The sequence below is a fragment of the Ammoniphilus soli genome, assembly GCF_040813775.1.
Map to the genome: position 1 here is coordinate 1 of NZ_JBEGDL010000019.1, position 57,671 is coordinate 57,671.

The following is a 57,671-nucleotide window of genomic DNA, read 5'->3' on the forward strand; positions in this document are numbered from 1 at the left end:
ATCGAGTGATTTATTTGAGTCAAACGTTAAGTTATTCATCTTCAGTTCCTGCCTTCCATCCTATTTTCGACAAGTGCCTGTCACCTGTCGATTGCATCCTACTTGGTCGCTGCCAGCTTGCTTTCCATGACCCATTCATGATCTGCATCATTATGGAATACCCATGTACGAGTAGGACCCGCCATCACGTTCAGGTAATAAACTTCGTATCCTGGAGGGGCAGAAACGGGATGATATCCTTCCGGTACGAGTACCGCATCCCCATTTTTCACCACAAGCGTCTCATCCAAGGAACGGTCATCGTTGTAAACACGCTGAATCGCAAACCCATGTCCTGGATTGATCTTATGATAATAGGTTTCTTCCAAATACGATTCATGCGGCAAATTGTCCTGATCATGCTTATGCGGCGGGTAGCTGGACCAGTTTCCTTCCGGCGTGAATACTTCCACAACCAGCAAGCTGTCTGCCGATTTTTGTTCAGGCAGGATATTGTGAATGCGACGCTCAATATTGCCTGCACCGCGCTTTTCCACTCCAACGTCTCCAGGGCCAATAAGGCGAGCTGGATAGGTCCCTTTTCCCGGTGCAAGGCAAACCGCCAACTCGACCTCTGTTGATGCCTCCACCTCATAGAAATCAGCATTTGGAACATAGACAGAATAAGGAGGAATCTTTTCAAACACACTCATGCGCTGGCCGATGTTTTCCCATTTTTCATTTCGTGTGGAGACCGTTACTTTGCCTGATAACAGGACGAGACATGCTTCTCGATCTCCCGTTTCCTGCTTTAGACTTTGCCCGGGCTTCAAGGTGTACACTTCAAATCCCACATAGCTCCATCCTGCGGATTCCGGGGTTACGCTTAACACCCTGCCTTCCTGATCAGGCGCTTGCGTCGGTACGATCAATTCTGCCATTCTAACACTCCCTTTCTTCGTTTATAGACCTGCTTTTTCCTTGATATATTGACGAGCAATTAACGCATATTCAAATGGGTTGGCTTTTGCCGGATCCTGTTCCGCTTCTACAACAAACCATCCTTCATATCCGTGCTCAGCAAGCATGTTGAACACGGGCACAAAATTGATAGCTCCATCTCCGGGTACAGTGAAGGCTCCTTCTTTCACGGCTTGCAAAAAGCTCAATTTTTGCTCTTTTACCCGATCTACAACCTCTTGGCGAATATCCTTTAAGTGGACATGCTTGATTCTCGCAAAATACTTTTCTAGGATGTGCAGCGGGTTTTCGCCGGAGAACACGAGGTGTCCGGTATCGAACAGCAGATAAACGAGGTTCGGATCGGTCATGTCCATCAGCTTGTCGATTTCTTCGGTCGTCTGTACTCCCGTTCCCATGTGATGGTGGTAAACAATGCTCATGTTCTTCTCTTGGGCTAGCTCCCCAAGGTGATTTAATCCAGCGGCGAGTTTTTCCCATTCTGCTTCAGAAAACCGGGGCTTTTCCTCAAACAAAGGGACATCCATCAATCCTTGAATGCTATGTCCTTGTTCAGCCACCACGATAACCTTGGCTTCCATTTCATGCAGAAAATCGCGATGTTCGATAAAAGCATCGACTGTATCCTGCAGCGGCTTGGTTGTAAGATAAGAACTGAACCAAGCACTGGCAATCTGTAAATTGCGCAGATCGAGAGCTTTCTTTAACAGGTTCGTATTGCGCGGATATTTGTTCCCTACTTCACTGCCCGCAAATCCAGCGAGAGCCATTTCACTGATACATTGCTCGAAGCTGTTTTCCTTTCCCAGCTCTGGCATGTCATCATTTGTCCAAGCGATCGGGGCAATCCCCAATTTAACCTTATCTACACTAAACATGTTGAATTCTCCCTTGGGTATTAGTACTGTCTTGCCTGCTTTCTTGTATCTTCTTTTCGCTGATGAGCCTGTTGAACCGTCGGGCTCTTGGAAACTCCCGCAACAGCTACATGCCACCATTGTTCATAATCGTTGCACATCGTTTTCGGCAGAACTTTGATATCTATTAAAGTAGAAACCGTTTGTTTCTTTGAATCCTCAATCGCTTCTTTCAATTCTTCTAAGCTATGAACCTTGTAGGTTTTTACTCCATACCCTGCTGCGCTTTGCGCGTAGTCGATTTTCAGGAAATCTCCGTCCAAGCGGCCGGTTTCCGGGTTGCGGTAGCGGAATTCCGTAGCAAAGCTGCCCATGCCGTTGTTCATCTGCAAATTGTTAATGCAGCCAAACGTCGCATTGTCAAACAGCACCACATTGATTTTTTTCCGTTCCTGCAGACTGGTTACCAATTCGGAGTGGAGCATCAGGTAGCTGCCATCCCCTACCATCGCATAGACCTCTTTTTCCGGTTCCGCCATTTTGATGCCTAGCGCACCGGATACTTCATACCCCATGCAGGAGTAACCATATTCTAAATGGTAGGTATTCGGCTGACGGTTTTCCCACATTCTGTGCAGGTCACCCGGCAGGCTTCCTGCCGCCCCAATAATGATCGCATCTTCATCGATCAGTTGGTTTACTAAACCAATGACGCTCGTTTGGGTGAGGCTGGATTCAAACTGTGCCTTGAATTCGGGCAATACGTGATCCAACTGTCCCGGAAACTCAGATTGAAACCCTTCTGCCTCAAAGCGGTTGTGATGCAAGCGGTTCAATTCTGCTTTCCACGCATCCTTTACGGATTGAATTTCATCCGTATACGCTGCCTGATATCCAATCTGTTCAAGCTCTGCCGCCAGAGCATCCAAAGCTAATTTCGCATCTGCGGCAATCTTTACCGCATCCAGCTTATAGCCTTGGAACTCCGAGACATTAATCGTTAAGACGTCCGCATCCCGAAACAGCCATTTCGAACCTGTTGTAAAATCCGAATAGCGGGTTCCGACTCCAATCACAAGGTCCGCCTCTTTTGCAATCAGATTGGCAGCTAAGTTGCCTGTAACCCCGATTCCACCTAAGTTGTACGCATGCGAGCTTTCAATTGCACTTTTGCCCGCTTGGGTTTCCGCATAAGGAATATTGAATTTTTCGGCAAACTGCCGGAGGGAATCTGCCGCCTCGGAGTAGCGAACACCTCCGCCGCAGATAATAATCGGTTTTTTCTTTTCTTTAATCAGCTCTGTTGCATCCCTCAGATCCGATTCGCTCGGCACCCGGCGTTCAATGCGGTGGACACGCTTTTTGAAGAAATACTCCGGATAGTCATAGACTTCTCCTTGCACATCTTGCGGAAGGGCTATGGTAACCGCCCCCGTATTGGCTGGATCGGTTAGCACACGCATCGCCTGGATCATTGCCGTCATTAATTGCTCAGGGCGATTCACCCGATCCCAAAACTTGCTGACTGCCCGGAAGGCATCGTTAGTTGTAATCGTCAAGTCATGATAGTGCTCGATTTGCTGCAGCACAGGGTCTGGCTGTCTAGTGGCAAACGTATCGCCGACCAGCAGCAAGACAGGAATACTATTCGCCGAAGCAGTCGCTGCAGCGGTTACCATATTGGCAGCGCCAGGACCGACAGAAGAGGTGCAAGCCATAATTTGCTTGCGATGCTTTTGCTTGGCAAAGGCGACAGCGGCATGTGCCATCCCTTGTTCGTTTCGCCCTTGGTAAACCTCCAGCTCACCTGCATCTTCTTCTAGCGCTTGCCCCATCCCCAAAACATTCCCGTGGCCAAAGATGGTAAAAATCCCTTTGACGAACCTTTGCTGCACCCCATCGAATTCCACGTACTGTTGATTTAAAAACTTAACAAGTGCTTGAGCGGTTGTTAAACGTATCGTTTTCATCCGAATTCTTTCACACCTTATCTTTTTATAGTAGGGTAATCTCTCTTATAAATAAGGGTAATCGATTACCCTTGAAAAAGAAAGAAATAGTTAAGATGAATTATTCTACTTCAAAATACTCGCTGATCGCTTTTTCTGTTTTTTCCTTGCCGACTTGAATCGTTTTTTCAGCATCCCATTCCCAATACTCCGGTCTAAATAATTCTATGGATACCATATCGCTATAGCCTATATCTTTCAACGTGCTTAAAATCGCATCCAGATCGACCGCTCCATCACCTGGCCATACGCGATGGTGATCTCTTAAAGCGCCGATAGGCAAATCTTCGCAGTCATCAATATGGAAAACAAAGATCTTCTCAGCATCCGACTTCTTTAAATCTTCAATCCGCGAACCCATGCCATGGAAATGGAAGCAATCCAAAACAACCCCTACATTATCCCGGTTCGTTTCTTTAACGATGTCATACGCCTGGCCAAATGTATTCACCGAGCAGTTCGGATATCCGATAAACTCTAGCGCAAGCCTAACGCCATAAGGTTGAGCAATATCGGATAGCTCTTGAAGGGCTCTAACGGTTTCTTCTTTGATTTGATCCTTCGTAAAATCACCGACGTCCAAATTAGGAACCGCAATTACCGTTTTGCAATTAATAATTTCACCGATCTTGCACGCGAATAGCAATTCATCCTTTATTTCTTGGAAACCCGCTTCATCCCGATAATTGATAAATACGAGGGCATTAAAAGCGAAGGGCTTAATCCGGTTATTGTCAAAGAAAGCTTTGAGATCTTCTACCGTTTGATCTTCCAAGTACTCTCTCAGCTTGTCAAAGCGAATTTCAATGAGTTCATACCCGTGCTTTTCACATAATTCCAAGTCCTGCTTTAATGTTGAATTGTTCAACGTTGTTGCTTGATTAAATGCTACTTTCATCTTGTTTTCCCTCCGGCATTCTAGTAGAAGTAGTGGTGGGTAATCGATAACCCTATCTCTTGCTTTTATATTACTCCTAAGTTCATTATGTTTCAACCATAGTTTTTAAATTCTTTAAAATAGTATTGAACAACCTAATATTCATGAACTTGCATTAACATCAGCTTATTCAAATAATCAGTGTAGTAGCCGCTTACATGGTACCGCGTTACTGGACCTTGCTTATTACCTCTATCTTGGCACCTCGTTCATCATAGGTACGGAAGTGATGTTCTAGCTGCTCAAGTGTTAGCCCCTTGGTCTCTGGCAAGTATTTCATTACGAATGTGACGGCTCCAAGCCCAAGAGCTACGAAAACGAAGAATGTTGTAGACAAGCCAACCTGATCGAGTAATACCGGAAACGCAAAGCCAATAAGGAAGTTCACGATCCACAGGCAAAAAACGGTTACGCCCATTCCGAGACCCCGCAAGCGCGATGGAAATATTTCTGAGAGCATGAGCCATGTTACCGGCGAAATAGCTCCCTGCTGGAAAGCAAGAAACATGACTGTCAGAGCCAGCACAATATACGGAAGTGCAGCAGACCCTTCAAGCATCAGTGAAAACACCCCAATGAGCAAAAGTGAAGTCGTCGTTCCTATTAGGCCTCCCAGAAGCATGGGGCGACGGCCAATCTTGCCAAGGAGCCAGATCCCTAGGAAAGTCGCTAAAACGGAGATCACACCATTTGCAATATTGCCGATAAGTGCCGCTTCGGTTTGAAACCCAGCATCTTTAAGAATTTCAGTACCATAGTACATAATGGAGTTAACACCTGTAATTTGCTGCACAATGGCAATCCCAATCCCAAGAAATACAATACGGCGCACCCAGGGCACAGTCAGATCCTTAAAGGTTGCTTTCTTGGTCCCCGACTCTTCCGCGAAGGCTGCCTTAATTTCATTGAATTCCAATTTTGCCCGGTTCTCCTCGCGTATCTGTCGGAGGACATGCAGGGCTTCCTTATTTTTTCCTTTTGATGCAAGCCAACGCGGGCTCTCTGGGACTTTGATCATGCCAAAGAACAGGAAAATCGCTGGAAGTGCCGCAATGACAAGCATGTACCGCCAAACATGAGCACTGTCAGCCAATACGTTGCCAATGATGGCGTTAAAGATGAAGGCTAATAGTTGTCCGGAAACAATCATCAGTTCGTTCTGGGTAACCATTCGCCCCCGTCTCTCAGCGGGTGACATTTCCGCAAGATAGGTCGGTACCGTGACCGATGCCCCTCCTACAGCCAGACCGAGCAGAAAACGAAAGATAACCATAACCGTAACGTTTGAGGCAAGAGTACATCCCAGTGTAGCAATAAAAAATAACACGGCTAGATAAAGAATGGTTTTCCGACGGCCATTGTAGTCTGACAATCGGCCGCCGAACACCGCACCGAACGCGGCTCCCAATAGAAGTGAACTCGCGACGAGCCCCTGTGTGAATGAGTTGAGATTGAGCTGATCTTCTTCAGACATAAAAGGCAATGCGCCATTGATGACACCTGTGTCGTATCCGAAGAGAAGCCCTCCGAACGTTGAGATTAGCGTAATCGTAGATAAGACGGCCACTCGGGTCTCCCCAGGTTTCACCTGTTTGTTCATATCATTTTCTCCTTCTACTTCTTCTTCTTATTTTTGCGGGAATCGATCAATACAGCCGTTACAATGATTCCGCCCTTTAGAATTTGCTGCCAATAGGAAGATACGTTCATCAAGTCCAAAGAGTTATTTAATACACCGATGATCAAGGCACCAATAATGGTTCCGGGAATCGTACCGATACCGCCGGATAAGCTTGTTCCACCGATTACCGCTGCCGCAATGGCGTCCAACTCATACATGACACCCATACTTGGTTGCCCTGCACTAATTCTTGACGTTAGCATGATTCCAGCAAGCGCCGAAAGGAAGCCAGCATAGGTATAAATCATAATTTTGTATCGATCAACGTTGATCCCGCATATTCTTGCTGCTTGTTCGTTACCGCCGATCGCATACGTATACTTACCGAATTTGGTTTTACTTAACATCAAGTGAGAAATGATTCCCATAATGACAAAGATAATAATAGGAACAGGAATTCCTGCGATCTCACCTTGGCCGATGAACAAGAAGGATTCAGACAAACCGCCAATAGGTCTTCCGTCACTGTAAAGCAAAGCCAGTCCTCGAGCCGCGATCATCATTCCAAGCGTTGCGATAAATGGAGGAATCGCACCTTTTGCGGAGATCGTCCCGTTGATGAATCCAGCCAAAGCCCCTACTCCAAGACCGAGTACAAGCGCCAGGATAAGAGGATGATCCCCTTGGGCGAAGCTAGCCGTAATGACAGAAACAAGGGCGATGACCGATCCGGATGAAAGGTCAATTCCGGTAGTGATAATAACCATCGTCACACCCATGGCCACGATACCGATGAACGATATTTGGCGAACGACGTTGATCAGATTTTGCGAACTAAGAAATGCTGGAGTGAGGATGGATACCAGAACAACCATGGCAATAAATATCAGGAAAATCCCATACTTGCTAAAGATCTGACCGGCTGTTTTTTTCCAGTCGCGGCCAGCTACAACTTGTGCGGTCCCTACGCTTTCTTGCAGATTACTATTCATACTTAACCTCCTTAAGATGAAATCCTATCTATAAGCCACTTCCAAAATCTTTTCTTGCGTAGCCTCTGCCCGTTCCAGCTCGCCCTTCATCATCCCTTCGTGCATGACAATCACGCGATCGCTCATCCCTAGAATTTCCGGCATTTCCGAAGAGATCATGATAATCGCCTTGCCTTCATCGGCCAACTTGGACATGAGTTTATGGATTTCTGATTTTGCTCCTACGTCAACCCCTCGTGTAGGCTCATCCAGGATCAGGACATCAGGATCGTTCAGCAGCCAACGGGCCAGCAGAACCTTCTGCTGATTACCGCCGCTTAAGTTCATGATCAATTGATCAATATGAGGGGTTTTTATGTTCAATCGTTTGACCTGCTCATTGCAGATCGTCTCCACTTTCTTACTATTGACCAATCCCCCGCCAATAAATAGATCCAAGTTGGAAATAATCATATTTTCCTTAATCGATAATGGGAGGAATGCTCCTGTTAATTTACGATCCTCGGTTAATAATCCGATTTTATAATTAATAGCATCCTGCGGTGACTTGATATTTACCTTTTGGCCCTTAACGAAGACCTCACCGGAATCCGGAGGGTCGATCCCAAAAACACTTTCAATGATTTCGGTTCTCCCTGAACCCATTAATCCGGCGATTCCAAGGATTTCACCTTTACGCACTTCGAAATTTACATTTCTGAATTTCCCGTTTCGGGTTAGATTCTTGACCGAAAGCGCAACTTCGCCTATTTCCGCCTTTTCTTTATGAAACACTTGCTTGATTTCTCTACCAACCATCATTTGAATGAGGGAATCTTGATCCAAATCTTTCGCTTCTTTGGTGCCAATGTATTGCCCATCTCGAAACACCGTAATTTCGTCGCAGATCTTAAATATTTCATCCATTTTGTGTGAGATATAAATAATAGAAATGCCTTTTTTCTGCAAGGAACGTATGATTTCAAATAAGTGATCTACCTCTTTATCGGTGATGGCCGATGTGGGCTCATCCATAATAATAAGGTCCGCATTATAAGAGATAGCTGTAGCGATCTCAATCATTTGCATATTGGCGATACTTAAATCTCTCATTTTTGTATTCGGATCAATGTTGATATTTAAGGATTCAAACAAAGCTTTTGCATCATTGGCCATCTTCTTATTGTTGACCCAACCAAATTTCCCGATGACAGGTTCTCTGCCCAGGTAAATATTTTCGGCCACCGTCATGTCCGGGACCGGGCTTAACTCTTGATGGATCATGGAAATCCCGCGACTTAGCGCATCTTTCGGTCCAGCAAGCTTAATTTCTTGTCCTTTAAACTTAATGGTTCCGGCATCAGGAGTATAGATCCCAAAGATAATCTTCATTAGAGTCGATTTACCCGCTCCGTTTTCTCCCATCAACGCATGGACGGATCCTTTTCTGATCTTCAGCTGGATGTTGTCCAATGCTTTTACGCCAGGAAATTCTTTGGTAATATTGTTCAATTCCAATATATAATCAGAAGCCACTTGATTCCCGCCTCCCTTTGGTTAGGTAGGAGGAGCCAGTGCCTTATGGAGCGGCTCCTCAACCCAAGCTTAGATGATTACTGCCATTTTTGGATATATGTTTCTACGTTTTCTTTCGTGATCAATTCAAAAGGTACATTCACGATATTGCCTTCAGCACCTTCCAGCTTTTCGCCTTTTGCCGCTTTAACTGCCGCTTCAATCGCACCTTTCCCTTGTCCCATCGGATCCTGGAAAGCGGATACATTCAATTTCCCAGACTTCACATACTCTAATGCATCCGGTGTACCATCAATACCGGCAACTACCACACCATCCAATTTACCTGCAGCCTCTAGAGCCATAATTGCTCCAATCGCCATTTCATCATTGTTCGCTACGATCGCATTTAGCTGATCGCCAGATTGAATCCAGTTTTCCATAACCTTCATGCCTTCTGCTCTTTGGTACATGGCTGTTTGCTCGCGAACCAATTTTATATCCGGGTTCTTCGCAAGGATGTCCTTGTTTCCTTGGGTTCTCTTGATCTGAGATTCAGATCCAAGCTCGCCTGTCAGGATAGCAACATTCCCTTTCCCGCCCAACAGCTCAACTACTTTTTCCATTTGCATGGTTCCCGCTTGTGTAGATTCGGATCCTACATAAGCATAGATTTTGCTCAACACGTCATCGCCAGGCATTCTGTTTACTATCACAACTGGAACATTAGCAGCATTGGCAGCATCCACCATCGGTCCTACCGCGCTTGTATCCACCGGATTGATAATGATAGCGTCTACACCTTGGGCCACGAACGTTTCAACCTGAGATAACTGCTTCCCGGAATCATTTTTCGCATCTACCATCTTCACTTCCACATCATCATGTTCCTTGTCATATTTATTAATCTCATCATACAAGTAGGTCAGCCACTTGTCATCGAATACAGGCATCGCAGCCCCAATCACGATAGAATCTTTAGCTGCAGCTTGATCGGTTTTAGGCGCTTCGCTCGCTGGTTCACTCGATGATGATCCACAACCTGCTAATAAGCCGATGGTTAAAGCGGACGTCAAAATCATACTAAACATCTTTTGCACCTTCATTTAATTAGCCCCCTATTATTTATTAGGATTTTATATTTTCACTTAAACAAACGAGTGTCTAAGAAGAAAATCAAACGTAAGCGCTTAATTTGACTCTAAATTAAAATTATACCTTAACTTTTAATTCTTCCAGCAGATTGAAAATTTTTACCGTTCTCTTTTCTGCCCAGGATCTCTTAGCCGCATGACCCAGCAATTCCGCTTGCAAACCATCATTGCCATCAACAGGCGGCTGCTCATCATGTTGGATCGAAGAGATAAACGCCTTCGTTTCATCAATATAAGCTTGCTGATATCTTTCAAGGAAGAAATACATGGGCTTATCTTGATAAACCGCTTCGCTTGTCGATAGTTGGGCCGTGTTCGGATGATCATTGGATACGGTTACACATCCTTTAGACCCAAACACCTGAAACCGCTTTTATCTTTACTTCTGGAAAACGGATTAAATTCTCTGCATGTAATCTCCCAATTCTTCCTGTCCCAATAATTCCGATGGTCGTCTTTTTCAAAACCAATCCTTCTTTCTATTGATTTTAAGTTAATCGATTACCCTATTAAAGAAAAAAATATAAAGCTTATATATTGCTTTATAGTTCCTGATCTCTTTGGGTAATCGATGACCTTGTTAAAACCTATTTTAAGATAAGTTCTTACAAAATTCAATCATTATTTTTATCTTTTTCTCAATATTTTTACCTCTTGAAATTGTACCACAAAACTTGATATAGTAATTAATTTGACAAAAATAACCTTGATTGCTATTCCTAATCAAGGTTATTTTCTTTAAAAGGTGCGGTAGATTGTCGGATTATAAGCTTGGGCAGCAGGCGAATTCGTTGTTTTGTTTTTTCCTTCCCTTCAATCTTCCCCACTAATAAGTCCATTACTTTTCTCCCTAGTTCCTCTACTGGCATATCAATCGAGGTTAGGGGCGGTTCTACAATCGTGCAAAGAGATGTATTGTCATAGCCGATCACTGACAGCTCATCCGGAATCCGCAATCCGCGTTCTTTCGCTGCCATCATAGCCCCTATCGCCGTGACATCGTTATATCCGAAAATGGCAGTAGGTCTTGCCTCCCGATCCAGCAGCTTTCCAGCATGAACCTTCGCTCCTTCGATCGTCGGGTCAGCCATCCGGACCACTAGGCTCTTATCACACTCTACCCCTTCCTCCAGCAAGGCCTTTCGATATCCTCGAATACGATCCCGACTGCTGACGGATTCTTCAGCGACTAGACCAATTTCTCTATGCCCCAAAGATAACAAATGTTTCGTTGCTTGATAACCACCTAAAAAATCGTCCACCGTGACGCTGTCTACTGAAAAATCTGCTCTTTCATGAGCAAAGAGAGAAACAGGAAATCCTTCGGCAATCAATCCCTCCAGAAGGGCCAAGTTATTAAATTTGTCGGCAATGATAAACCCATCGACTTGTTTTTGCCGCATGACGGCAATATGCCTTGCTTCTTTATCCGGATCGTTGCCGGTACTGCACATTACAATATTATAACCCAACTCCTGGCTGCGATTTTCTATATGCTTGAGGTATTTCGCATAGATAGGGTTGTCGACATCAGGAATAAGAAAGGCAATCGAATACGTTGATTTACCCTTCATTGCTGATGCTAGTACATTGGGGTGAAAGTTGAGCTCCTCCATAATTTTCAAGACCTTTTGCTTCGTCTTTTCACTGATTCGTCCCTTATTGTTAATGATTTTTGAAACCGTTGCTGTTGATACCCCAGCTTCCCTTGCCACATCATAGATGGTAGATTTCGCAGACACAATATCACACGCTTTCAAAAGATATTTTATTTTATGAGCAAAATGGGAACAACCCCACAATACATATATACAATGGCTTATCAATTATTATAGCGAAGAAACCACTCAAATGAAATCAACCAATTATATGCACTACCACATTAAGGGTAATCGATTACTTGATTATATTATTAACATCTAGTATATTAATATTATCTTATTAATTTTTTGAATTGTTCCCTTGAGCAAATATGATTACGGAGAGGATGTTCAAAATGATTACCCCAATAAAAGTTAAGGACATTAAAGGGATCGAAAAAATCAATAAAATCGCTTCTGACTATGACTTCGACATCTGGATTCACAGCAAAAGCGGAATGGCTGATGCAAAATCCATTCTAGGTCTTTATGTCCTGAAACTCAATGAACCCCTCACATTGGTTATTCCCGACAATGTAAACTTCAAACCTCTCTTTAAAGAGCTTGAGGAATTCCTCATCATTGGACATTAAAGCTTAAGGGCATCATGACTAGAAAGAAGGAACCTTGCTATGAAACCGACAATCTATGACGTGGCAAAGGAGGCTGGTGTGTCTACCGCCACTGTTTACAAGGTAATAAACAACCTTTCAGTAAGCAAGAAAACGAAAGACAAGGTAAAGAAGGCGATGAACGATTGGACTGGAAGGCCAAGTGTCCCTGCAGCGGATCCATCAGCTAAGAAAGCATTCATGATCGGATTCTTGCTCCCCGACCTGTCAAATCCTTTCCTTACTGAAATGGCTATAAAAATAGAGGAACGTGCCCATGAAAAGGGGCACCATCTCGTCATCTGCACCACTAATTTTACAAAGGATAAAGAAGCCAGTTACGTATCGTCATTAAAACAGAGGGGTTTGGATGGATTTATACTCGCCGGTGCGTTCGAAAACCTAGATGTGATACAAGGTTTGGTAGATGAAGGATTTCCCGTTTCCCTGCTGATGGAGTCTCACCGTTCACTCTCTATTAATAGTGTAAAGGTAGATGATTACATGGGCGGGTACCAAGCTACCACCCATCTTCTCTCTCTTGGACACGAAAGAGTTGCAGTGATTGCAGAAGATGCAAATAGTAGCAGGGAACGGATTGAAGGTTATAAGCAAGCGATGCTAGATAGGGGCTTTAAAGCAGAAAAAAGCCTGATCATGATATCAGATTCCAGTTCGGATAGTGCAGAACACTTGACGGATGAGTTGTTGAGCCTCTCCCAACCACCTACGGCCATCCTAGCTTGTAGCGAAGTTTTAACAATAGGGGCGACGATGTCCATACGGAAAAGAAAACTGCAGATACCCGATGACCTCTCGGTTGTGGGATTCGATTATACTTTACTGTCGAAAAGTATAGACCCCCCTTTGACAACCATAGTCCAGCCCGTTGAAGCCATGTGCGACTACGTGGTGGATCTGTTAATTGAAGAAATCGAGGGAAAATCAAAATTAAAACAAGGGATCGTACTGCTTCCGGAACTTATTATCCGAAACTCTACAGGTAAAGTTAAAAATGAGCAATAAACCTCCTATGAGAGAGGATCAGGGCCAGGTATGATACACCAGGCCCTTTTCACGTATGAATCATTTTTTAGAATTAACATGTCACCAACATTGTGAATCCTCAAGTCCAATCCATGGGACATGGGCACTAGTTCATTCATTGGTTTCTGCCACTATTCAATTGGCATCCACCTAGACTCTATTTTAAGACACCCTCTTTTGCTTGTTTAAGGACTGCGTCTTTCTTTTCACCTCTCCCCATTTCAGCTGTGCTTTCCAGTCCAATACTCCAACCGGTTAACAAAACGGCTCCTAGAACCAAGGTGCTTTTTATCCCTTATAGGGGTACAAAACATCTCTTCTTCTGCTTAAAATATACCCATTCAGAAAATCCAATTTCCTTGAGATGCTGTCGAACCAAGTCAAACTCGTCCCCCACTCGTTCTGGATCATGGGCATCAGATCCAAAGGTAACTTTTACCCCGTAGTGTCTTGCAATCTCTAAAATATCATCCGATGGATACCAGCCGCCCACATCTTTGGTTTTGCCGGATGTATTGATCTCGATAGCTATATCGCATTCTCCAATCACTTTTAATGTATATTCGACTGCTGCCGTTTGGATCCCTGAAAAGGAAGGATAGAATCCCTTTATAGCATCAATATGACCAAGGATTTGGAACATTCCACTTCGAGCTGACTGATCAATCAGGTTATAGTAGGTTTCTTTTGTCCGTATTTTTTCTTGTTTCGTAAGCCCGTCCCAGCGATCTTTTTTAAATATATTGATTCCATCCACATGATGAACCGACCCAATAATATAATCAAACGGATAACTATCATAATGCCTACGATAACTTTCTACATGCTCCGGCAAAAAGTCTGACTCAACCCCTAGCAGAACTTCAATTTTTTCTCTATACAATTGTTTCAGCTGCAGCACTTCATTTATGTATTCAGGAAATTGACTTTTCCCCATCGCGATGTGGGGAAAAGGTTGATCCTCCTTACTTGTGAAATACGGCGAGTGATCAGCTATCCCAATAATATTCAAGCCTTTCTCAATCGCTGCTTCAATATAATCGCGAATCTTTCCCCGTGCGTGTCCACATCGATCGTGATGGGTATGTAAATCAAATTTTGGATTAGAAAGCGAAACACTCATCTTTGGTTACCTCTTTATCCTCAGCATTTCTTTTCGTTTGTACATTACTTTTTCCAACAAATACATAGTTATTCAACTACGGTCGCCGGTCTTTTTCCCTCTCTCGATCAGTCATCCTAACTTTCAATCTGAAACTGAATTAGACCATATTCTCATCTCTTCCTTAAAAAAGAGTTAAGCGAGGCATAAAGGAAAAAGCAGGATTCTCCTGCTTTTTTCTTGGTTGATAAATCGATGAATGCTTTTCTAAAAATCATCCATTATTCCTGTTCTTCCAGATCGTCCGAATAGGTTACAGACATAATATCCTGACAATTCCAACATTCGCTACGGTTTTTCTCAAACAAAGACAATTCCTCACCACAATAAACACAGCAATCAGACATTATATCCAAACCTCCTTTTATTCATCCACTGAAGATAAGGTTATGATGTCCTTCTGTAGTGTGAAGTAATCCCAATAAACTTTAGTATGGAAGAAAATCTGCCATAGTTTTTTTGATTCACTTCTTTTTTAAAAAAATAGTTTGCAATCCATTTCTATTTGATTTGGGCTTATTAAAAGAACACCCGCCCAAACATTGTCCTTCTTTTTACATATGATAAATTATCCTCAGTTGAAGGGAGTGAATCACATGAGCGCTGTTGGATACGGTGGTGGCATCGCGTTTATTCTGGTGCTTTATATCTTGCTTGTCATTGTTGTCAAAACAGGTTGGGCATATTAATCTAATGAATAAGGGCTGTTGGGAGAAAAGTCTACAGCCCTTTCCATTTTTTTATTATTATCCATATTTGTCTAAGACAACTCCATTTTATTGACATATTATATATTACTCCTCCAAGCCAACCAGAAACGCTCATGGATTTGCCCTTCGAAAAGAAACGGTGAAAACATCCACCGTTTCTTTTTATTTATAAAAAATTCCAATTCTTACGAATGACTAGGACAGCGGCCCATACATCTTCCCACGTTTCTCATATGATAAAGTATCCTCGTTAAAAGGAGTGAATGATAATGAGTGCAGGAGTTTATGGAAGTAGCATTGCGTTTATTCTGGTTCTCTATGTCTTGCTTGTCATTGTTGTAAACACAGGGTGGGCATACTAAACCCAACGAACAAGGGCTATCGATCGTTAAATCGATAGCCCTTGCTATCTATAAGACTTATGGTAAGATAAAGATTTCTAACTTCCGCGAATGACTAGGACAACGGCCCATACATCTTCCTAGGTTTCTCATATGATAGAGTATACTCGATAAAAGGAGTGAATGATAAATGAGTGCATGTGGTGCAGGAGTTTATGGAAGCAGTATCGCGTTTATTCTAGTTCTCTACGTCTTGCTTGTCATCGTTGTTAAAACAGGTTGGGCATACTAATTTGTACACAAGGAGACATTTCATGTCTCCTCCCTAACCCCCTTCATCGGGGTTTTATTATATTTCGAGATCATGTTCCATGACTACCTGCCTATTTCTTGGGAAACCTATAAACAGATGGCAGTCTGGAATGGAGGGACAATGTTGGATACAGAAAAAGGGCCGCTTACCTCGGCTGAAATTACAACCCTTTAGAGTACATATGTATCAAACAGCATGGCCATTTGTGTCTTAAAATACTTTTTGGCGAAGGCGGAAGATAGCGAGGCCAAGTCTGTCCTGGCATTTGTGCTGAATTCCTCAACTAAACAAGGCTATTACCTGAAATCCTACTTTATGCCGAAGATGGTGCATATCTCATGATGAAACACGGTTGGATGGAACAACCGCCACGAGCAATAGATCGAGAAGCCCTTACTAAACGGTAACAGGCAACTGATTATCATCATAATGGCACATCATGATCCGATTATGATCGTGATGATTAATTTAGACATGGACGTGATCGCATAATCTTTTGTCCGGGATATTCTTCATAATGAACATGATCGCGCGTATGTTACCATCACCTCGGTTGCTAGGTAAGATGTCAAATAGATTCAGGAGAAAATCCGCTTATTTTGATCTTTTTCTATTAAAAAGTAGGATAAGCGGAAAAACTCCGGTTATCCCCCAATCCTTCCGCCAGCCCTTTAAACGGAAATCGATTTTATTGACATCAGTCTCCACAACTTCATAGTTGACACTGATTATCATTAACTGGTATACTGTATACCATAAGAGAGAATAAAAAAATGGAGGAATGAAACATGTTCAATCTAAATTTCCTGTTCGGTGCCACTGCTCAAAAGTTAATGGAGAAGAAAACAAAGCGTTTAAATGACACGTTGAATTACAGCAAGAACCACAAAAAATAAAGGAGCATAAGAATGAAGGAACGATAAAAAAACCTCTACAAGATGTTAAGTAGAGGGTTTATTTATGTTAATTCCTTTTTCTGCACATAATATAACATTTAGTTATACTATTGATAACTTAATATTATAATTTCATAATTTGGATTGTATTTATTAAATCAATGTAAACCCAATGTGTTTATTCTCGCTTATCGGGGGAAATCGCTTTATTCGCAGAAGATACGGCCAACATCATGATAAAGCATGGATAGCTGGAACAAATACCGATAGCACCGGACCTTCATCAGTTAGTCAGGAATAGATAATCATAAGCCTTGAGGTTAAGGTTAACCGCAAGGCTTTTTTGACTGGTCTGACAATTAGGAGGACCATAGGGGAAGCTTTATTTCAATCGTTGTTCCTTGGCCTAATTCGCTTTCCACATGGATTTGACCGGAATGATTTTCGATGATTTGTTTACTTACCATAAAGCCTAAACCTGTGCCTTTTTCCTTTGTTGTATAGAAGGGTTGCCCAAGCTTGGAAAGTACTTCCTTCGGGATACCACAGCCCTGGTCAGTAAGACGAATCAACATCTCTTCCTGGCTATTTCCATTAACTTGGATCGTAATGATCCCGCCATTTGGCATCGATTCAATGGAATTCTTGACGAAGTTGATAAACACCTGCTTCAGTTGATTTTCATCACAGTAAATATGGGTGACACCGGGCTTAAATTCGGTCACAAATTGAACATTGTTAAGGATCGCTTGGGTATCTAAAAGGGTTAAAACCTGACTTAACAAGACTCTGATGTCTTTTCGCTCATATTTTATCGATTGCGGTTTGGCTAGGATTAAAAGTTCACTGAGAATCAATTCAATTCGCTCAATTTCAGACGACATAATATCAAAATATTTCTTCTTTTCCCCAAAGCCAGCTTTCATCAAATCGATAAATCCTTTAATGGAAGTCATCGGATTCCTGATCTCATGAGCGATTCCAGCAGCCAATTGCCCGGCCACCGACAACTTCTCGGAGTTTTGGAGAAGTTCTTGAGCTTGCTTCCAATTGGTAATATCCCTCAACGTAACAGACCAGCCATCTTGCATTCCTTTCCCGTCGAGAATAGGCGAACTCGTAACTAACAGGTTCAAACTTTCCCCATTCATCTGTTTCCCTATCATTTCTAAGCCGACAACCGACTGTCCATTCTCTGCCTCTTCGAAAATTCTCCGGGCCTCATCTAAGTATTCCCCAGAAATAATGGGGAGATGTTGCCATTCCATACCCATGATAGCTTCCCTAGGGTACCCAAATGTTTTTTCAAATGTGGCATTGATCCTCTCTACGGTCCCTTCGTTATTAAAAATAAGTATAGCATCCGCATTGTTCTCGATAAAAGACTCGAGCTGCGTGGTCTTCGCTTTAAGTTCCTCTTCCGCACGCTTTCTTGGGGTCACGTCACGGCATATCCCTGTCATACCGACAATGTTCCCCTTACGATTACGTATCGGAGATAACGTGGCCTCCACATCCAGTAAAGTACCATCTTTTCTCTGGCGGATGGTTTCAAAGCCAACCACGGTTTCTCCCCTTTTGATCCCTTGATGAATTTTGTCCATGGCTTCTTGAAGAAAAGGAGGAACCAAAGGCAATTTTTCCCCTTTTATCTCTCCGGCTTTCCAGCCAAACAGCTTTTCGAACGTCGGATTGACATTTATGATCTTATCGTTTATATCAACCATCCAGATCGCGTCTGCACTATTTTCAATAAAAGACTCGAGCTGCTCGGTTTTCGATTTCAGTTCTTCTTCCGCCTGCTTTCTTCTCGTGATATCACGGCATATCCCTGTCATCCCGACAATGATTCCCTTACGATCACGGATCGGAGATAACGTGGCCTCCACGTCCAGCAATGACCCGTCTTTTCTCTTGCGGATGGTTTCAAAGCCAACCACGGTTTCTCCCCTTTTGATCCCTTGATGGATTTTGTCCATGACATCCCAGAGAAAGTCAGGAATCATGGGAAGCTTTTTTCCTTTTATTTCTTTCTGTGACCAGCCAAACATCTCTTCAAAGGTAGGGTTAACTTCCAAAATCGTATCATTTAAGTCGACCATCCAAATCGCGTCTGCACTATTTTCAAGAAAAGACTCCAGTTGTTCTACCTTCTCTATCAGCTCCCCAGCCCTTTCTTTCGTACTGCTCATTTCCCTGAACTGTGCCATGAAAAATAAAGGTCTTTTGCTTTCATCCCTCACGATGGATAGCGTTAAAGAGATCCAGACATCAAACCCATTTTTATGAATATATCGTTTCTCCACTTGATAGGTATTCAACTCTTCAAATAAAAATCGTTCCCTAAGCTGAATGGATCGGCTTAAATCATCAGGATGGGTGATGTCCTGAAAAGTGAGTTCAGCGAGTTCTGATTCCGAATAACCGAGAATTTGACTTAGTGATGAATTCACGTGCAACCAATGCCCTTCAATGGATAATAACGCCATTCCAATAGGTGCATATTTGAAGGCTTGGGCAAACAGTTGATGTTCTGCAAAATCTAGATTATTTATCATAGATCCTCCGAATTACACATATTTTCCCATTAAGTATTGGACAATGACTTGCCATATTCCTTTTAAACCATATGTACTTCAGCGCATTAATAGTATAGAAATTACCATAATAAAAAAAGCCCCTTAACTTACAGGGGCTGTTCCTTCCTCTTTGCTCCTTCTGCAGGGAGCCGTATCAACCTTTGTTCCTTCTCTTACCTTACTCTCGATTTGCAACGTCCCTTGATGCTCCTTAATAATTTTTTGGGAGATCATTAAACCGAGTCCTGTGCCCTTCTCTTTTAGGGTGTAAAATGGTTCTCCCAGACGTGGGCGTGGTTAACGGATTGCGGATTTCGTGGGCGACACCTGCGGCTAACTCACCCACTACCGATAGGTTTTCCGAGCGCAGCAGAAGCTCTTCGGCTTGCTTCCTTTCCGTTATATCCCGACTGACGATAACCAGGTGTTCAATATGCTGATCTTCTCCTGTCACGGGCATGCATCGGGACTCTAGGTGCACCCAGCTTCCATCCTTATGCTGACTGCGATATTCAAGCGTGGAGAAGGTTTGATGCTGAAACATCGCGTTGATCCCTGATCTCAGTCTCTCAAAGTCATCCGGGTGAATTAAGAAGGAAAGATCCCTTCCTAATAGCTCTTCCGGATGGTAGCCCAAAACCGCTTCATGGGAAGGAGAAATAAATGTGACCCTCTTTTGGCAATTCATGATAGCGATAAGATCAAGCGCATTTTCTGCGATTAACCGATATTTCGCCTCACTCTCCGATGCCAGCTTGTACATCCCCGAGAGGCTTTTCGGACATCTCATAATTTTTATAGCTCTAGCGTTTAAAAATTCTCTTTCCTTTTTGTAACACAAGCGATGTCTCTGGGCATTCTATAACTGGTTTTACAACTTGTACAACGAGTAGAAAGAAGGCTGGTCATGAGAAAATGGATGTATTTACTTTTTATGCTATGGATTTTGACTGCTTGTACCAACGACTCCCCTCGGATCCATCAAGAAAGCCCTTCTATTGCTGAAAACCCTACAGATAACCGCGGGAATGACCCAGAGATTTTAAACAGCGACCCGCTAGCCAAGATCGGGGATATTGGCATCGAGCAAGTTTTACCTAGGGATCAAGTCCAAAGCTTTCCCTCTCAAGGTCCTAGGGTACAGCACCATTTTGATTGGGACTATAACAATATTCATCCCGTTTTCCCTAATCCAAATGTCCAACCCATGAAGGGCGGGTATATTGAAAATGTGATCTCCACTGGCAAGCTGTATATGGCAACCCCTTATGAGTATGGTTCGGATCGAAGCACTCCTGCCACCTTTGATTGTTCTGACTTCACCAGATGGATGTTTCTTCAAGCTCTAGGCATGGACTTGCCTAAAGACGCAAGAAGCCAAGCCCAATATATCCGGCTGTATTCCCATCGAAAGTTTACGGATTTGAGAAAAGCGCGCCGTGGGGATCTTCTTTTCTTTATGACCTATCTAGGCCCTGAGAAAGCTGCATATAAGGCGATTGATGTAAAAAACCAAACCATTGGTCATTGCGGGATTTATTTAGGAAACGGTAAAATGCTTCATACCGCAAGTGCCAAAACAGGCGGCGTCCGCATCGATAAAATTCCAGGTATGCATTATCAGTGGCGCTTCGTAATGGGAGGAAGTGTACTCCCTCCCCAAACCGATAAGAAAAAAAGCTGAAGGTCTACCTCCAGCTTTTTCTTACCGATCTAATTGGATAGATAAATTGCAATTTGAGCATTCCAGTTGCAAGCAGACCTCCACTGTTCTTTATTCTTCCTCAGGTTCGCCTATCAATTTAGCCGTGTAGACTTCATTTTGATCATTATACTCCATGAACGTACCTACCATATTTCCGTTATCATCTTCTATTCGGATATTCTCGCCCTCCACCCACAAGTGATACTTGTCGCATAAGTTTGTAAGATCGACCATGAAATTTTTAAACGTTTCTTTTGACATCTCCTATCCTCCTATAGCAAATGCGAACCTTATTATTATAGTACGTCAATATAAAGACCCCTATCCGCGATCCAGCAAGCAAAAATAGTGTCAAATTTCCATTGGTATGTGAAAGGCCCTCAATTTTTTACCTTGCATACCAAGTTTGAGGAATTTTATAATGAAGCCTCCTTGCATATTGATGAATTAGCGGAACGTTTGCTAGCTTTGGGTGGCCAACCTGTAGCTACGATGAAAGGAGCGTTGGAACTTTCCTCTGTCGAGGAAGCTACTGGTCAAGAAAACTCTGAACAGATGGTCCGATCCATTATCGCTGACTTCTCTCAGTTACTTGGAGAACTCAAAAATGGAATGGAGATTGCGGATCAAGAAAATGACGAAACAACAGGAGATATGCTGCTTGCGATTTATTCCAGCTTAGAAAAGCATGTTTGGATGCTGCGAGCCTTTTCAGGCAAATAAATATTCATAAAAAAGCGCGACAGGTCTTTTCAGATCTGTCGCATTTTTTAATTTTCCCCACAAAATAATCCCTAAACTTTCTTATTCTTTCATCCGATATCTATCATATATGCATTATTCCTATTTTTTACTAGTTTTTGACGCTTAGAGAGGAACATCTATCCATTTCTTGCGTCTAAAACTATAGAAAATTACTAGAAAAGGAGGACACCATGCTCAGAAAAATCTACATAACACATGCAGGAAAATGGGCTTTCGCTCTACTGTTTTGCGTATCCCTGCTTTTTCCGGCCACTACCTTCGCCAGTTCAGCTTCCCCAGAACCGGCCATCTCCGTGAAACTCGTCAAGTATGTAGGCAACCCCACGCGATTGACGCTGGAGTTAGGCGGTGACTATCTTGTGCAAGACGCTTCTCTGACCTTGCCCCAGGGAACCTATGAATTGAAGGCAGAAAACAACGGAATTTCCCTCTATAAGAACGGACAAGCCTTATACTCGGGAAATTCGAATTTCAGCTTGCAGCCAAGCAGCACTCAACTCACCTTAAAGATTAATCAGCGTCCGTACCTCGGATCCATGGCATTTTCTCTTCAGAATGGAAAAACTATCCGTCCTGTAAACACCCTGTCCATAGAAGATTATGTGAAGGGCGTGATCCCCAATGAGATGCCAGCCTCATGGAATAAGGAAGCGCTAAAAGCCCAAGCCGTGGCTATTCGCACCTATGCAATGCGTCGCCAGCATCAAGTGATCGATGATACAATCAACTTCCAGGTATATGGGGGATATAACAACCTTGCCACAAGTACCCAAGCCGCTGAAGAAACGCGCGGCCAAGTATTAAGTTATCGGGGGGAACTTGTAGAAACCTTATACTCCTCAAGCAATGGAGGAAAGACAGAAGCCAGCGGAAGCCTGTGGGGAGCCCTGGATTATTTGACAGCAAAAGAAGACCCCTACGATCCGAAAAAACCTTGGTCTGTAAATTTCTCCAAGCAGCAAATCGACCTTTCTTTGCTAGATTTATCCCAGCCGCAACTATGGTGGACCAGCACAAAAGAGAAAGACTTAACCCTAATGAATGCCATTAAAAGCTGGCTTCAGCAGAATGGCTGGGCTGGGAAGGAAATGAAGATTACCTCCATCCCCGTCATCGAATGGGCCAATGTCAAAACTGTTGGAGGAAGAGAAACGAAAGCTCGTATCGTCATTCAGTTTTTGACTCGTGACAGCCTAGGAACAATTCAAGCGCAACAACTGGATAAAGCAGACCTCACCCTTGTTGAGCTTCGCAGAATGTTTGGAGGAAGTCATATTATCAAAAGCTATTACGTGAATCCGATTCAAGACAACGGCGATACATTCACCGTAAGCGGAAATGGCTTTGGGCACGGAGTGGGAATGAGCCAATATGGGGCCAAATCTATGGCCGATCAAGGACTAAGCATGGAAAGCATTCTTTCCTTTTACTACCCTGGCACCACGCTATCCGAGGCAAGCAAAGCCGTCTCCTCCGCTGTTGTGGCATCGGCACAGGTACCGGCAACCCCTCCAGTGGCTCCTGCGTCACCTGCTACAGCAAAAGCTCTTGTAGCGAAACCGAAACCCAAGGAAGTGAAGCCAAAGGTTACACCTAAGCCGCTTCTTGTGGCCTCCCGATCTGCGGGTCCGGTCATTCAGGGAAAGATTAAGTCTACCGTGCTCGTTGGCATCCGAAACACTCCTTCGTTTAATGCGAAGCCCCACGCTACCCTGAAGAACGGCCAGGCTGTTCAAGTCGTTGGTAAAAAGGATCGCTGGCTTCAAATCAAGACAGGAAACATCACCGGATATGTTCCAGACAATTTTGTGCAAATTACCAGATAGCGCGTGTGATTTTCCTCACACCCTCCCTCGATGCCTCCATGTTAATATATATTTAACAAAAGGGCATGAGGAGTGAATTGGATGACACTGGCAAACGTTTCTGAAGCTTTCGTACAGTGTGAACACCCATTTTATAAAGAAGTAGAAATCTTTAACGGTGAAGCAAACTGTGTGCTTTATAGCACCGTTACGGCATATCGAACAGCCATCCGGCTGCCTATCGTAAACTTTGATGCCGTCATGCATCAGATCTCGTTACAGCTCATCCGATTGCGCTCCCATGAACTATGGAATCAGCAGCAATTGATCGAGCTAGAAAACTTGGATGACGCCAAGCTTTAGCTCTGCGTCAACAAGTTTTCCTCGTGCTGTCCAAATTATGTAACGAAGTTATAATTCTGACAGCAGAACAAATGTAGTATCGGTTTTAAAACTTGGGGGAGTTTTAATACTAAAAAAGAGGCAGGGATTCCTGCCTCTTTTCGTTTTTTTGGGGGGATCCGCACATAAGCGGAAAATCTCCTATTATACCTAGTCTCCAGCCCTTAAACCCTAGACTCCAATAACAACGGTACCATCACTCTTCTTCATCCTCCACTACTATTGATAGATTTTGCTCCTTATAGTACCTCTCCGCACCAGGATGGTAAGGTACCGGTAAGTTTGTCCATGCAGACGATAATTCAATGCCCTTGGCCGCCCGGTGATACCGGCTGAGTTCCTGCACATTTTCGAAGAGGACCCTCGTCAGTTCGTAGACTTTTTCCTCCGGCAAATCGTGACGGACGAGCATCATATTTTGAATGGCAACCGTCGGTATCGATACCCCGTTCATATAGGTTCCCGCCGGAATTTCCGAAATCTGGAAGAAGGGATACTTATGGGCTAGGGCCTCTGCCTCCTTCACTGGGATCGGTATGATTCGCACACTATGGGTCTTCATAAGTTCCAGGACAGAGGGGTTGGGCAGTCCCGACGTCACAAACGCCGCATCAATAGTACGTTGCCGAAGCTGTTCAATGGCTTCCGAATAAGACAAGTAATACGGCTCGATATCCTCGTAACTAATGCCGTGTCCATCCAGAAGCAGCCTAGAGTTTGCTTCTACACCGCTATGCAGTGCGCCTACTCCGACCCGCTTTCCCTTGAGATCATGTATGGTTTCAATGGGACTCCCAAAAAGCGTGATCACTTGAACATAGTTTGGGTACAGTGCAGCCATCGCCCGCAATTCCTTGTAAGGGCCTTGCTTTTGGAAGAAGTTCTCCCCCATATAAGCAAAAGAAGCAGCATCGGCCATCGCAAAGGCCATCTCGGCTTTCTTTTCCCTTAGCAGTCGGATATTTTCCAAGGTGCCATCCGTCGAACGGACCGAAGCAGGATGGCTAAATACGTTTTCATAAATCTTCATCAACCCCAAACCAATTGCAGCGTAAGGGCCTTCCGGTCCCCCTGTGGCAATGGAAATGACCTCTTCCTCCAGCCTTGGCGGACTTTGAGGATGAGTTTGATTGCATGAAGACAGCAAAAACAGGCCAATCAGTACAAAGCCCCATTTTCTCATCTCTCGGCCGCTCCGTCCTCTTCCTTGTATTTTTTCAGCTTATCCCTTAGCCCTCTTTCACTGATGCCGAGTTGATCCGCTGTCCGTTTTCGGTGATCCGCGCACTGTTCCAGGGTATGAAGAATATATCTTTTCTCCACCTCTTCTAATAGAAGTCCGGAAGGGAGGAACATCCCTTCCTCCACACCTTCCCCGCCTGCTCCTAAACTCTCTGCTCTGCCTGCATTAAACTGGGCGGGAAGATCCTTAGCCTCCAAAATCTCTCCATCAGATAAGGCAACGGCATATTCAACAATATTGGAAAGCTCCCTCACATTGCCGGGATAAGAATAACTATATAGGAGGTGCTTTGCCTGATGACTCATGGAAAGACCTTTTCGATTCATCCGCAAGGCATACATCTCCAAAAAGTGCTGGATCATTAAAGGAATGTCTTCAACGCGTTCTCTTAGCGGCGGCAGATGCACAGGAATCACATTCAAGCGATAATACAGGTCTTCTCTGAAATTTCCTTTCTTCACTTCCTCCAACAGATCGCGGTTGGTTGCCGAGATAATCCGGACATCCACTTCTTTTCTTTGTACCGAGCCTAGTGGAGTAACTTCCCGTTCTTGTATGACCCGTAATATTTTAGCCTGTAAATTTAACGGCATTTCGCCAATTTCGTCTAGAAAGATAGTCCCATGGTTAGATTGCTCAAATAACCCTGCTTTTCGGGCTACAGCTCCGGTAAAGGCCCCTTTTTCGTACCCGAACAACTCACTTTCCAGCAGGTTTTCTGGTATAGCAGCACAGTTAATGACCGAAAAAGTCTCAGATTTTCTCGCCCCTTGGTAATGAATGGCCTTGGCGACCAATTCTTTGCCTGTTCCGCTCTCCCCGGTGACCAGCACATTGGAATCGATATCCTTAACCTTGCGAATGAGCTCAAAGAGATTTTTCATTTTGGTACTTTGCGCGATGATTCCTGCATAGCCAATCTGGGGATGAACAACAGAATGCAGTCGTTTATATTGCAAGCCTTTTTCGATTAGGAGCTTTAGCTCCTCTAGATTCAAAGGCTTTGAGAGGTAATGGTATGCCCCTTCTTTCATTGCGCGAACTGTGGTTTCTATATTACCGTAGGCCGTCATCATAATAATGATCACGTCGCTTTGAATTTCTTTAATTTTTGGGATCAGATCCAACCCATTTTCATTTCCTATCCGCAAATCAAGCAGGACTGCATCGATATGATTTCCTCTTAAGAGGGTGAGGCCCGTCCCCCCATCTGTTGCGGTATAAACCTCGTAATCATCTTCAAGGGCAAATCGTATGGACGAACAGATGGCTTGTTCATCATCTATGACCAGGATGTTCATTAGCTCTTCCCTCCTTCGGGAATCTTAAAGTGATAGTGGTTCCCGAACCCTCTTGGGAATCTACCTCCACCTCGCCTTCATGTTCCAACATAATATTATAGCTAATATAGAGACCTAGTCCCACCCCATTTCCTTTGGTTGTGTAAAAGGGCTGAAAGATATTCTCCACCTGAGCCTTGGTCATTCCGATTCCTGTATCCGACACCACAAGGTAGCTCTCATCCTTATCTTCTCGCGAAAGGATCGAAATTTGCTTGATAGGCTGGTCTTTAAGAGCATCGACGGCATTGGAAATCAAATTGATAAGCACCTGCCTGACCCGTTGCCGGTCCCCATAGACATATGGGCTTTGGTCTAAGTCAATCTGAAAATCAATCTCTTCTTGATGCGTGCCCATTTTAAAGGAACGGATAATGGAAGATAACAGGTCCTCCCACTGGATCCATTCCTTGACGGGCTCTTTGCGCCTCGTATAATCCAATAAATCTTCTACAAGATTATTGACCCGATTCATTTCTGCCGGGACATGCTTTATCAGCTCTTCACGAAAGCGAGGATCCTCCACTTTTTTCGGCAGGACATCAATAAACATTTTCATCGAAGTCAACGGATTGCGCAGCTCATGGGCAATCCCCGCAACAAGCTGGCCCAGTGCGCGAAGCTTTTCCTGAATCCTTAATTTTTCTTGCAGCTGAATTTGTTCTGTTCGATCTTGCAAGCTGATAATCCATCCTCCTGACCCATCCTCCAGAGCGGCAACATAATAATAGATAAATTGGCTTCCAGAAGCATGACTCCAAGTTATTTCGCCGCTTTGTCCCTGTCCGGGATCGGTCCGATCCAATAAGCTTGAGATTTCTTTGAGTAGGGGGCTGGAGTCAATCGAAAATCCCGTTGCATCTTCATCCATTCCTAGTATTTCATTCGCTCGGCGATTCATGAGGGTAACCTTGCGATCCTTGTCACAAGAGAGAATCCCATTATCAATCCGCTCCAGCACTTCACGCTGAAAAGCCAAGTAATGAGTAAGCACCTTTGTTTGTTTGGCTACTTCGTTCTTCAACCGTTTGTTCCAAATCGTGACCAAAGAGATCAGCAGGATGGCTAAGATTGAGACCGATCCTAATACCCACGCTGCTCTTTGCCACCAAATGGCTTGGGAGTTATACGGCTCAAACCAATAATTGTAAACCGATCGATATTCCTTCTTCTGCTTCAGCTCTCTCAAGCTTTGATTAATGGAGGTGAGCAGTTCCAAATTTCCTTCGCGTACGGCAAACGAATATTCAGTCGGTTGGATAAAGCTTAGGCGAATTTCGTAAGCCTCTGCGACTTGCTTTTGTTCCAATACATATTGTGCGGTCCAGCGGTTTCCGATAAAAGCATCTGCCCGCCCGAGAAAAAGCATCTGCATCGCATAAGGTTGGCTTGAAGTTACATTCACCTTGACCCTCCTCACATTGTCCAGGATCTCTCTGGCAAGGGATCCCCTTTGAACCGCTGCTACCCGTCCTTTCAAATCCGTTAGATCGTATATCATTTTGTCTTCTTTAGGTACAACCAGCGCTTCTGACATCGTAAAAATGGAATCGGAGAAGTCTAGCTTATTCTCGTAAGAGCCCCGGTACTTCATTCCCAAAATGACATCCACATAACCTTGTTCCAAATGGTTTACAAACTGATCTCCATCAAGAGGAAAAAACTCCAACTGCCACTTCAATTCCCTAGCAATACGATGTGCTAAATCTATATTATAGCCTTGGGGATTCCCGTTCTCATCTAGAAAAGAAAAAGGCGGAAGATCCCGATCAAAGCCTACCTTCACCCTTTTCCATTCTTCAGCGTACCCTTTCTCGCCGATCAAGAGAAAAAGCAGAATCATAAGAAGAAAACACTTTCTCATATCGGCCTCCTGTCCAAATGGTTTATCTTGCACCAGAGGGGATCTCTTCACTGTAATTAACTGTATTTTACCAGAATGGTACCATGAAATTCGAACATTAAAAAAAGTTTCATTGAAGCATTTCAGGGGTGCAAGACCACCTTTAGAGGAAACTTTTTATGCGGAATAAGGATGATCATTCGAAGAAGTTTATCCTTTCTTATTCCGTAGGATAAAGGGGAATTATCCTGCTTCAGCAAGACAATTCCCCTTCTTTTTACACTTCTATAGAGTTCTGCTTTCGCTGGAAGAGCATCTGGCTTCCGAGTATAGCTAACACGATGACGATTCCGATAATATCGGTAATCGGCTCCGGTATAATCATCATCAATGCTCCACAGCCAAGAATCAATCTCATGATGGCATTCAAGTTTATCCTAAAGTAACCTTCCACCGCCGCACTTAAAGCAATGACCCCAACGAACGAGGTGAAGGTGACCATAACAATATCCAGGATTGGAGGCATTGGAAATTCCTTTGCATTCATCGCTAATCCAGCTGGATCAATCATGAGCATGGTAGGGTTATAAACGAATAAGTAAGGAACAATAAATCCGGCTATAGCCAGCTTTAACGACTGAAAACCTGTTTTCATTGGGTCTCCCCCTGCGATACCCGCGCCAGCAAATGCCGCTAGTGCTACAGGTGGAGTAATATTGGCGAAAATTCCAAAGTAGAAAACAAACATATGTGCCACAAGAACAGGTACACCGAATTCAGCCAAAACAGGAGCAGCCATTGTTGCTGTAATAATATAGCATGGTATGGAAGGCAATCCCATTCCCAAGATCATGGAAGCAATCATTGTAAAGAATAACGTCAAGAATAAGGAGCCTTGCCCCAAATCCATGATCGATGAAGTCATGACCGATCCGAAGCTGGTCAAGTTCACTACTCCGATTACGATTCCCACTACCGCACAAGCGATCATGGTCGATAAGGAGCCTTTAGCCCCTGCTTCCAAAGCTTCAAGAACATCTTTGAACGACATGCGGGTTTCTTTGCGAATCAAGCTCACTAAGACGGTCAAAACAATGGTATAAAAGGCAGCATAACCTATTGGCATGCTAATATATAAGAAATAAACCAAAGCGACAATCGGTAAGAGCAAATGACCGCGCGCCTTTAATACTTCCTTGATCTGTGGCAGCTGATCCTTGCTTACCCCTTTTAAATCTCTCTTTCCCGCACGGAAATGAACTTGGGCAATGACGCCTAGATAGTACAGTAAAGCAGGCAGAAGTGCAGCAAGAGCGATGGTTCCGTAGCTTACTCCTGTCGTCTCCGCCATAATAAATGCACTGGCTCCCATGATCGGCGGCAAAATCTGCCCCCCTACTGAGGCACTGGCTTCAACGGCTCCAGCAAATTCTGCTCGATATCCGATTCGTTTCATTAGCGGGATCGTAAAAGCTCCCGTTCCCACCACGTTAGCTACCGCAGCACCATTAATACTTCCCATAAAGCCGCTGGAAATGACCGCAACCTTAGCCGGTCCCCCTTGCTTGTGCCCCGCTAGAGCTAGGGCCAAATCATTAAATAATTGTCCCATTCCTGACTTCGCTAAGAAGGATCCGAACAAGATGAAAAGAAAGATAAACGTAACCGAAGCACCGATTGCCGAAGAGAAAATCCCGTCTGTCTTTAAGTACAGTGCTCCAAAAATATCCCCCATGTCATAGGGACGGGTTAATAGCTTATCTGGCATGAAGTCCAAGTGACTGACAAACGGATAAGCCAAGAAAATCAAAGACAGAATGGGTAAAATCCAACCCGTAATTCTTCTTGCTCCTTCTAGGACAAGTACCACTGTAAGGATCGCAAAGATGATATCCAGGGTTGTGGGCACTCCGCCTCTTGTCGTCATAATTTCCTGGTATTCCGCGAGCAAATACCCCGTAGAGGCCAAAGCAAGCAAGAACAGGATCCAATCGTACCAGGAAATTTTGCTTCGGTTGGAGGATTTACCTGCAGGATAAATTAAAAAGATTAATGCCACCCCAAGGCCTACATGGATCGCCCGTTGCTTTAATTCGGGCATAGGGTAATACGTGTTATATAAATGGAATATCGAATAGAAAATGGCTAAAGCCGTCACAAACAAGGCAATTTTGTTGTTGGAAAGAGTGCGTACCACCGATTCGCGATCAAACTTTTCTAGGATTTCCTGTGATTGCTTGGTATCTAGCTCCTTGCTCACGATAATCCCTCCTTTGTTAGTAAATAAATAGCATATTGATATATGGGCACTCGAGTCGGCCTGATCACTACTTCTTCATAAGGACCAGCTAATTCATAAAGGTAGATATCCTGATTGTCGAGGTGCATGGTTGATTTTACGCAAGGAGATACCACTAAGCGCAGTTCCTCCATCTTCCGGTTGACTTCAACTTCCACAAATCCTTTTGGCGTGAGAGAGGTCTTTCCGGAGGAGGGCACTCCCGCACCATACGTCTTGAATTGCGTTTTCGTGAGGAAAAGCTCATTTTCTTTTCTCTCATAAAACTCCAGCCACTCTTCCTTCTCCACAGAATGAATCCATTCAATAGAGAATGAATCCCTGACAAAGAGTTCATGATTTCCCCAGCTCACTTCCGTTAGGCTGAGAGGAAAAAAGAAGAGGAGGGACAATACGAGGATTGCCCCTATTCCAGCTTTACTTCTTCTGTTCATCGTAGTACTTCTGCGCTCCTGGGTGAATCGGCGCTACGACACCAGTTTGTGCCCCTTCAATCGTGATATCTTTCGCAGCCTGGTGCGCATTGGATAGCGTATCTAGGTTTTCAAAGAAGGTCTTCGTTAATTTATAAACATCGTCTTCGCTCAAATCAGCACGAACCACAAGCGCATTCATAATCGCAGCAGTTGGGATATCCTGCTCATTTTTATAAGTTCCCGCTGGGATCGTTCCTGTGATGAAATAGTTCTTTGTTTTTGATAATTCCTCAATCGCTGCACCCTCGATTGGTACAATCTTCAGATCGAAGCCTTGGGCTAATTCCATTAAGGAAGAATTCGGAATACCGCTAGTCAAGAAGGCGGCATCTAGCTTCCCTGATTTCAGCGCATCTGCTGCTTCTGCATAGCCTAGGTAGTCTACTTTAATGTCGTTATAAGTAATCCCATGGGCTTCTAGTAGATTGCGAGCATTGACCTCTACCCCAGAGTTTTGGGCTCCAACGGCAATTCTTTTTCCTTTTAGATCTTCAAACTTCTCAATTCCGGTACTTCCGGAGGTTACAACTTGTACATAGTTAGGATATAAAGCAGCAATTTGCTGGACGTTTTCAACCTTTTCCGTAAAGCTTCCTTCACCATTAATGGCTTCACTCAATACATCACTCATTACGAAAGCCATTTCCACTTTTTCTTGCTTTAATAGATTCATATTTTCTACCGATGCACCGGTCGTTTGTGTTTTCGAATTTACTCCGTACGATTTAGAATAAAGATCTGTCAACGAAGTCGCGATAATGTTGTAAGGACCTGATGCTCCTCCAGTTGCTACTGTCGCAAACTTGGTTTCTAATTTGTCAGCAGCCGCTTCCTTTGCAGGTGCCTCTTGTCCTGCTGGAGCATCGCTAGGAGCTGTCGTATCGTTAGCTCCACCACAGGCTGTAAGAATAGTACCTAATAAGAAAGCCGTAGATAAACCTGCAATAAATTGTTTTTTCATTTTGCTAATCCCCCTCGCAACATTGTAAGCGTTTGTATCTTTGCTTACTAAAATGATGCAAGAGTCGTGCCAACTCGAAGGATGCCGAAAAAATAGGAGGGATAGGGATGGATCCGGCATTTTTTGCCGCTTTAACGAAATTTTTGCCGGAGTATTTTTCCGGTTTGCGTTGTGGTGGGCAGAAAATGCCTAGTGGATGGGGGGAATGAAAAGGGTATATACTTCACTTGTTCAAAAAATGATTTTCTTTTCAGTCTAAATATAAAATCCACTATTCTGTTTATTTTTTATGTTGACATTTATTCCTTTTGTGTTTAGTATAATGATTAATAACAGTTGGATCAAAGGGGAGTAGCTGTCAGGGAAACCTGAAACAAAGTCGTCAATTCGTGGATATCATTATCCTCCGGCTTTGTTGGTACATAATTCTTGTACTTAGCAAGACCTTTGCCTTATGGCAGAGGTCTTTTTATTTTTGCCATAAGGGCCAGCCCATTTCAGGAAGGAGAGGATTTATAATGTTGTTTGAACCAGATTTTTGGATGGCCTTATTGACTATTATCGCAATCGATCTAGTCCTCGCCGGGGATAATGCTGTGGTCATCGCCCTTGCAAGCCGAAATTTGCCTTCGGAGCAGCGTAATAAAGCGATCATCTGGGGGACCCTAGGGGCGGTTATTATCCGTATCCTCATGACGCTAGTCGCTGTGTGGTTATTAAAGATTCCGCTTCTTCAAGCTGTCGGAGGCCTTTTGTTGATCTACGTGGCGATCAAGCTCTTGAAGAATGAAGATGAAGCAGAGGGCATTAAAGCTGGAACTACTTTAAGGCAGGCTATTCAAACTATCATTTTCGCCGATATCATCATGGGAGTAGATAATGTGTTGGCTATTGCCGGTGCTGCCCACGGTAACATGCTCCTCGTCGTTATCGGGTTAGCCATCAGTATTCCAATTGTCGTTTGGGGAAGCAAGTTTATTTCCGAATGGATGAATCGTTTCCCGATTATCGTCAGTATTGGAGCCGGAATCTTAGGATACACCGCTGGTTCAATGCTTGTTCACGATAAAATCTTGAATACTTATGTTCTTTCTAATATACCGGGTGCCTCTTGGATTATCCCTATCGCAACGGTTGTCTTAGTTCTAGGTTTGGGCAAATTAATTTATCGGAACAAACCAGAATCTGTTGATAAAACCAATCCAAAGGCGGTGTAAGAGTTAAGAAGCTTCATCATGGTTCAATCCATGATGAAGCTTTTTGTTTTTGAGCGCAGAAAAAAGCGCCCAAACAGGACGCCAAGGAAAATAACCACTCAAGCCCAACCTACAATGGAAAAGATAACTAGTTTTATTATACCAAGGTACTTCCCAATTCACCTGTGTAAAATAGACTAACTTACAACCGCTTGCAGCCTGATTTGATCGGCGAGCATCGCAATGAATTCCGAGTTGGTCGGTTTGCATTTCATCTTGTTAACATTGTAGCCAAACAGCTCATTAATCGATTCCATATTCCCTCTTGACCATCCCACATCAATGGCATGGCGAATCGCTCGTTCTACTCGTGCTGATGTGGTGTTGTACTTTTTTGCCAAGTCCGGATAAAGAACCTTGGTGATGGAACCCAGCAGTTCAATATCGCGATAAACCATGGAAATTCCTTCCCGAAGATAAATATATCCCTTGATATGAGCAGGAATCCCCATCTCTACCAGGTAAGAAGTAATGACCTGATCTAATGACTTTCCATGGGCCGAATCAACGGGTGGCCTCATCGACGACACCAAAGACTCATGAGAGCGCAAAGGACTTATGGCTGCCGCCGTTTCTTGTCCGCTGACTTCACGGATTCGCTTAATTAGCAGATCCATATTAAATGGTTTGAGTATGTAATAGTCCGCTCCTAGTTCCAAAGCCCTTTTCGTAATATCTTCATGACCAAACCCCGTAAGCACGATGACTTTCGGAGTCTTAGGGAGGTTCATGGACTGCAGGTATTCCAATACCGCCAACCCATCCAAATTGGGCATGATAATATCTAATATCAGTACATCAGGAACCGTACGCTCCAAAAGGGAAAATACCTCATTTCCGTTATAGGCAATTCCCTGTACCTCCATCCCTTCTTGACTTTCAATATAATCAGAAAGGATAGCTGTAAATTCCCTATTGTCGTCAACTAAAACTATCCGAATGTTTGTCAACATAGTCTCTCCTCATAGTATGTAATTAGTTCTACTCTAAATTTTCTACTAGAGGTGAATTTTTCCTTTTAAAATAAATCCAAAAATTCCTATGGGATATGCTAAAATTCGACTTATTAGAGGGGCTTTTATGTAGATAAAAGGAGAAAAGAGGGGGGTCTCAGAAATAGTTGGAAAATCTCCACCTACAATAAAAATTTATGAGATTTCTTTTGAAATAGTTGGAAATCGTCCTACTAATCACGATAATGACTCCATTTTGGATTGTCTTATCACTGAAAAGTAGACTTTCTCCAACTATTTCCTTACTATTTTTCTTCATTTTTAAAATACGTGGAGTTTCTCCCATTAAGTTCGTCCGTTTAGGCCAGCTTTTAGGACAACCTTTTTATTTTAGGGACTCAAGTATGATAGAAAGACGGTAGCGATGCCAAAGTAAACAGTGAGAGAGAAAATATCATTCAGGGTCGTAATAAGCGGTCCAGAGGCCACGGCAGGGTCTACATCAAACCGATAAAGCAAAAGCGGAATGACGGTTCCTGCAAGCGTTCCTATAATGAGTGTCAACAGCAAAGAGCTTCCGACTACCAGCCCCAAAACGAAATCTCCCTTCCAAACATACGCCACGACACTAATCAGTACACTGCAAACCAACCCAATAATAAAACCAACACCAAATTCTCGAAAAATGAGCCGAACAACCGTTTTCCGATCAATGTCCTGGCCGACTAGCCCACGGACTACGACAGCCAAGGATTGAGTCCCCGTATTCCCTGTCATCCCTGCGATCATGGGCATAAAGTAAGCCAAGGAAACCGCCTGATGAAGTGTATCCTCAAACTGACTAATAATGCTACCTGAAATGATACCAATAAACAATAAGAGGATCAGCCAAGGCAAACGGCGAAAAGAGGCAACAATCGCACTAGTCTGGAAATCGATGGATTTTCCTGTTGCTGAAAGCTTCTCGATGTCCTCATTGGCTTCCTGAATGATAACATCCAAGACATCATCGACAGTAACAATACCAACAACCCGGTTTTCGTGGTCCACCACGGGGACAGCAATAAAATCATACCGTTCAATAAGACTGGCCACTTCTTCCTGGTCGGCATCGACAGAAACGGAAATAACCCGAGTAAACATGATATCGTCGACTTTATCGTAAAGGTTAGCTAAAAGAAGGTCTCGGTAAGAAACTACCCCGACAAGCTTTTTCTCTTCATCTAAAACATACAAGTAGTAGATATTCTCCGCAATGGAAGCAAACGCCTTGAGCTTATCTACCGCTTCACGAACCGTGTAGTAATTCCGGATCCATACAAATCGATTGGTCATGATCCCCCCTGCTGTATCCGGAGGATATTGCATGAGGTTTTTGACCGTTTGGGACTCCTCTTTCTTCATCGAGGCAAGAAATTCTTCACTGTTTTCAATCGTTAGTTCATGGAGCAAGTCAACCAGATCGTCGTTCTCCATGAGATCCATGACTTCCGAGGATTTCGCTACACCCAGCTTATGAAGAGTTTGCAATTGAAGGTCTGTATCCAGCTCCTGCAGCAGGATGGCAATTTGCTTCGGTGCCATAAGCGAAAGAAACTTATGACGGTGCTTCTCAGGGAGGTTCTTATATAGTTGGGCAATATCATAAGGCTGCAGCTCTTCAATGATGTACTTCAGCTCATCCTTTTTGAGGTCTTTCAAGCTTTTGATAATTAACAGTAGGATCTGATTTTCTGTCATCTGGTTAATATTTATTTTATGGAAGTTCACTAGGATCACCACCTAACACGAACAGTTATCTAAAGTCTCATGGTAAACCAAAATAGCCACTTAGTCAAAGCTAAAGATATTAAGCTTGCCTAGGGTATAGCAAACCCCTGCCATTGGAACTCTAATATCGATAAGTTTATACATGGGGGTAATAGCATATGATTAAAAAAATAATCATTGGATTACTAAGTTCTTCCCTCCTGCTTTCCGGCTGTGCTTCCCAGCCAAACGGAGCAGGGACACTTGGAAACCAAAATAATGGTTCTGTTCGACTTTTGCAAAATCAGCCTGCCCCAGCAACAAGGAATGATCAAAGCTTACCTCTAATTGTAGATGGCGAAAACACCGGGAATATCGGGGTTATTTCACAAGCGGATCAAGTCTATATTCCCCTCGATCCTTTCTTTCAAACCCTTGGTTATACGGTGACGAAAACAAATGGAGAAATCCAAGTCGGATATACGGACCCCATTTTCACAGTGACTGAAGATAGCACTCGAGCCGTGACCGAAGAACGCGAAATTGATTTACCGCATGCCGTGACCAGTATCGGCACCCAATCGTATATCACTCTACCCAGCTTAGCCGCCCTGTTGGGCACAGCCTATAACGTTCAGTTAACGGGAGATTCATTATTGGTGACTTTTGGCGAATCCGTATTCCCAGAGGATAATGGATGGGAGAATTTCCAAGAGAACGAGGACGCCGACGCTGCACCCGCCGTTTCAAGAGCAAAAGCAAACCGCATCATCAGCCATGGCAAAAAATTTCTAGGAGTAAAATATGTTTTTGGGGCCCGGACAGGACGGACTAGTGCGTTCGATTGTTCTTCCTATACCCAATATTTATATGGAAAACAAGGCGTGCGCATTCCCCGTACGGCCCGTGCCCAAGCTAAACGCGGAAGCTATGTGAAAGTGGCCAACCTTAAACCGGGGGATTTGCTGTTCTTCTCCGTCCCTGGACGTTTCAGGAACGACCGGACCCCGGGCCACGTTGGGATCTATATGGGCAATGGCCGGATGATCCACGCTGTCCCTCCTAGAGTCACGATTACCAACATCTCCAAATCAAGATATTGGAAGAGAACGTATTTGGGTGCTAGACGAGTAAGCTAACCTAAAAAAGAGACACCCTCCATATCCTATACATCGGCCAGCTCATATGTCCTATAAAAAGTGTATCGAGGCAGAACTTGACTTAACAGGGGTTCTGTCTTTTCATTTGAAAAAAATAAGCACCAGAGGTAGATCTGGTGCCAAACTTATTTTAGTAATTCATTTTTCCTTCAATAAATGCTCTTAGCTTACTGATTGGCATACGCTGCTGCTCCATTGTATCCCGGTCTCTTACTGTTACTTGGCCATCCTGTTCCGACTCAAAATCATAGGTAATGCAGAACGGAGTACCGATCTCATCATGGCGGCGGTAACGTTTCCCGATTGAGCCCGCTTCATCAAAGTCAACCATAAAGTGCTTGGATAGATCAGCAAACACCTTGGAAGCCCCTTCTGAAAGCTTCTTAGACAACGGGAATATTGCTGCTTTAAATGGAGCTAAAGCCGGATGGAAGTGCATAACCGTGCGGCTGTCTCCGCCTTCTAGCTGCTGTTCCTCGTAAGCATCAAGCAAGAATGCCAAGGTCACGCGATCAGCCCCTAGGGAAGGCTCAATGCAGTACGGAACGTATCTTTCATTGGTCTCTTGGTCAATATACTTGAAATCTTCCCCGGAATGCTCCATATGCTGCTTCAAGTCATAATCGGTACGGTCAGCAATTCCCCATAATTCTCCCCATCCGAATGGGAATTTGTACTCGATATCTGTTGTGGCATTACTATAGTGGGACAATTCATCCTCTGAGTGGTCGCGAAGCCTAATGCTGTCTTCTGCTAAGCCTAGAGAAAGCAGCCACTGGTAACAGAAATTTCTCCAGTATTCAAACCATTGCAAGTCTTCTCCTGGCTTACAGAAAAATTCTAGCTCCATTTGCTCAAATTCTCTTGTTCGGAACGTAAAGTTTCCTGGAGTGATTTCGTTTCGGAAGCTTTTTCCGACTTGCCCGATTCCAAATGGAAGCTTCTTCCTCATGGTTCGTTGTACGTTCTTAAAGTTCACGAAAATCCCTTGAGCCGTCTCCGGACGGAGGTAGATTTGGTTCGTGCTGCTTTCCGTTACTCCTTGGAAGGTCTTAAACATTAAATTGAATTGGCGGATATCCGTAAAATCCCTGCTGCCGCAATCCGGACAAGCAATCTGATGCTCTTCCATCAAATTCTTCATCTGTTCAAAGGAAAGTCCATCCACAATCACTTCCATGCCTTTTTCCGCTAATGCATTCTCGATGATCTTATCTGCACGATGACGGGCTTTACACTGTTTACAGTCGATCATTGGATCGTTGAAGTTCCCCACATGCCCTGAAGCTACCCACGCCTGAGGATTCATAAGGATGGCAGCATCTAACCCTACATTGTAAGGAGATTCTTGGATAAACTTTTTCCACCAAGCTCGCTTAATATTATTTTTTAACTCTACCCCGAGCGGGCCGTAGTCCCAAGTATTCGCCAATCCGCCGTAGATTTCAGATCCTTGAAAAATAAAGCCTCGGTGCTTAGCCAACGCTACAACTTGATCCATTGTGACACTCATGATTTTAGTCTCTCCTTGTCATTTTTGAATTGAAAATTGAAAAAAATAAAAGCTCCCATCCCAAAGGCATTCCCATGCCTAGGGACGGGAGCATTGCACCCGCGGTTCCACCCTAGTTGATGCATCCCAGATGCATCCACTTTTACCGATTAACAGCTCCAGACTGCCGCTTCCCTGACTTTTCCTTCTAGGCTTCCACCTTCCCTAGATCGCTGTTAGAAAAAGACTTCAGGTACTATCCATCCTTCGTCACTGCAAGTATTATCCTATTTGGACATATCTTACTGAAGTTAGGAGCAAAAGTCAATGTCCAGCCTTCAACACATCGAAAAATTGTATTTATCCGATGAACGTAGTAAAATATTAAAGCATTACTTGAGTTATTACAACTCACTCCCTTATTATGCTCGCTTAGTAAGCGGGCTATTTTTTTTGAAATGAGACTCCATTCGGCGGAAGTTAAAAAACAGATTGTTTTTTATAAAGGAATCATCACCATCACATCATCCACAAAAACAAGAGGCGTCCTATTAGGAACGCCCTGGAATAATAACCGCTCAACCTCCAAAAGAGGAAAGATTAACTATATTATAGCATATTTTCATTTTGGCTGTTCAGCAAGTTATGGAAACTTTGTCAAAATATCCAATATGAGTCACCCTTCTTGTTATAACTAAAAAAACGGCCTAACGAATAAACGTTACGCCGTAAAATAGAGATAGGAAGTGAACTGCAAAGTTTACTTGAATACATTATACTATGTTTTCTTTTGGTATACAATATACAAAAGGCAATTACAAGGAAAATACCTCCAAACTCATCGTATGCAGTCGATTCCCTTCTAGTTTTGTCGAATATCACCCAGAATTCTTTTTCTATGATATACTTGCAATTACCAACAATTGAAAGCGATTACACTATATGAGAAAGGATGATGCCTTATGCATCTAAAACTATCTAGGGAAGATATTTATAATTCAAGAAGCATGGATCAGCTTGAAGTCAAAAGAAAGTACCTATTGGATACCTTATTCTACTCTTCTGATTTATCCAATTATGAAAGATTCGAGATCCATCATCTCCTCATGCTGATTGATTATCGGAAGGAATCTATCTCAGAATGCTTTGCTTAATCTAAATACAGGAAACTTGGAATACATCTTATTCGGATTCATTCCACGTAGTAGCCATTCTGCGGATTCCTCATCCGAAACGTTTTGCGAAATAGATGGCAACTCCCCACGGTGTTTGGAATTTTCCCTGATAGAGAATCTCACAACTCCGCACAAATACTTAATAGTTACCTGTATATTATACTTAACTTCTGGTCAAGGCCCTTCATATCCTATCCCTTCACCCATCCTTTTTATAAAAAGGATGGACTTTTCTTTTAAATAGAAAAAATCCTGTCAATATTGACAGGATTTAATATAACTGTTTAGCGTTCTGCTATAGGAGTCACTTCACGCAAGCCAGGTCCTTGGTAAATGGACGTTGGGCGGATAAGACGGTTGTTAGCATACTGTTCTAAGATATGTGCCGTCCAACCGGATACACGGCTCATAGCAAAGATCGCGGTATACAAATCAAGTTCGATACCCATTACATAATAAACGGATGCGGAGAAAAGATCCACGTTAGGCCACATGCCTTTTTCCTTGTTGACGATTTCAAAGGTCTTTTCCGTCATCTTATACCACTTTTCTTCACCCATGCGCTCAGCTAGTTCTTTGGACATTTCACGAAGCTGAACAGCACGAGGGTCCATGGTCTTATAAACGCGGTGTCCGAAGCCCATGATCTTTTCCTTGCGAGCAAGTTTACCGTGCACATAGGATTCTACTTGGTCCAATTCCCCGATCTCTAACAACATTTGCATTACAGCCGTGTTTGCACCGCCATGCAATGGCCCCTTTAGTGTTCCAATACCGGATACAACAGCGGAATATAGGTCAGATAAAGTACCCGCAGTTACACGGCAAGCAAAAGTGGAAGCGTTAAACTCATGGTCAGCATGCATAATCAAGCCGGCATCCATTACACGCACTTCAATCGGACTTGCTTCCTGACCTTTCAGCATGTATAAGAAATTTGCAGCAAGGGATAGTTCTTCTTTGGCCTCAACGATTTCAAGGCCTTTGCGGGAACGATCGATCGCAGCTACAATGACAGGAAGAACAGCTGTTAACTTCACAGCCTTACGGTAGTTGGCCTCAGGAGACATTTCCTCGCCTTCTTCATCGTAGGACTTAAGCATGGAAACAGCAGTGCGTAGGGTATCCATAGGGGTTCCCTTAGAAGAGATTAGGCGAATAACATCCAATACTTCTTGAGGAAGCTTTTGGTAACTGGAAATTTGTTGCTTCAGCTCTTGAAGCTGTGCGGAATTAGGAAGTTCTCCCTTCCACAGCAAATAAATTACTTCTTCAAATGTAGTCTTATCCACCAATTCATTAATATCATATCCTCGATAAATCAAACGGCCTTCTTTGCCATCAATAAAACAGATTTCGGATGTACCAGCAATTACGTCCTCTAACCCAGCAGTGAAGTCAGCTTTAGCTTTGTAGTCGCTTAACTTGGTATCACTCATGTCTCCAATCCCCTTTCTGTTATATAATATTGCAAATTTCATTCCAACATATATATTTCTATATGATACACAAAAATTCCTTCTTTCTTCTTTAAAATTTCCAAAATTTAAACCCACTATCCCATCTTCCATTGTTATTTACTGTGTGAAACAGAAAAAAGGAACCCAACTGCTGGGTTCCCAGAAAATAATCGGTTGCTGCAATTGTTAACTGCACTCTTGCTGATTAAAGTGGTTCCTTAGCATCCCAATGAAATGATCTGCCCTTTCTTTATAGCTAATGTCTCCAAATAATTGATATAAGGCCATGTTCTCGTTGTAAGAATCCAATAGAGAGTCAATCAATGCGTACTTCGTTTGCTCCTTCATATTCAGCATTCTCATTCGCCCTCCCGTTAGAATCTACCTTCTTAGCAAACATTTTGGACAAAAGAAAAGCAATTTAAACCAGATTACGCATCGGCTTATCCTGTTTCAATCCAGAAAATCTTTACTAGTTAGAACAGGAGTTCATTATTCTTTAGCGAATTAATATTATGGATTGAAAACGCTTTTATAGGAGGAAAAACATGAGGGAGCATCTGCATGAAGCATTAATCGAAATAGAAAAGCATGTTCGCCCGAACACCTTTCCGCTGGCTGTGAGAGTTTTGAGGGAAGGAGAAGTCATTCCAGAAAAATCCAAACGTCCGTTCCGAGACCTTCATGTCCAGCTGAGCATCTGCCAAGGCATTACAATGGCACGCACCTACGGATGGACCATTGCCCTTGATGGTGAAGATTTATCCTGTCCCATTGCCAAAGCTGCCTTTCACTTTGAAGAGCCCTTGTCTTTCTATACAGAAGGAAATTTAGCTTGCGGCATGTATACGGAAACCAAAGAAGGCGGGGCTCTTACCGAAGCTGAAGTCCCCAAATTTTCGAAAGAGGAAAGTGGAACCATTGTTATCGCTCCGCTGTCACGGACCAACTTCGAACCAGACCTGGTTTTGGTTTACGGGAACTCAGCCCAAGTGATGCGTATGGTTGCCGCTTCCCTCTATAAAACAGGCGGTGCGATTACCTCCACCTTTTCAGCACGTGCGGATTGCGCGGATATCATTATTAAGACGAAGCAAACGAAACAACCTCAAGTGATTCTTCCCTGCTATGGTGACCGAGTGTTCGGTCAAACACAAGATGACGAAATGGCATTTTCTTTCCCGTATGCTCACCTTCATGATTTTATCACCGGTCTTCAGGGTACGCAAAGAGGAGGAGTGCGTTATCCCATTCCTTCCTTTCTGCAGTACCAAGCAAAATATCCAGCTACGTATGAAAAACTCAATAACATGTGGCCAAAAAACAAATAGGAAAAATGCTTGTTAGAAAATCTCTCAAACTCCCTTTCAAGCAGGGCCGATAGCCATATAATAAAAGTAATTCGTAAGGATCATTTTTTGATCCCCCATCTCATTCCTTATCCACCCTTTTCTAGGGTGGATTTTTTTTTAACAAATCCAGTGGCTGTTAATACCATAATATTAAAAAGTAATCGAGGCTTTTAATATGAAATTTAATGATGCATACATGCTTTCTACGGAAAGCCAGCTTATTGAACCCAATGGCTACTTTCTTCTTCAACTCATGAATCCTAGGGAATCTGGTAAAACAGGTTACCTGATCGGAGTGATCTCCAGTGGGGGCTGCCGCGAATTCACTCTCACATTAATGGAAGGAAGCATGGTTCTAGCCTATGGAAAGCCCCTCATCCCCGTTCCGATGAAGGAACAAGCCCAACCATGCTCTATTTCTTCCCAGTTTTTTGTCCACAAGGATAACCCCCTGGTGGGGGGGTTGGTACGGGCACAATTCAGAGGGGCTAACGGACAATTGAATACGAATCTACAGGGTTTATTCCAAGTTTCTCCAGGCCAGATGATGGTGCTGTATCTGATCAATCCGGCAAAAACACGTGCCTACTTTGACATCAACGTTGCTTGGTATGAAGCCCATAGCATGGAATAGGGAATAATGACTAGGTAATATCCACACCCATCGCAACAAGCACTTCCATCGGACTCCAAACCAGGCTTAAGCCGTACCCTCTTAATACAACCTTGCTCATGATGACATTTTTTAATCGTTTAGCCTGGTGCTTTAAGTTTTTTTCCAGTACTGCGTGAACCATCGGGATCATAGAGATCATGAGAAAGCTTGTGAGTAAAAGGCTTACGGTGAGTCCCCGATGGTATAGCTGACTCAGATTATCCAGTTTTGTTTTGAGCAATTTACTGATGGATTGATCATATCCGCCAGCAACAATAACGCTATTGATGAAAGGCAGCACATAAAATAAAGCGAGAAGATTTAGAGTAGAGCCCATATAACGGGGAACCTCAAAGAGTGATCCCCCCGTCATCAATAGCAAGGTAATCCCAATTACAACAAAAAAGAATGCTACAAGTTGATACAATCGATTGGATCCCCGATAGGAAAGCACTAGGTTTAGAATACAGAGGATTCCTACGAAATATCCTAGTCCCTGTGAGTCCATGAAAATATTTATCATGTATAAGACTATAAGGAAGCTATAGAAGTAAAACAACATCAGCTGTGGCATCACTCTCGCCTAACCAGCTTCTTATATCGCTCCTCCGCCTGACTTGGCTTTAACTCTTTCTTAGGTATCACCTTCCGATTGACCAGATAGCGGGGCAGCTCCTTATGGACAAGTACATCCATCACGCCCATTGCGGCTTTATATCGCAGTTCCCGAGCAGATTCCTCGGAGTACCAGGCCACATGAGGGGTTAAGATCACCTGCTCCATATCGAGGAAAGGGTGATCAGAAGGAATCGGTTCTTCTTCCACGACGTCAAGGGCCGCACCGGCTATTTTTTTGGTTTGAAGGGCTTCAATCAAAGCCTGCTCATCCACCACGGGTCCACGGGACGTATTGATGAGAATGGCCGTTTCTTTCATTTTCGCAAACTGGTCTCTGCCAATCATCCCCGTGGTTGAGGCTAACAGGGGAGCATGCACGGAGAGAAAATCGGATTGCTGACAGAGCTCCTCTAACGTTACTAGCCTGACCCCTTTATCCTTCGCGACGCTCTCTGGGACAAAAGGATCGTGGGCGACCACCTGAAGACCCAGTGGCTTCACCTTTTCGGCAAGCGACTGAGGGATCATGCCAAAACCAACAAGTCCCAATACCTTGCCTCTTAAACGGTAGATGGGCTGGGTAACTTTAAAATCCCATACTTTGTTTTTCACATAATGATTGGCCACGATGACCTTGCGGGTCCAAGCCATCAATAGCGCTAGAGCATGATCCGCCACTTCATCCTTGCAGTAGTCCGGCACATTGGCCACGCAAATTTCTTTTTCTGTGGCAGCCTCTATATCAATCGTATTGACCCCTACACCGTAGCGCGTAATGATTTGGCACCGTTCGAGTCGGTCTAGAACTCGTTGGCTGATGGGAGCATATTGATTGATCAAGCCATCTGCATCTTTAGCTATTTCAATCACATCTTCCTCCGTTTTGCATTGCGCTGGAATCAAATCGATATCTTCATGATCCAATATCTCTTTTTCATACCGCAGATCGGCATATTCCCAATCGGTAACAACCACTTTTTTCTTTGTCATCGCTTTGCCTCCTCTAGCAGTGTCCTCATTAGCCTTCCCCACCCAAAGAAAAAAGGAGAAAATGCTAAATGGCATTTTTCTCGAACTTTACTTAGAGGTACATATTTCCAAAGCTTGTTCATACCTTTTTAGAAGACATTTATTTTATGGACAGGTGGTGCAAAAAATGGCGGCTAGGTGGAGACAAATATTTCAGGTCGCGGCGACCTATATCGGAACAGTGGTTGGAGCTGGATTTGCCTCCGGGCAGGAGATCCTGAACTTTTTTACCAAGCACGGAAGCATTGGCGCCTTGGCCATACTAATCAGTACTGTTTTATTTATATGGCTAGGTCGAAAGATAATGGCGATTTCTCATCAACAAGGATGCTATTCCTACCAGGAACTCAACCAGCACTTGTTCGGGAAAAAGCTAAGTTGGCTAGTCAATGGGGTAACCCTCGTGATTTTGTTCGGTACAACCGGTGTCATGCTTTCTGGAACCGGATCAATCTTTGAAGAACAATTCCATATGCCTTACCAGGCTGGCATTCTTGTCACGATTGCCCTTTGTCTCATTACCATGTATAGGGGAATGTCCGGTGTCATGTGGGTCAATTCCTTAGTTGTCCCTATGATGATCGTTTTTACAACCATTCTTGCGGTTCATTTGTTCGGATCAGCCCCTTTTGAAGGGATAACGCTACCTTCTGGTAATATTCAGTGGTTAATCTCACCAATACTTTATGCGGGGTTTAACCTGGCTATGGCCCAAGCCGTGCTCGTCCCTCTCGGCACAGATACTAAAGATCCCTCTATTCTTCATTGGGGAGGGTTTTTCGGCGGGCTGGGGTTAGGGCTCATGCTGCTGATTAGTCATCTCTCCCTGCAGATGAATTACCAGGCCATTCAAGGGCTCGATATCCCTATGGCACAGATCATTGCCAACTTTGGCAAGCCTGTAGCCCTGCTGTTTACCCTCGTTGTGTTCGGAGAAATTTTCACCACCATTATCGGCAACGTGTTTGGATTAATTCGTCAAGTCTACTCCACCTTTAAGATTAGCCAGCCATTAGCGGCCTTTTTGGTCATGCTGGGGTCCTTTATTGTCAGCCAGTGGGGTTTCCGCCACTTGGTTGATTTCCTTTATCCAGTCTTTGGCGCAATGGGGCTGCTCTTCATGCTAAGACTGATGTTTTACCGCCGAAAGATCAAAGCCTAAGAATTCTTGCGGCTCAGCTGAATCTGAGCCTCCTTCTTGCCTTTCTAGAGATACTTTAGATATCAATTCAAATATTTTTAATTATCCACAAAGTTGGGTTGAATTTATTCCTTTGACGCGTTAAAATAGAAATACATTGAGGTTACCCCCTTAATGAAATAATGTTTGACTTGCAACTAATGTTGTAAGTCTTTTTTTTTCGCAAGCCAGTTGTTTTTGCAGTAAAATATCAAAACTTGTCGAATGTTTGTAATACCAAGTTCGTCTATACAATGTTATACTTAATTTTGTTAAATGAAACCGTTAACAAAAATTTAATACACCATTCATTACCCGTTAATAAATTAATCTTATAATCGACTTAGATAGAGATTAGGAGGCGATTTTCTTGAAGAAAACAAAAGATGGAGGAAGTGATCTGACGCTTCCGCAAAATATAGAAGAACTATTGGAGCGGCTTGAATCCATGGAGGAAATAGAGGCTTTTGCCACTCGTCTAGTTAAAGAATATTATAAAGATGTCTGGGCTGGTTAGGTTAGCAGACCCTTCCATTGCTTCACCCCATCCTCTCTCATTCCTCCTCTCCAAAATAAAATCAAGGGTGACCCCAATAACAAGAGCCACCCTACAACGCCTATCATGAAGGCTTATATTAAGTTGAGTAATACCGTCGTAATCAGGACAGCATGAGAAACTTGTCGTTTGCGCTAGACAAGTTTTCTTGTATTTATTAAACGATAGTAATTATTCAATTCCACATCGATCTGTTGGCTAATGTATAGCACCTCTGGGGAGGTAATACCTTTTCTCCGGGCAAGACGGTGCATATCCTCTCTTAACTTCTCAATTTTTTCGACTAAGCTTTCTACCTTTGATGCCACTTCATTTTTCTCCCGCCATAAAATTTTAAAAAGCTCATTTAGCCATATTGGGTAGCTAGACCACCTCTTGTGAAGCTTTCATTTAGAACAAAAGCTAAAGACCCGAAGAAGCAGATATATTCTTATTCCATTAAAAAAGTTTCATCATGGATTATAGCTAGCCAACCAGATAATTTTCATCCATTCTTTCCATGTATATGGAAACCATCAAGGACAAAATTCATATTAACATAAAATTGAAATTAAGGAAATATAACTGATAAGATTTGCTATATATAGATAAAAGTAGTGTTTTTCCGACAAATTTTGAATCGAATCGTTATCCTTTAGGTTTGAAAATGAGCGCACCTAAAAAGCCAAAAATAATGGCGGCTGAAATACCAGCACTTGTCACTTCAAATATTCCCGTTATTATCCCTACTATCCCATGTTGCTCGGCTTCGGCCATAGCTCCATGGACAAGTGCATTCCCAAAGCTTGTAATCGGTACAGAGGCCCCTGCTCCCGCAAAATCAATAAGTGGCTCATAAAGCCCTAGACCGTCAAGAATAGCACCGGAAACCACTAAAGCACTCATCGTATGGGCTGGTGTTAATTTCCCAACATCCATTAGAAGCTGCCCAATTACACAAATGATTCCCCCAACTACAAAAGCCCAAAAATAAATTTGCATAAGCTCCTCCTACATCGTCTGATTTTCAATCACAACAGCATGGGCAATACACGGAATACTTTCCTTTTGTTGGTAACTCAGAGGTGAAAGCAAAGCCCCTGTGGCAATGATTAACACTTTTTTCAATTCTCCCTTTTTTATGCGATTAAGAATATGTCCGTAGGTTACCGTGGCCGAACAAGCAGCTCCACTAGCTCCTGCTAACACAGGCTGGTCGTCGCGATAAATCATCTTGCCACAATCAACAAAATGATCTTTCATGTCAAACCCCTGCTTGGCTAACAGATCTGTTGCAATTTGATGACCTACTTTCCCTAGGTCCCCCGTGGCGATCAGGTCGTAATCCTTCGGTGTTGTACCCATATCCTGAAAATGAGCCTCTATTGTGTCGACTGCTGCTGGAGCCATGGCAGCTCCCATATTAAACGGATCTTTAAGGCCCATATCAACAATTTTACCCATCGTTGCTGCTGTGACAATCGGCCCTTTTCCTTGTTTGCCAAGTACGGCTGCACCTGCTCCTGTAACGGTCCACTGCGCCGTAGGCGGTTTTTGTCCGCCGTATTCCGTCGGGTAGCGGAATTGCTTTTCTACAGAGGAGTTATGACTCGCTGTCCCGCATAATACATAATTAGCCGACTGGCTATCCAAAATAAGTGATCCTAAAGCTAGTCCCTCCATAGAAGTGGAACACGCCCCGAATAAGCCAATATAAGGACATCCTAATGTTCTCGCAGCAAAGCTGCTGGAAATAATTTGATTCATCAGATCCCCAGAAAGGAATACTGGATATCTTCTTTCTTCAGGCCAGCCTTCTCTATAGCCTTTTGGCATGCTTGCTCAAGCATTTTCTCCTCTGCTTTTTCAAAGCTGTCCTGTCCCAGCCAGGTGTCCTCATGAAGAATATCAAAATCCTTGGCTAATGGTCCCTCTGCTTCAAAGGGCCCCCCAACCACCCCGGTGGAGAGAATGACTGGCTTATTCGGAAATTGCCACGTCTGGTTTCCTAGAAGCATCTAAGCGCCACCCCATTTCATCATGACCGTTTTGATTAGAGCTACGACAAAAGCAGAAAATACCCCAAATACAATAACGGAACCGGCCAATTTGAACATATTTCCCCCTACACCCAGTACATACCCCTCGGTTCGGTGCTCAATAGCAGCGGAGGCCACAGAGTTCGCAAATCCTGTTACCGGAACAGCCGTTCCAGCGCCAGCCCATTGTGCAATGTGATCGTATACCCCAAATCCCGTCAGCAAAACCGAAATAAGAATGAGAGTTGCTACCGTAGGATTGGAAGCTGTTCTTTCATTAAAGTCAAAAAACGTCATATAAAAATCAGAAATAAACTGACCGAGCAAGCAAATTAGCCCTCCGACGAGAAAAGCTCGAAAGCAATTTAACAACACTGGTCGTGCTGGCTCTCTTTTTTTGGCAAAAGCCTGATATTCCTGTTGTAATTGCGTCATACTTTTGTTTTTGGCTTTTTGGGCAATTTTATCTGCCATTTCACATTCACCCTTAACTTTAGACTGTAAACTATTGATACATTATATTGTTTCTTTTTACAGATTTTTCATGTGCAGGAGCACAAAAAAATACCGGATAGCTCCGGTATTCCTGAACACTTACTCTTTTAGATTCATATCCTCAAGCGTTACTGGATAAGAGGACCAAAGATCTCTCCTATCGATATGCGTTGAATCGATCTTCATTCCGTAAGCTAACCGTTCTATAAAAATGCCAGTCATAAAGAAAAATGCACCTAATATACAAAAAAACTCGGTCATCCATTTATCCCCTTCCATTTGTTAGGTAATACATGTATATGACCGAGTTATTTTATTTATATTCAGATTATTTAGTAACCATTTGATCCCGCACGGTATCTTGGTAGCATTCCATGCAATACCCTTCTTTTTCTACTACTTCAAATTCGGTTAGCTTTACTCCGCAGCCCTGACATTTTCTTTCGAGAAGCTGAATATTCACGTCCATTCCTCCTACTCCACATAAAAAAATTTAAAATTTATATATTTCTAATTTTAATATATCAGAATAATTAATTCTTTTATAGTGGCAACATTGTGAACACTGAATGGGTGAAGTTAACTCGGCTAAAAGGGATGAGGGCGCCGTATCCTAATGAACAAGGAGGTGGAATCCCGATGAAGAAGGCTCCTATTGCATTCACCCTCTTCTTAATTCTGGGACTGATGACTGGCTGCTCGCTGAATCATCGGTACAGTAGCTTGGAGGAGGCCCAGTTTCGGGCAGCCGGCTTTGAGCCGGCCCAAAACATTGCTCCTGAAGCAGACCCTGCTGCCCATATTGAAAACCGGGTGGAAGCGATCCCTGGGGTTCAAGAAGCCAATGTTTTATTCTATGGGGTAGATAATTTAATTATCGGTGTGGATGCTGAAGGCACTCCCAGCGTCAGGGCCATAGAGGGTTGGATAAGACAAGAGCTCCAAGGCGAAGCCAATGATTTCTTAGTTTATGTTGTTACAGAGCGGGAACCTGACCTATTATCCCGCATCAAAACCATGCGAGGAAATATTCTTCAAGGAAAACGGGTAAATGAGAATGAAATGTTAAGCTTAGTTAATGGCGTTTGGAAAACCATTGTTCCATTCAATCATCTGAGTAAAACGTAAGTACTTGAAAACAACGGCGAACCATGCCTGTGAAGGAAGTTCGCCGTTAAATATAAAAGAAAAAACCTACATATCTTTATGAATGTCTACTTATACATCATTGTCTATTTTAGAAAATTATGTAATAATTAGTGGTTATAAAAAACCAAATTATCAAATTCAATTATTTGAAGGGGGAATCCTATATGGCTGGACGTCATACCTTTAATGAGGAATTACAAAATTTGCATCGTGATTTATTAAGTATGGGTTCTCTGGTGGAAAAGGCCATTCATTTGTCAGTGAAGTCGCTTGCTGAACGAGATAGTGCCTTAGCAGAAAAAGTGATTCAAGATGACGATGAGATCGATGAATTAAACTTAACGATCGAACGAAATTGCTTTCGCCTTATCGCTTTGCAACAACCGATGGCTACTGACCTTCGAAGGATTGGTACAGTCCTTAAGGTCGTCACAGACCTCGAGCGAATGGCTGATAACGCGGTTTCTATCGCTAAATCTACAATCCGATTGAAAGAAGAAACCTACATCAAGCAATTGATTGATATCCCCAAAATGGCTGCTCTTGCAGAAGCTATGGTCCGCGATGCCCTTAATGCCTATATCAATCTGGATACGGAAAAGGCTTACCAGATTGGGCGAAATGATGATGAAGTCGATAGCCTTTATAAGAAAATTCACAATGAACTTCTAGATATAATGAAAAAAGATTCTGAAGCCGTAAACCAAGCAACCCAATTCCTTTTTGTAGCCCATAGCCTAGAGCGTATTGCTGACCACGCCACCAATCTTGGAGAATGGGTTATTTACTTAGTAACCGGAAAAATTGTTGAAATCAATCAATGATTAGAGAATCCGAAGAGGAAAGAAAAAAAAAAACCTTCATCCCTTGACTTAGGGTGAAGGTTTTTGTCTTATAAGGTAACTTGAAAACCAACCATCAAGTCATTCATTAGACGAATGCGCTTGTTGATTGTTTCAATGAGATCATTTACTTCCCATTTTTCGACCTCGGAAAGGTCCGGTTGTTGAAGCTGATCCCTTAACTGTTTCTTTTTCTCTTCCAACTCCTGAATACTATAGATCTCTTCGATTTCTGGGGTTATCTCTTTTATCACTTGATACACCACTCCTAAATTTTATGTATCACAATGAAGAATGTTCCTGCTGTTAAATCCAGTAATCATATTATAACGCTGTATTCTAGGTGAGGAAAGTGTGATTAATCGACACTAGTCTACAGAAAACTACGTGATGCGATCTTTGATCGCTTGCACTAATAAAGGAATTTCGTTCGCGTGGATCGTTCGAAAATCCAGTAAATACTCGTCTTTCGATATTCTTCCCACAATAGCGGGCTGGCCAATCCGCAGCTTTCTTTCTATGAGATGGGCGGGATAGTTAGGGTGTCGAAGAACGGCAACAATCGATGGAAGAAGGACACCTGGCAGGCTGCCGCCTCCCACTTCCGTTTGTTCCTCACGAATATCAACCATCAGAGGAGCCACCATGCTGCGGAAGCTCTCTGCCTTTTTTCGAACTTCCTCTACAGGCATCAGCATATCTCGCAGGGCTGGAATCTTTTCGGCCGCTTTCGCAGGGTCAAGATAAAGGCGCAATGTGGCTTCCAGGGCTGCTAAAGTAACTTTATCTACACGCAAAACCCTTGCTAGCTGGTTTTTCTTGAACCGATCAATCCATTTCTTTTTACCTGCGATAACTCCTACCTGTGGCCCCCCAAGCAGCTTGTCCCCACTAAAAGTCACCACATCGGCACCTTGCTGGATACTTTCCTGGATCACCGGTTCATTCCCAATTCCATGCTTCCGCAAATCGTATAATACGCCGCTCCCCAAGTCCTCATATACCGGTATGCCATGCTTTGAACCTAACTGTACAAGTTCTTCCAACGATACGGTCTGAATAAATCCGCTCATGAAAAAATTACTTGTATGTACCTTCAGCAGTAGTGCAGTTTGTTCATTGATCGATTTTTCATAGTCACGAACATGGGTCTTATTGGTTGTACCGACTTCTCGCAGAATAGCTCCGCTCTCATTCATAATTTCAGAAACTCGAAAGGAACCGCCAATTTCCACCAGTTGCCCGCGGGAAACGATAACCTCTTTTTCCCTTGCCATTTCCCTGAGGACAAGAAACACGGCTGCTGCATTATTATTGACCACCATGGCAGCTTCTGCCCCTGTTAGCCGGCAGACCAGCTCTTCTACATGATCATGGCGGGAACCGCGCTTTCCTTCTTCAATACGGTATTCCAAATTGCTATAGCCCGTGGCCACTTCCGTCATCTGCTGAATCGCTTCTTGAGCTAGCACAGCTCTGCCCAGATTCGTATGCAGGATAACCCCAGTACCATTTATAACAGGTCTTAGATTTTGCTGCTGGGTGTTTTTGATATTATCTTTTACTTTTTCCAAAACTAATGAATAAGATATTTCATCGACTTGCTGATTTAGGATTTTCTTCCGATACTGTTCAATCGTTTCCTTTACCATTTGATTAAACAGCCCCTCTGGAATGTTATGCTCTTTTATCCATTCCATTAATGAGGAATCATGTGTAAAATGGTGAACAGCTGGAATATCACGAAGAAGTTGCTTCGTTTTAGCCTGCAAAATAATAACCTCCTTTCAGGAAGGTGAACTATGCATATTCTATTTTTTACACCCTATTTTAACCAACCAAGAGGCAATGCGACAACCTCTAAACGCATTATCCACTTTTTGCAAAACCAGGACATCCAGGCCTCGGTCTTTCCTTATGCCGAGAAAGATCCCTGGAACCTTCCTGCCGCAGTTGATATTATTCATATTCTTCATGCGACTAGATTCGCTGCGTGGGCTAAGAAGCAGAGTTTTACTCTTACCAAACCTTATATTCTAACTATGGGAGGTACAGATATTAATTCTGACCTGCAGACAGAACTTGCTGAGGATGTCTATAATCTTATTGATGGAGCATCATCCATCACCGTGTTTACCGAGGATGCTCTTTGTAAGGTAGAAACACTTCAGCCGGCATGGGCTAAGAAAACTGAGGTCATCCCTCAAGCCGCCTGGATCTCTTGGAAGGTTAATCAAAAGGTCAGCTATGATTCACCCCATGTTCTTCTTCCCGCCGGATTGCGACCCGTCAAGGATGTCCTACATGCTCTCCCGGCCTTAGATTCTTTAGCGTTGGAATTTCCATCGCTTAGGTATACCATTCTCGGCGCCAACTTGGATCAACAGGTCTATGAGGAAGTAATAGCTGCCTCCAAAAATCGTCCTTGGATGGAATATGCCGGAGTCGTACCGTTTGAGGTGATGAAGCGTTGGTATAACCAAGCCAATATTGTTATTAACACTTCAATTTCCGAGGGACAATCTCTTGCTGTCATGGAAGCGATGGCGATGGGAAGACCAGTTATCGCTCGTAGAAATGCCGCAAACGAAAGCATCATTGAACATGAAAAGACTGGGTGGTTATATGAGACAACCGAGGAATTCATTCAAGCCGTTCGGTCTATCATGCGGGATACGTATAGTCGGGAGAAGGTAGTTAGGCAAGCCCAACAATCCATTCAGCAGCTTTCCTCCCCTATAAGGGAAGCAGAAGCCTACATTAGGCTTTACCAAACGGCGATTTCAAAAGAAACCCTGACAATTCCGAAAGTCTAGCCTTGTAACAAGAATCTCCATGAGTCCCTAAAATGAACCGGAGAAGTACATTCTTCTCCGGTTTACTTGCCTTTTAACCAACGACTTGGATGCAACCAATCTTCTCGTCGGTTACTTTTCCAATGATGTTCGAATCGGTTATTCCTCTTGCTTTTAATTCTTCCAAACAAGCTTGTGCTTCCGATTCAGGGAGGCAAACCATTAAGCCTCCAGATGTTACTGCATCACACAATAAATATTGCTCGGATTCAGTTAGTGAACCGTAGTCAACACAATCATTCAACCATTTATGATTGGCTTTCGTTCCGCCAGGTACAATGCCTTGCTCGGCCAGTTCAAAGGCTCGCGGAAGAACCGGAATCTGGGTTTTATCAAGGGTGATTCCTACACCACTGCCAGATGCCATTTCCTTGGCATGGCCTAATAAGCCAAATCCCGTTATATCCGTGCACGCATGGACAGAATAATTCATAAACACTTCGGCTGCGACTTTGTTCAACTCAGCCATCACTTGTGTGACTCGTTCAATCTCCTGCTCATTCAGCAGGTCTCTCTTAATAGCCGTAGTCAAGATTCCAACGCCAATCGGCTTGGTCAAGATCAAAACATCTCCAGGCTTGGCACCATGGTTTGTCCAAACCCGATCTGGTCTGACCGTTCCGGTTACTGCCATTCCGAACTTAGGCTCTTGATCATCGATGGAGTGACCACCCACGATCAAAGCACCAGCTTCCTGGACTTTCTCACCGGCACCCTTTAAAATATCTGCCAGTATCATCGGATCTAGCTTTTTAATGGGGAAACCCACGATATTTAAAACGGTAAGCGGCTTTCCACCCATCGCATAGACATCACTAAGAGCATTCGCAGCCGCAATTTGACCAAACATGCGCGGATTATCTACAATAGGTGTAAAGTAATCCACGGTCTGGACGAGTGCAATCTCATCGGTTAATTTATAAACCCCTGCATCGTCAGGAACATCCAGACCAACAAGGAGATTAGGATCAACCTCGGCAGAAGTAGGTAGATGGCGCAAGACTTGCGCCAGGTCTTCAGGACCTATTTTGCAGCCTCAGCCAGCTTTGCTGGACAATGAAGTTAATTTTACTTGAGTTTGATCGGACACAAAAAAAACCTCCTTTTATATAATATTAGCCTTCCTCTATCTTACATGAAATACTGAACTTATTCCAAATCAGGAGTTGCTCAAAGATGAAAGAAATTGACATACACAAGGCATTTGAATCGGAAGATTCCATTTTTATTGATGTTCGGTCCCCCATTGAGTATGAGGAATCTCATATTCCAGGAGCTATCAATATTCCGCTATTCAGCAATGAGGAAAGAGCACAGGTTGGGACAACATATAAAATCAAAGGACAGGACCCTGCCAAATGGTTAGGCATGCAGCTTGTATCACCTAAAATCCCAAAATTGATGGAAATCATACGTAACGTAACTGAACAAGGAAAGAAGCCCATTATCTATTGCTGGCGAGGGGGCATGCGAAGCAAATCCGTCGCAACCTTTGCCGAGATGTCAGGCATCGATGTCCATCGACTTACAGGAGGCTTTAAGCACTACCGCCAATGGGTCGTTGAAAACCTGAACGAACAATTACTTCCAGAGAGGTTTATAGTTCTCCACGGTATGACTGGAGTTGGGAAAACTATGCTGCTTGAACGGCTACAGGAAAAAGGGTTCCCCATCCTGGATTTGGAGGAATGTGCAGGTCATCGTGGGTCAGTTTTTGGCGGAATCGGTACACCTGTACATAACCAGAAAACCTTTGAGGCGCTTCTTTATCACCAATTAGTGAGGCTAAAGGGGCTCCCAATTGTTTTCATGGAGGCGGAGAGCAGAAGAATAGGAAAAGCCGTTCAGCCTGATTTTCTCCTAGAAGCAAAGGCCAAAGGAATTCATGTAGTCCTAGAAACTACCGTAGAAATTCGTGCCGGGCGAATTTATGAAGAATATGTCATCCCATACCTGTCACATGAAGGATTTAAAGAACGCGTATTGGAGGCTCTATCACCTATCCTTAAACGAATCGATCATAAGACCAAAGAGATGCTTCTGGAATGTATCGAGGAAGAAGATTATAAACAGTTCATCATTCTTTTGCTTGTACATTACTATGACCCCCGTTATCAACATAAATTAGAGGAGTATGAGGGTCCATTCTACCATATCCAGGTAGATAATTTGGACAAAGCCGTTGAGGAATTGATCGGGATTACTAAAAAACATAACCAAGAAAACATGCAAGCTCCAAAAGAAGCTGTCGGTAAAAGTCGGCTAGAGGGGGCATTCGTTGATTTTACCAGGGAAAGCTAATTGGGTTGAAGTAAGTGGAATTTCTCCAATTAAACACTAAAATTTCAACCTAAACTTAAAAGTAGGTGGAAACACGTCCACTAATGGCAATAAAGCGGCCAAAATGGTGAGATAAATGAGAATTAAGTGGAGCTTTTCCCACTACAGTGGTTTTATTTAGCAAGTTTTTAATTTTAATTGGCGATTTTCCACTTATTTATCCTTTTAAAGCAGCGTCCCTCATATACCATATCACAAAGCAAAAAAGCTCAGCTATTTCTAGCTGAGCTTTTTCATATCTATACTACTCAATGATTTTAGCAACAACGCCAGCGCCTACAGTACGTCCGCCTTCACGGATAGCGAAGCGAGTTCCTTCTTCCATAGCGATTGTGCTGATCAATTCAACGTCGAAAGTAACGTTGTCACCAGGCATAACCATTTCTACGCCTTCAGCTAACTTGATGATTCCAGTTACGTCAGTTGTACGGAAGTAGAACTGAGGACGGTAGTTAGCGAAGAATGGAGTGTGACGTCCACCTTCTTCTTTGGACAATACGTAAACTTCTGCAGTGAACTTGCTGTGAGGGTTAACAGAACCTGGCTTAGCCAAACATTGTCCACGCTCGATGTCTTCACGAGTTACACCACGAAGAAGAGCTCCGATGTTGTCTCCAGCTTGAGCTTGGTCAAGAAGCTTACGGAACATCTCAACACCAGTTACAGTTGTTTGCTTAGGCTCTTCAGTCAAACCGATGATTTGAACTACGTCACCCACTTTAACGATTCCACGCTCAACACGACCAGTAGCAACTGTTCCACGACCTGTGATGGAGAATACATCCTCAACAGGCATTAAGAAAGGCTTGTCTACATCGCGCTCAGGAGTTGGGATGTAAGAGTCAACAGCTTCCATTAATTCATGGATTTTTGCAGCCCACTCACCAGTTGGGTTTTCAAGAGCTTCTTTAGCAGAACCCTTAACAACTGGAGTGTCATCACCAGGGAATTCATATTCAGAAAGAAGATCACGGATCTCCATTTCAACCAATTCAAGAAGCTCTTCATCGTCAACCATGTCGCACTTGTTCATGAATACAACGATGTAAGGAACCCCTACTTGGCGAGAAAGAAGGATGTGCTCACGAGTTTGTGGCATAGGACCGTCAGCAGCAGATACTACTAGGATCGCTCCGTCCATTTGTGCAGCACCAGTGATCATGTTCTTAACGTAG

General features: G+C 43.4%; 56 protein-coding genes and 5 pseudogenes (1 of these 61 running past the window's edge). 21 read left to right on the forward strand and 40 right to left on the reverse strand.

Going from position 1 to position 57,671, the window contains the following annotated elements:
• Window positions 1–98: 98 nt before the first annotated feature.
• The 11 genes and pseudogenes from iolB to ABLT31_RS26120 form a co-directional block, all read right to left on the reverse strand.
• Window positions 99–920 (reverse strand): 5-deoxy-glucuronate isomerase, encoded by an 822-nt coding sequence (gene iolB, locus ABLT31_RS26075; protein WP_367757317.1) that lies wholly within the window; start codon window positions 918–920, stop codon window positions 99–101.
• 21 nt (window positions 921–941) lie between these two features.
• On the reverse strand, window positions 942–1,838 hold the full coding sequence (gene iolE, locus ABLT31_RS26080) for a myo-inosose-2 dehydratase (RefSeq protein WP_367757319.1): 897 nt from the start codon (window positions 1,836–1,838) through the stop codon (window positions 942–944).
• A gap of 20 nt (window positions 1,839–1,858) precedes the next feature.
• Complete coding sequence (gene iolD / locus ABLT31_RS26085; RefSeq protein WP_367757321.1) at window positions 1,859–3,787, reverse strand: 3D-(3,5/4)-trihydroxycyclohexane-1,2-dione acylhydrolase (decyclizing); 1,929 nt, start codon at window positions 3,785–3,787, stop codon at window positions 1,859–1,861.
• Between the two features lie 100 nt (window positions 3,788–3,887).
• Entirely contained in the window at window positions 3,888–4,724 is an 837-nt protein-coding gene (locus ABLT31_RS26090; RefSeq protein ID WP_367757323.1) for a sugar phosphate isomerase/epimerase family protein, read from the reverse strand.
• Window positions 4,725–4,932: 208 nt separating this feature from the next.
• Window positions 4,933–6,363, reverse strand: coding sequence for a sugar porter family MFS transporter (locus tag ABLT31_RS26095; protein WP_367757325.1), 1,431 nt, complete (start codon window positions 6,361–6,363; stop codon window positions 4,933–4,935).
• Window positions 6,364–6,377: 14 nt separating this feature from the next.
• Window positions 6,378–7,376, reverse strand: coding sequence for an ABC transporter permease (locus ABLT31_RS26100; RefSeq protein WP_367757327.1), 999 nt, complete (start codon window positions 7,374–7,376; stop codon window positions 6,378–6,380).
• Between the two features lie 24 nt (window positions 7,377–7,400).
• Window positions 7,401–8,891 carry a sugar ABC transporter ATP-binding protein gene (locus ABLT31_RS26105; RefSeq protein ID WP_367757329.1) on the reverse strand — a complete coding sequence of 497 codons (1,491 nt, stop codon included), beginning with the start codon at window positions 8,889–8,891 and terminating at the stop codon, window positions 7,401–7,403.
• A 77-nt stretch (window positions 8,892–8,968) separates the two neighbouring features.
• On the reverse strand, window positions 8,969–9,976 hold the full coding sequence (locus ABLT31_RS26110; protein ID WP_367757331.1) for a sugar ABC transporter substrate-binding protein: 1,008 nt from the start codon (window positions 9,974–9,976) through the stop codon (window positions 8,969–8,971).
• Window positions 9,977–10,082: 106 nt separating this feature from the next.
• Window positions 10,083–10,385, reverse strand: a complete 303-nt coding sequence (locus ABLT31_RS26115; protein ID WP_367757333.1) for a Gfo/Idh/MocA family oxidoreductase — start codon at window positions 10,383–10,385, stop codon at window positions 10,083–10,085.
• A pseudogene (locus ABLT31_RS39045) lies at window positions 10,381–10,488 on the reverse strand (inositol 2-dehydrogenase); the annotation flags it as partial. The pseudogene ABLT31_RS39045 and the gene ABLT31_RS26115, both read right to left, overlap by 5 nt.
• 255 nt (window positions 10,489–10,743) lie before the next feature.
• Window positions 10,744–11,784 (reverse strand): LacI family DNA-binding transcriptional regulator, encoded by a 1,041-nt coding sequence (locus ABLT31_RS26120; RefSeq protein ID WP_367757335.1) that lies wholly within the window; start codon window positions 11,782–11,784, stop codon window positions 10,744–10,746.
• 236 nt (window positions 11,785–12,020) lie between these two features.
• On the opposite strand from ABLT31_RS26120, the gene ABLT31_RS26125 reads away from it, so the two are divergent.
• On the forward strand, window positions 12,021–12,257 hold the full coding sequence (locus ABLT31_RS26125; RefSeq protein ID WP_367757337.1) for an HPr family phosphocarrier protein: 237 nt from the start codon (window positions 12,021–12,023) through the stop codon (window positions 12,255–12,257).
• Between the two features lie 39 nt (window positions 12,258–12,296).
• Window positions 12,297–13,301, forward strand: coding sequence for a LacI family DNA-binding transcriptional regulator (locus ABLT31_RS26130; protein WP_367757339.1), 1,005 nt, complete (start codon window positions 12,297–12,299; stop codon window positions 13,299–13,301).
• A 316-nt stretch (window positions 13,302–13,617) separates the two neighbouring features.
• On the opposite strand, the gene ABLT31_RS26135 is transcribed toward ABLT31_RS26130, so the two are convergent.
• Both ABLT31_RS26135 and ABLT31_RS26140 read right to left on the reverse strand, forming a co-directional pair.
• Complete coding sequence (locus tag ABLT31_RS26135) at window positions 13,618–14,445, reverse strand: histidinol-phosphatase (protein ID WP_367757341.1); 828 nt, start codon at window positions 14,443–14,445, stop codon at window positions 13,618–13,620.
• Window positions 14,446–14,705: 260 nt separating this feature from the next.
• Complete coding sequence (locus ABLT31_RS26140; RefSeq protein ID WP_367757343.1) at window positions 14,706–14,831, reverse strand: hypothetical protein; 126 nt, start codon at window positions 14,829–14,831, stop codon at window positions 14,706–14,708.
• Between the two features lie 249 nt (window positions 14,832–15,080).
• On the opposite strand from ABLT31_RS26140, the gene ABLT31_RS26145 reads away from it, so the two are divergent.
• The 4 genes and pseudogenes from ABLT31_RS26145 to ABLT31_RS26160 all read left to right on the forward strand — a co-directional run.
• Window positions 15,081–15,173 carry a YjcZ family sporulation protein gene (locus ABLT31_RS26145; RefSeq protein ID WP_367757345.1) on the forward strand — a complete coding sequence of 31 codons (93 nt, stop codon included), beginning with the start codon at window positions 15,081–15,083 and terminating at the stop codon, window positions 15,171–15,173.
• A 290-nt stretch (window positions 15,174–15,463) separates the two neighbouring features.
• A complete protein-coding gene (locus ABLT31_RS26150) occupies window positions 15,464–15,556 on the forward strand; it encodes a YjcZ family sporulation protein (protein WP_367757347.1) in 93 nt (30 codons plus the stop codon).
• A 169-nt stretch (window positions 15,557–15,725) separates the two neighbouring features.
• Window positions 15,726–15,827: a YjcZ family sporulation protein gene (locus ABLT31_RS26155; protein WP_367757349.1), complete on the forward strand. Its 102-nt coding sequence runs from the start codon at window positions 15,726–15,728 to the stop codon at window positions 15,825–15,827.
• Between the two features lie 323 nt (window positions 15,828–16,150).
• Window positions 16,151–16,255 (forward strand): annotated as a pseudogene (locus tag ABLT31_RS26160) (DUF3231 family protein); the annotation flags it as partial.
• 848 nt (window positions 16,256–17,103) lie between these two features.
• Here ABLT31_RS26160 and ABLT31_RS26165 read toward each other — a convergent pair.
• From ABLT31_RS26165 to ABLT31_RS26175, 3 genes and pseudogenes are all read right to left on the reverse strand, one after another.
• Window positions 17,104–19,302 carry a PAS domain S-box protein gene (locus tag ABLT31_RS26165; RefSeq protein WP_367757351.1) on the reverse strand — a complete coding sequence of 733 codons (2,199 nt, stop codon included), beginning with the start codon at window positions 19,300–19,302 and terminating at the stop codon, window positions 17,104–17,106.
• Window positions 19,303–19,425: 123 nt separating this feature from the next.
• Window positions 19,426–19,611: pseudogene (locus ABLT31_RS26170) on the reverse strand (ATP-binding protein); the annotation flags it as partial.
• Window positions 19,535–20,113 (reverse strand): PAS domain S-box protein, encoded by a 579-nt coding sequence (locus tag ABLT31_RS26175; protein WP_367757355.1) that lies wholly within the window; start codon window positions 20,111–20,113, stop codon window positions 19,535–19,537. The gene ABLT31_RS26175 and the pseudogene ABLT31_RS26170, both read right to left, overlap by 77 nt.
• 117 nt (window positions 20,114–20,230) lie before the next feature.
• Between ABLT31_RS26175 and ABLT31_RS26180 the strand changes: the two genes are divergently transcribed.
• The gene (locus ABLT31_RS26180; protein WP_367757357.1) at window positions 20,231–21,007 is read left to right on the forward strand and encodes a C40 family peptidase; all 777 of its coding nucleotides are present in this window, start codon (window positions 20,231–20,233) and stop codon (window positions 21,005–21,007) included.
• Window positions 21,008–21,097: 90 nt separating this feature from the next.
• On the opposite strand, the gene ABLT31_RS26185 is transcribed toward ABLT31_RS26180, so the two are convergent.
• Window positions 21,098–21,289 (reverse strand): hypothetical protein, encoded by a 192-nt coding sequence (locus ABLT31_RS26185; RefSeq protein WP_367757359.1) that lies wholly within the window; start codon window positions 21,287–21,289, stop codon window positions 21,098–21,100.
• Between the two features lie 93 nt (window positions 21,290–21,382).
• Between ABLT31_RS26185 and ABLT31_RS26190 the strand changes: the two are divergent.
• The 3 genes and pseudogenes from ABLT31_RS26190 to ABLT31_RS26200 all read left to right on the forward strand — a co-directional run.
• Window positions 21,383–21,751, forward strand: a pseudogene (locus ABLT31_RS26190) (Dps family protein); the annotation flags it as partial.
• Window positions 21,752–21,963: 212 nt separating this feature from the next.
• Window positions 21,964–23,619, forward strand: a complete 1,656-nt coding sequence (locus ABLT31_RS26195; RefSeq protein ID WP_367757362.1) for a SpoIID/LytB domain-containing protein — start codon at window positions 21,964–21,966, stop codon at window positions 23,617–23,619.
• 81 nt (window positions 23,620–23,700) lie between these two features.
• The gene (locus ABLT31_RS26200) at window positions 23,701–23,961 is read left to right on the forward strand and encodes a hypothetical protein (RefSeq protein WP_367757364.1); all 261 of its coding nucleotides are present in this window, start codon (window positions 23,701–23,703) and stop codon (window positions 23,959–23,961) included.
• A 235-nt stretch (window positions 23,962–24,196) separates the two neighbouring features.
• Here ABLT31_RS26200 and ABLT31_RS26205 read toward each other — a convergent pair whose 3' ends face one another.
• The 6 genes from ABLT31_RS26205 to ABLT31_RS26230 form a co-directional block, all read right to left on the reverse strand.
• Window positions 24,197–25,183 carry a TAXI family TRAP transporter solute-binding subunit gene (locus ABLT31_RS26205; RefSeq protein ID WP_367757366.1) on the reverse strand — a complete coding sequence of 329 codons (987 nt, stop codon included), beginning with the start codon at window positions 25,181–25,183 and terminating at the stop codon, window positions 24,197–24,199.
• Window positions 25,180–26,544, reverse strand: coding sequence for a sigma-54-dependent transcriptional regulator (locus tag ABLT31_RS26210; RefSeq protein ID WP_367757368.1), 1,365 nt, complete (start codon window positions 26,542–26,544; stop codon window positions 25,180–25,182). Before ABLT31_RS26210 ends, ABLT31_RS26205 begins: the two co-directional genes overlap by 4 nt.
• On the reverse strand, window positions 26,522–28,447 hold the full coding sequence (locus tag ABLT31_RS26215) for a transporter substrate-binding domain-containing protein (RefSeq protein ID WP_367757370.1): 1,926 nt from the start codon (window positions 28,445–28,447) through the stop codon (window positions 26,522–26,524). The genes ABLT31_RS26210 and ABLT31_RS26215 overlap by 23 nt, the downstream gene beginning before the upstream one ends.
• Before the next feature lie 256 nt (window positions 28,448–28,703).
• Window positions 28,704–30,686: a TRAP transporter permease gene (locus tag ABLT31_RS26220; RefSeq protein ID WP_367757372.1), complete on the reverse strand. Its 1,983-nt coding sequence runs from the start codon at window positions 30,684–30,686 to the stop codon at window positions 28,704–28,706.
• On the reverse strand, window positions 30,683–31,159 hold the full coding sequence (locus tag ABLT31_RS26225; RefSeq protein WP_367757374.1) for a DUF1850 domain-containing protein: 477 nt from the start codon (window positions 31,157–31,159) through the stop codon (window positions 30,683–30,685). Before ABLT31_RS26225 ends, ABLT31_RS26220 begins: the two co-directional genes overlap by 4 nt.
• Window positions 31,143–32,162 carry a TAXI family TRAP transporter solute-binding subunit gene (locus ABLT31_RS26230; RefSeq protein WP_367757376.1) on the reverse strand — a complete coding sequence of 340 codons (1,020 nt, stop codon included), beginning with the start codon at window positions 32,160–32,162 and terminating at the stop codon, window positions 31,143–31,145. Before ABLT31_RS26230 ends, ABLT31_RS26225 begins: the two co-directional genes overlap by 17 nt.
• Before the next feature lie 518 nt (window positions 32,163–32,680).
• On the opposite strand from ABLT31_RS26230, the gene ABLT31_RS26235 reads away from it, so the two are divergent.
• Entirely contained in the window at window positions 32,681–33,379 is a 699-nt protein-coding gene (locus ABLT31_RS26235; protein ID WP_367757378.1) for a TerC family protein, read from the forward strand.
• 176 nt (window positions 33,380–33,555) lie between these two features.
• Here the strand turns inward: ABLT31_RS26235 and spo0A are convergent, their stop codons facing one another.
• Window positions 33,556–34,368: a sporulation transcription factor Spo0A gene (gene spo0A / locus ABLT31_RS26240; protein WP_367757497.1), complete on the reverse strand. Its 813-nt coding sequence runs from the start codon at window positions 34,366–34,368 to the stop codon at window positions 33,556–33,558.
• Window positions 34,369–34,761: 393 nt separating this feature from the next.
• Entirely contained in the window at window positions 34,762–36,111 is a 1,350-nt protein-coding gene (mgtE, locus tag ABLT31_RS26245; RefSeq protein ID WP_367757499.1) for a magnesium transporter, read from the reverse strand.
• 188 nt (window positions 36,112–36,299) lie between these two features.
• On the opposite strand from mgtE, the gene ABLT31_RS26250 reads away from it, so the two are divergent.
• Window positions 36,300–37,259, forward strand: coding sequence for a C40 family peptidase (locus ABLT31_RS26250; RefSeq protein WP_367757380.1), 960 nt, complete (start codon window positions 36,300–36,302; stop codon window positions 37,257–37,259).
• Between the two features lie 151 nt (window positions 37,260–37,410).
• On the opposite strand, the gene ABLT31_RS26255 is transcribed toward ABLT31_RS26250, so the two are convergent.
• Complete coding sequence (locus ABLT31_RS26255) at window positions 37,411–38,793, reverse strand: glycine--tRNA ligase (RefSeq protein WP_367757382.1); 1,383 nt, start codon at window positions 38,791–38,793, stop codon at window positions 37,411–37,413.
• Window positions 38,794–39,734: 941 nt separating this feature from the next.
• Here ABLT31_RS26255 and ABLT31_RS26260 point away from each other — a divergent pair.
• Window positions 39,735–39,926, forward strand: coding sequence for a hypothetical protein (locus tag ABLT31_RS26260; protein WP_367757384.1), 192 nt, complete (start codon window positions 39,735–39,737; stop codon window positions 39,924–39,926).
• A 305-nt stretch (window positions 39,927–40,231) separates the two neighbouring features.
• On the opposite strand, the gene ABLT31_RS26265 is transcribed toward ABLT31_RS26260, so the two are convergent.
• The gene (locus ABLT31_RS26265) at window positions 40,232–41,386 is read right to left on the reverse strand and encodes a citrate/2-methylcitrate synthase (protein ID WP_367757386.1); all 1,155 of its coding nucleotides are present in this window, start codon (window positions 41,384–41,386) and stop codon (window positions 40,232–40,234) included.
• 207 nt (window positions 41,387–41,593) lie between these two features.
• Window positions 41,594–41,764, reverse strand: coding sequence for a hypothetical protein (locus tag ABLT31_RS26270; RefSeq protein WP_367757388.1), 171 nt, complete (start codon window positions 41,762–41,764; stop codon window positions 41,594–41,596).
• Between the two features lie 191 nt (window positions 41,765–41,955).
• On the opposite strand from ABLT31_RS26270, the gene ABLT31_RS26275 reads away from it, so the two are divergent.
• A complete protein-coding gene (locus ABLT31_RS26275) occupies window positions 41,956–42,738 on the forward strand; it encodes a DUF169 domain-containing protein (RefSeq protein ID WP_367757390.1) in 783 nt (260 codons plus the stop codon).
• Window positions 42,739–42,934: 196 nt separating this feature from the next.
• The gene (locus ABLT31_RS26280; RefSeq protein WP_367757392.1) at window positions 42,935–43,393 is read left to right on the forward strand and encodes a hypothetical protein; all 459 of its coding nucleotides are present in this window, start codon (window positions 42,935–42,937) and stop codon (window positions 43,391–43,393) included.
• Between the two features lie 10 nt (window positions 43,394–43,403).
• Here ABLT31_RS26280 and ABLT31_RS26285 read toward each other — a convergent pair whose 3' ends face one another.
• Window positions 43,404–43,841 (reverse strand): hypothetical protein, encoded by a 438-nt coding sequence (locus ABLT31_RS26285; protein WP_367757394.1) that lies wholly within the window; start codon window positions 43,839–43,841, stop codon window positions 43,404–43,406.
• Window positions 43,842–43,987: 146 nt separating this feature from the next.
• Window positions 43,988–45,022 (reverse strand): C-terminal binding protein, encoded by a 1,035-nt coding sequence (locus ABLT31_RS26290; protein WP_367757396.1) that lies wholly within the window; start codon window positions 45,020–45,022, stop codon window positions 43,988–43,990.
• Window positions 45,023–45,188: 166 nt separating this feature from the next.
• On the opposite strand from ABLT31_RS26290, the gene ABLT31_RS26295 reads away from it, so the two are divergent.
• Window positions 45,189–46,223: a YkvI family membrane protein gene (locus tag ABLT31_RS26295; RefSeq protein WP_367757398.1), complete on the forward strand. Its 1,035-nt coding sequence runs from the start codon at window positions 45,189–45,191 to the stop codon at window positions 46,221–46,223.
• Between the two features lie 388 nt (window positions 46,224–46,611).
• On the forward strand, window positions 46,612–46,758 hold the full coding sequence (locus tag ABLT31_RS26300; RefSeq protein WP_367757400.1) for a hypothetical protein: 147 nt from the start codon (window positions 46,612–46,614) through the stop codon (window positions 46,756–46,758).
• A 173-nt stretch (window positions 46,759–46,931) separates the two neighbouring features.
• Here the strand turns inward: ABLT31_RS26300 and ABLT31_RS26305 are convergent, their stop codons facing one another.
• From ABLT31_RS26305 to ABLT31_RS26330, 6 genes and pseudogenes are all read right to left on the reverse strand, one after another.
• Window positions 46,932–47,105, reverse strand: coding sequence for a Spo0E family sporulation regulatory protein-aspartic acid phosphatase (locus ABLT31_RS26305; RefSeq protein WP_367757403.1), 174 nt, complete (start codon window positions 47,103–47,105; stop codon window positions 46,932–46,934).
• Window positions 47,106–47,424: 319 nt separating this feature from the next.
• Window positions 47,425–47,778, reverse strand: a complete 354-nt coding sequence (gene spoVAE / locus ABLT31_RS26310; protein ID WP_367757405.1) for a stage V sporulation protein AE — start codon at window positions 47,776–47,778, stop codon at window positions 47,425–47,427.
• A 9-nt stretch (window positions 47,779–47,787) separates the two neighbouring features.
• A pseudogene (spoVAD, locus tag ABLT31_RS26315) lies at window positions 47,788–48,794 on the reverse strand (stage V sporulation protein AD).
• Window positions 48,795–49,250: a stage V sporulation protein AC gene (gene spoVAC, locus ABLT31_RS26320; protein WP_462976538.1), complete on the reverse strand. Its 456-nt coding sequence runs from the start codon at window positions 49,248–49,250 to the stop codon at window positions 48,795–48,797.
• A 159-nt stretch (window positions 49,251–49,409) separates the two neighbouring features.
• Window positions 49,410–49,571 carry a hypothetical protein gene (locus tag ABLT31_RS26325; RefSeq protein WP_367757409.1) on the reverse strand — a complete coding sequence of 54 codons (162 nt, stop codon included), beginning with the start codon at window positions 49,569–49,571 and terminating at the stop codon, window positions 49,410–49,412.
• 67 nt (window positions 49,572–49,638) lie between these two features.
• Complete coding sequence (locus ABLT31_RS26330) at window positions 49,639–49,773, reverse strand: hypothetical protein (protein WP_367757411.1); 135 nt, start codon at window positions 49,771–49,773, stop codon at window positions 49,639–49,641.
• A gap of 176 nt (window positions 49,774–49,949) precedes the next feature.
• On the opposite strand from ABLT31_RS26330, the gene ABLT31_RS26335 reads away from it, so the two are divergent.
• Together ABLT31_RS26335 and phoU are read left to right on the forward strand one after the other, a co-directional pair.
• On the forward strand, window positions 49,950–50,438 hold the full coding sequence (locus ABLT31_RS26335; protein ID WP_367757413.1) for a YhcN/YlaJ family sporulation lipoprotein: 489 nt from the start codon (window positions 49,950–49,952) through the stop codon (window positions 50,436–50,438).
• Window positions 50,439–50,623: 185 nt separating this feature from the next.
• Complete coding sequence (phoU, locus tag ABLT31_RS26340) at window positions 50,624–51,283, forward strand: phosphate signaling complex protein PhoU (RefSeq protein ID WP_367757415.1); 660 nt, start codon at window positions 50,624–50,626, stop codon at window positions 51,281–51,283.
• 68 nt (window positions 51,284–51,351) lie between these two features.
• Here phoU and ABLT31_RS26345 read toward each other — a convergent pair whose 3' ends face one another.
• Complete coding sequence (locus ABLT31_RS26345; protein ID WP_367757418.1) at window positions 51,352–51,555, reverse strand: hypothetical protein; 204 nt, start codon at window positions 51,553–51,555, stop codon at window positions 51,352–51,354.
• Between the two features lie 129 nt (window positions 51,556–51,684).
• Window positions 51,685–53,073: an L-seryl-tRNA(Sec) selenium transferase gene (selA, locus tag ABLT31_RS26350; RefSeq protein ID WP_367757420.1), complete on the reverse strand. Its 1,389-nt coding sequence runs from the start codon at window positions 53,071–53,073 to the stop codon at window positions 51,685–51,687.
• 30 nt (window positions 53,074–53,103) lie between these two features.
• Between selA and ABLT31_RS26355 the strand changes: the two genes are divergently transcribed.
• Window positions 53,104–54,117, forward strand: a complete 1,014-nt coding sequence (locus ABLT31_RS26355; protein ID WP_367757422.1) for a glycosyltransferase — start codon at window positions 53,104–53,106, stop codon at window positions 54,115–54,117.
• 73 nt (window positions 54,118–54,190) lie between these two features.
• On the opposite strand, the gene selD is transcribed toward ABLT31_RS26355, so the two are convergent.
• Window positions 54,191–55,246 (reverse strand): selenide, water dikinase SelD, encoded by a 1,056-nt coding sequence (gene selD, locus ABLT31_RS26360; RefSeq protein WP_367757424.1) that lies wholly within the window; start codon window positions 55,244–55,246, stop codon window positions 54,191–54,193.
• 86 nt (window positions 55,247–55,332) lie between these two features.
• Between selD and mnmH the strand changes: the two genes are divergently transcribed.
• Window positions 55,333–56,457: a tRNA 2-selenouridine(34) synthase MnmH gene (gene mnmH / locus ABLT31_RS26365; protein ID WP_367757426.1), complete on the forward strand. Its 1,125-nt coding sequence runs from the start codon at window positions 55,333–55,335 to the stop codon at window positions 56,455–56,457.
• 283 nt (window positions 56,458–56,740) lie between these two features.
• Here the strand turns inward: mnmH and tuf are convergent, their stop codons facing one another.
• On the reverse strand, window positions 56,741–57,671 hold the 3' portion of the coding sequence (gene tuf / locus ABLT31_RS26370) for an elongation factor Tu (RefSeq protein ID WP_367757428.1). The gene runs 260 nt beyond the window's last position; 931 of the gene's 1,191 nt are visible here — the last part of the coding sequence; the start codon falls outside the window, past its right edge; its stop codon occupies window positions 56,741–56,743.

What these genes read in the sequence shown, in the direction of transcription:
- iolB (WP_367757317.1), bottom strand. Translation starts at nt 920, where the DNA reads ATGGCAGAATTGATCGTACCGACGCAAGCGCCTGATCAGGAAGGCAGG.
- iolE (WP_367757319.1), bottom strand. Translation starts at nt 1,838, where the DNA reads ATGTTTAGTGTAGATAAGGTTAAATTGGGGATTGCCCCGATCGCTTGG.
- iolD (WP_367757321.1), bottom strand. Translation starts at nt 3,787, where the DNA reads ATGAAAACGATACGTTTAACAACCGCTCAAGCACTTGTTAAGTTTTTA.
- ABLT31_RS26090 (WP_367757323.1), bottom strand. Translation starts at nt 4,724, where the DNA reads ATGAAAGTAGCATTTAATCAAGCAACAACGTTGAACAATTCAACATTA.
- ABLT31_RS26095 (WP_367757325.1), bottom strand. Translation starts at nt 6,363, where the DNA reads ATGAACAAACAGGTGAAACCTGGGGAGACCCGAGTGGCCGTCTTATCT.
- ABLT31_RS26100 (WP_367757327.1), bottom strand. Translation starts at nt 7,376, where the DNA reads ATGAATAGTAATCTGCAAGAAAGCGTAGGGACCGCACAAGTTGTAGCT.
- ABLT31_RS26110 (WP_367757331.1), bottom strand. Translation starts at nt 9,976, where the DNA reads ATGAAGGTGCAAAAGATGTTTAGTATGATTTTGACGTCCGCTTTAACC.
- ABLT31_RS26125 (WP_367757337.1), top strand. Translation starts at nt 12,021, where the DNA reads ATGATTACCCCAATAAAAGTTAAGGACATTAAAGGGATCGAAAAAATC.
- ABLT31_RS26130 (WP_367757339.1), top strand. Translation starts at nt 12,297, where the DNA reads ATGAAACCGACAATCTATGACGTGGCAAAGGAGGCTGGTGTGTCTACC.
- ABLT31_RS26135 (WP_367757341.1), bottom strand. Translation starts at nt 14,445, where the DNA reads ATGAGTGTTTCGCTTTCTAATCCAAAATTTGATTTACATACCCATCAC.
- ABLT31_RS26140 (WP_367757343.1), bottom strand. Translation starts at nt 14,831, where the DNA reads ATGTCTGATTGCTGTGTTTATTGTGGTGAGGAATTGTCTTTGTTTGAG.
- ABLT31_RS26145 (WP_367757345.1), top strand. Translation starts at nt 15,081, where the DNA reads ATGAGCGCTGTTGGATACGGTGGTGGCATCGCGTTTATTCTGGTGCTT.
- ABLT31_RS26150 (WP_367757347.1), top strand. Translation starts at nt 15,464, where the DNA reads ATGAGTGCAGGAGTTTATGGAAGTAGCATTGCGTTTATTCTGGTTCTC.
- ABLT31_RS26155 (WP_367757349.1), top strand. Translation starts at nt 15,726, where the DNA reads ATGAGTGCATGTGGTGCAGGAGTTTATGGAAGCAGTATCGCGTTTATT.
- ABLT31_RS26165 (WP_367757351.1), bottom strand. Translation starts at nt 19,302, where the DNA reads ATGATAAATAATCTAGATTTTGCAGAACATCAACTGTTTGCCCAAGCC.
- ABLT31_RS26175 (WP_367757355.1), bottom strand. Translation starts at nt 20,113, where the DNA reads ATGAGATGTCCGAAAAGCCTCTCGGGGATGTACAAGCTGGCATCGGAG.
- ABLT31_RS26180 (WP_367757357.1), top strand. Translation starts at nt 20,231, where the DNA reads ATGAGAAAATGGATGTATTTACTTTTTATGCTATGGATTTTGACTGCT.
- ABLT31_RS26185 (WP_367757359.1), bottom strand. Translation starts at nt 21,289, where the DNA reads ATGTCAAAAGAAACGTTTAAAAATTTCATGGTCGATCTTACAAACTTA.
- ABLT31_RS26195 (WP_367757362.1), top strand. Translation starts at nt 21,964, where the DNA reads ATGCTCAGAAAAATCTACATAACACATGCAGGAAAATGGGCTTTCGCT.
- ABLT31_RS26200 (WP_367757364.1), top strand. Translation starts at nt 23,701, where the DNA reads ATGACACTGGCAAACGTTTCTGAAGCTTTCGTACAGTGTGAACACCCA.
- ABLT31_RS26205 (WP_367757366.1), bottom strand. Translation starts at nt 25,183, where the DNA reads ATGAGAAAATGGGGCTTTGTACTGATTGGCCTGTTTTTGCTGTCTTCA.
- ABLT31_RS26210 (WP_367757368.1), bottom strand. Translation starts at nt 26,544, where the DNA reads ATGAACATCCTGGTCATAGATGATGAACAAGCCATCTGTTCGTCCATA.
- ABLT31_RS26215 (WP_367757370.1), bottom strand. Translation starts at nt 28,447, where the DNA reads ATGAGAAAGTGTTTTCTTCTTATGATTCTGCTTTTTCTCTTGATCGGC.
- ABLT31_RS26225 (WP_367757374.1), bottom strand. Translation starts at nt 31,159, where the DNA reads ATGAACAGAAGAAGTAAAGCTGGAATAGGGGCAATCCTCGTATTGTCC.
- ABLT31_RS26230 (WP_367757376.1), bottom strand. Translation starts at nt 32,162, where the DNA reads ATGAAAAAACAATTTATTGCAGGTTTATCTACGGCTTTCTTATTAGGT.
- ABLT31_RS26235 (WP_367757378.1), top strand. Translation starts at nt 32,681, where the DNA reads ATGTTGTTTGAACCAGATTTTTGGATGGCCTTATTGACTATTATCGCA.
- mgtE (WP_367757499.1), bottom strand. Translation starts at nt 36,111, where the DNA reads ATGACAGAAAATCAGATCCTACTGTTAATTATCAAAAGCTTGAAAGAC.
- ABLT31_RS26250 (WP_367757380.1), top strand. Translation starts at nt 36,300, where the DNA reads ATGATTAAAAAAATAATCATTGGATTACTAAGTTCTTCCCTCCTGCTT.
- ABLT31_RS26255 (WP_367757382.1), bottom strand. Translation starts at nt 38,793, where the DNA reads ATGAGTGTCACAATGGATCAAGTTGTAGCGTTGGCTAAGCACCGAGGC.
- ABLT31_RS26260 (WP_367757384.1), top strand. Translation starts at nt 39,735, where the DNA reads ATGCATCTAAAACTATCTAGGGAAGATATTTATAATTCAAGAAGCATG.
- ABLT31_RS26265 (WP_367757386.1), bottom strand. Translation starts at nt 41,386, where the DNA reads ATGAGTGATACCAAGTTAAGCGACTACAAAGCTAAAGCTGACTTCACT.
- ABLT31_RS26270 (WP_367757388.1), bottom strand. Translation starts at nt 41,764, where the DNA reads ATGCTGAATATGAAGGAGCAAACGAAGTACGCATTGATTGACTCTCTA.
- ABLT31_RS26275 (WP_367757390.1), top strand. Translation starts at nt 41,956, where the DNA reads ATGAGGGAGCATCTGCATGAAGCATTAATCGAAATAGAAAAGCATGTT.
- ABLT31_RS26280 (WP_367757392.1), top strand. Translation starts at nt 42,935, where the DNA reads ATGAAATTTAATGATGCATACATGCTTTCTACGGAAAGCCAGCTTATT.
- ABLT31_RS26290 (WP_367757396.1), bottom strand. Translation starts at nt 45,022, where the DNA reads ATGACAAAGAAAAAAGTGGTTGTTACCGATTGGGAATATGCCGATCTG.
- ABLT31_RS26295 (WP_367757398.1), top strand. Translation starts at nt 45,189, where the DNA reads ATGGCGGCTAGGTGGAGACAAATATTTCAGGTCGCGGCGACCTATATC.
- spoVAE (WP_367757405.1), bottom strand. Translation starts at nt 47,778, where the DNA reads ATGCAAATTTATTTTTGGGCTTTTGTAGTTGGGGGAATCATTTGTGTA.
- spoVAC (WP_462976538.1), bottom strand. Translation starts at nt 49,250, where the DNA reads ATGACGCAATTACAACAGGAATATCAGGCTTTTGCCAAAAAAAGAGAG.
- ABLT31_RS26325 (WP_367757409.1), bottom strand. Translation starts at nt 49,571, where the DNA reads ATGACCGAGTTTTTTTGTATATTAGGTGCATTTTTCTTTATGACTGGC.
- ABLT31_RS26335 (WP_367757413.1), top strand. Translation starts at nt 49,950, where the DNA reads ATGAAGAAGGCTCCTATTGCATTCACCCTCTTCTTAATTCTGGGACTG.
- phoU (WP_367757415.1), top strand. Translation starts at nt 50,624, where the DNA reads ATGGCTGGACGTCATACCTTTAATGAGGAATTACAAAATTTGCATCGT.
- ABLT31_RS26355 (WP_367757422.1), top strand. Translation starts at nt 53,104, where the DNA reads ATGCATATTCTATTTTTTACACCCTATTTTAACCAACCAAGAGGCAAT.
- mnmH (WP_367757426.1), top strand. Translation starts at nt 55,333, where the DNA reads ATGAAAGAAATTGACATACACAAGGCATTTGAATCGGAAGATTCCATT.